Source organism: Pasteurella testudinis DSM 23072 (assembly GCF_900176075.1).
GTDB lineage: Bacteria > Pseudomonadota > Gammaproteobacteria > Enterobacterales > Pasteurellaceae > Chelonobacter > Chelonobacter testudinis.
On record NZ_FWWV01000057.1, the window covers coordinates 54,925 to 101,568 of the forward strand.

Genomic DNA, 46,644 nt, shown 5'->3' on the forward strand with positions numbered 1-46,644 from the left:
TTTAAAGTTAAGTTTTTCCACTATAGCCCGCGGTTGCAGGCCGTCTGAACCGCACTTTGCGATTAACCAAGCGGTTTTCAGACGGCATGATTGTTTAGTCCGGCTTCACAATGCAATAAGCGCAGCATGGTTTTTCAGACGGCATAACGATGCTAGACTGCTTGCCAGAAATGATTTGAAATAAACAAAAAGGCAATCTGATGTTATATTTTTCTTTGAAACAGGTGTTTTTCGGTGCGTTGGCGGCATTGGCGCTGGCGGCGCCGTTGAGCCATGCGCAAACCACGCCGGATAAGGCAGGAGATTCGATGAAAGCGATTAAAAATATTGTGTTGGTGCACGGCGCATTTGCCGACGGTTCAAGCTGGGCGGCAGTAACGGCGCGTTTGCAGGCTGCCGGATTCCGGGTGACGGCGGTGCAGAATCCGCTCACTTCGCTGGCCGATGACGTGGCCGCCACCGAACGGGTGTTGGCGCGGCAGGACGGTGATGTGCTGCTGGTCGGCCACTCGTGGGGCGGGGCGGTGATTACTCAGGCAGGCAACCACGAAAAAGTGAAAAAGCTGGTGTATGTGTCGGCGCTGGTGCCCGATAGCGGCGAATCGGTGGCGGATTTGCTCGAGCGCCTGAACGCGCCGATGGAAGGATTGCAGCCCGACAGCGCAGGCTGGCTGTGGCTTGATAATGCGGCGGCGTATCAACAGGTGATGGCAAACGATTTGAGCGAAAGTGCGGTACGGGCGCTGGTGGCGGTGCAACAGCCGATGCGTGCCGCCGCCTTCGGCGACAAAGTCACGCAGGCTGCCTGGCGCGGCAAACCCAGCGCTTATGTGCTGACCGAACAAGACCACGCCCTCGCCCCGACGGTGCAACAGCGGCTGGCGGCACAAATCAATGCCCGTGTCAGCCGGATAAACGCCTCACATTTGTCACTGCTGTCGCAACCCGATGCAGTGGCAGCGGCCATTCAAGCCGCGGCGCAGGAGTAAATCGGCACACGGCAGCTGCCATCCGCCCGCCGTGTTTGTCCGGTGTTGCCGCACAGGCGGGTTTGATTCGGATAAGGCAGATGCCGTCTGAACCGCACTTTAAACGTGATAAAAGTGCGGTTCGGGCGGTGTGTTATCCGTTGTCAGGCCGTCTGCAACATGCCGATCAGCAGCCACGCCGAAATCGCCATCATCGCCATGCCGGACAAGCGGCTGATGTTGGCGGCATAGTGCGGGCGTTTTTTCATCACCGCGCCCACCCCGAAACCGACAAGCGGATAAATCACGGCGCAATTTGCCAGATGAACCAAGCCCAAGGTCAAAATTTGCGCCGGAATCGGCCAGCCGGCCTGCGTGCTTAAAAACGGCGGTGTCAATGCGATAAACCCCAACAAAACCTTGGGATTCAAACCGCTGGCACGGATGCCGTTCGTGATCCACCGCCGGGCGGCTTGCGGCTCGGCGGTGGTTTGCACCGCACGGCTTGGCGCGCGCAAAGTCTGCACCCCGAGCCACGCCAAATAGGCCGCCCCCACCAACGTCAAACCGTGCAGCAACACAGGGTTTGCCACCACCACCGCGCCCACGCCGGCCATCACCAAAAAAATCACCAGCAGATAGCCCAGCAGCATGCCGAACAACGCCGACCACACCCGTCCGCCCGCAGCGGCCGCCATCACATATGCCCAATCCATTCCCGGCGTGAGTACCAAACTCAGCGACAATACCCAAAACCCCACCATCAATTGTTCAATCATCTTGCACCTGCTCCACTTCATTTTCATGCCGGTATTATAAAAAAACGATGTGGCAATGGGTTTGCGGTTTTTGCTATAATTTTGCTTATTTTTAGAAGATTTTCGCAGATGGACAGTATAGATAAGAAAATTCTTGCGGTATTGCAAGAAAACGGACGAATTTCCCTCACCGAGCTGGCCGACATGGTCAATATCAGCCTGTCGCCCTGCCAGCGGCGGGTCAGAGCCATGGAGCAAGCGGGTGTGATCGACGGCTACCGCGCACGGCTGAATCCGAATCGAGTGGGGTTGAATTTTTCGGCGATGGTATTTGTGATGTTGAAAGAAGTCAGCCACGAGCCGGCCGAACGGTTTGAGCAGGCAATCAAAGACATTCCCGAAATCGTGCAGGCCGACCGCTTGTTCGGCGAAACCGATTACCTGCTGCACATCACCACCCGCGATTTGGACAGCTTTCAAGTGCTGTACGACCGCCGTTTGGTGCATCTGCCCAATGTTCAGCGCATGACCAGCACACTGGTGATGAAAAAAGTGATTCCGCCGCGGGGGCTGCCGCTTTGAACCGCACGGCTGCGCGACGCGGTGGCGACAGGTGCAAAGCGGCAATTTCAGCCGCTGCCCGCAGGCGGTTAAGGCTTTGATGGCGTTTTTGAAACAACAGGCCGTCTGAACGATCAGATGATGATTTCAGTATTATCAAATCAGCGCTATGATTTTATCCGCTTCTCTGATACCGCTTAAATAAGCCCCATGAACTGTTGAAAAATAGTCCGCTTCTGTATGTTCGCCTGCAAAAAATAATTTATCGTTCACTTCTTGCGCCAAATCATCAAAGTGCTGCATTTCCGTCCCGACCGCCGTATATGAATAAGCACCGAAAGCGTTTTCATTACTTTGCCATTTGGTTCTTAACATATTGGTTGGGTGCGGAATGCTGTTGCCGTAAATATCTTTTAAGTGCGACATGATTTCATGGATGATTTCCGTATCCGTCATGGTTTCTGTCTGCCTTGCATAATCCGCATAGGCGAACGTCATTAAAGCATTTACATCGGGATGAAATTTTTTAACATTTACAAAATAGTTAAACTTATCTCGGATTTCAGGCGTGTAGGATATGTATTGAACATCGTCCCAAAAGGCATTATCCCAAGTCAGCAAGAATTTATTGACGCAATTCATGCCTACTTTTTGTATTGCATTTTGTTTGACAGCCGGCAAATTTGGAATAAATTCAATGGCATTCGATTTTAATACACCCAAAGGAACGGTGACTAATACATAATCTGCTTCTGCTATATTTTCATTGTGTGTTACTTTGATTTTCGAGCCTGAATAATCAATTTTTGCAACCCGTTGATTAAGCTGGATGTGCAAATCCTTTGCCAAAAAACGGGCGATGGTGTCGTAACCGTTGGTTGCGATTTCTTCAATGCCGCCAAATTCTTCACCTTCATGATAGAGCAGTGAAGAAAGATTATCCAAATCGCCGCAGTCGAATGTAACATAGGTAGAAAGTAAAAATTTCCAAAGTCTGTCGTTTGCTTTTTCCGGATATAATTTATTGAAAACAGTTTCAAAACTTTGTGTGGTGCTGCCGCTGTCCACCATTGTGGCAAGAATTGTGTGCAGCTCTTCTTCGGCACGGTCATAGGTGGTGGCACTTCTTAAAATTCCGCCAAGATCGTAGGATTTTCTGTTTTTATCGACAGTATGATAGCTGTTCATTCCCGCCTGCCGTGCCAGCGCAGTGATGGGGTTTCCTTTAATTCCGTGTATCCAGCTCGCACCTTCATCAAAGCTGATGCCCAAACTTCGATTGGTACGCAAACGCCCGCCAACCGTCTCTTGTGCCTCTAAAATTATTACATCAAATCCTTTTTCCCGCAGTTTTTTAGCTGCCGCCAAACCTGAGATACCCGCACCGACAATAACAACGGTTTTTTTATTCGCAGAAACACCTTGTTTTGGCTTGCAAGCAGTTGCCGTCATCAATACAGGCAAGCCCATCAATGAGCTTTTTATAAATTTTCTTCTTTGCATTTTCGCTGAAACCTCATTTTGGGGTGGTTGTCGGTGGAATGTAAGGTTCGGTGCTTGGTTACATCATGGATTGTTATACCCAGCTTCCACTCTACACGCTGTAAACCGCCACGAACATCAGTCTGATTAACGCCGTTTTGAATCTTTGATTTGCCAAAGTGCGGTTCAAACCGTGCGATTTAATCGCTTTTATGCCGCCTTTGCGTAACATGATTGAAAGATATAGTCTTTTAAATTCAATTTAGTACATCGTCAAACTCGCTCATAAGTACTACTTGTACTATTTTCGCTCGTTTTCCTTGTTCTAAAATGAATTTATTTGACTATACAATCACTTGCAAAACGGTTTGGGGACGATGTGATGGCTTTTCAAGTTAAAGTAAGCCAAGTGCGGTGTTTTTGCAAAGGGAGGCCGTCTGAAACCGCACTTTTGCTTGTTTTCAACGGGAAAAGTGCGGTTAATGCGGCGTTGCAGATTCGGTGCGTGCCAGTAAAAAATCAACCAACACATTGATTTTTCTCGCCTGCGTGCTGTTTTTCAGGTAGTAGAGATAGGTCGGGGGATAGGTGTACCAATGCGGTTCCAACACAGGCACCAGCATGGTTTTGTCCGCCTCTTGCCGGTAAAGCGGCTCGAAGATCCGGCCTATGCCCAAGTGGCGGCAAACCGCGTCGTTGACCATATTGATGTCGTTACAAATCAGCGCCAGCGGCATGGTGACGCACACGGGCTCGGCCTGCTCGATAAGCCGCAGCGGCAGCAGGGATTTTGAGGTCATCAGGCGGTAGCCGATCAATTTGTGCTGCTGCAAATCGTCGATGCAGGCGGGGGTGCCGTGTCGGGCGAGGTAGGCCGGCGAGGCAAACAGCCCTTCGCGCATCGGTGCCAGCAGTTTGCGCGCCACCATGCCTTCGTCAATCTGATCACCGAAGCGGATGCCGAGATCGAATTCCTCCGCCAGAATATCGATGGTGCCGTCGTTCAGCGACACTTCCAGCAGAATTTGCGGATAGCTTTGGCAAAATTCGGCAAACAGTGGCCGTAACGCGGCGTGATAGGCCAAGCGGGAAACGGTGATTTTGATGTGGCCGGACGGCGTTTGCGCCAGCTCGCGCACTTGGTCGAAAGCCTGTTCCAGATTGTGCAGGCTGTGGGCGGTTTGGCCGTGCAGCAAGCGTCCGGCTTCCGTCAGCTTGATGCTGCGGGTGTTGCGCACAAACAGCGGCAAGCCCAGTTGTTGTTCCAGTAATTTTAATGATTTGCTGACGGCGGTGGCGCTGATGTGTAGCTTGCGTGCGGCAGCGGCGATGTTGCCCTCGCGCACGATGGTGTGAAAGACGGTTAACTGCCCGAAGATTGCGCTGTTCATGTGGTTTTTCAATGGGGTTTGCCTGCTGATATTAAGAACTTTTGGTTGTGATTCTATCCATTATTAACCATTAAAAGTTTTTATTCAACTGTCTTATAATAACCAAGATTGGTATTCCGGCACGGCGTGTTCAGCGGCGATAAAACGGGATTGTTTTCACTTTAGACGAATGAGGAATGGGTAATGGTAAAAGTAGCGATCGTATATCACAGCGGCAAAGGCCACACGGCCATGCAGGCACAATCCATCAAAAACGGCGCCGAATCGGTGGAAGGGGTGGAGGTGTTGTATTGGAACGTGGAAGAAGCCGCCGACAAACTGGATTTGCTCGACGGCGCTGATGCGATTGTGTTCGGCTGCCCGACGTATATGGGCAATGTTTCGGCCGGCATGAAAGCCTTTCAGGAACATGCGGTTTCACGCTGGTCCAGCCGTGCCTGGCAGGATAAAATCGCCGGTGCGTTCACTACCTCGACCAATTTGGCCGGCGACAAGGAAAACACCTTGATGGGCTTGCTCACCAATGCCATGCAGTTGGGCATGATTTTCGTCAGCCTCGGCATCATACCTGCGGCCAACGAGCCGGAATCGCTGCACACGGCGGCAGGGCCGAGCGAAAACGCCGTCAACCGCACCGACACCAGCTTGGGTGCGGTGGCCAGCGCCATGCTGTGCGAACCGGAACAAATGGCCAAAGGCGATTTGGAAACGGCATATCTCTACGGGCAACGCATCGCCAATATCACCTGCCAATTTGTGCGCGGACGCCGATAAGCACGGTGTCACGCGGGGCGTGTTTACGCCAGCTGTTTTCAGGCCGTCTGAACGCCTTTTTCCTTGTTTTCAAAGGAAAAAGTGCGGTTCAGACGGCCTTGTTGTGCTATGCTTAAAAACCATTATCACGGACAAACCCGCCGACAGGAAACGAAACCATGCTTGACGCAATCCACGACCTTCCGAATGCCGACACCTTTGCAAAAACCGACCTCATCGACAAAGGGTGGTCGAGCGATAAAAAATACTGCGTAACAACGGTTTACGGCGAAAAACGATTACTGCGTATCTCGGATATCGCCGAATATGAAAACAAAAAGCACGAATTTGAACTGATGAAGCGTTTTTCATTGACGGGTATCAAGATGTCGCAACCGCTTGATTTCGGCATCTGTCATGGCGGAAAAAGTGTCTATCAGCTGCTGACTTGGTGCGAGGGCGAGGAGGCAAAAGAATTGTTGCCGTCGCTATCGCAACAAGTGCAATATGAATTCGGTTGCAAAGCAGGGCAAATGCTGAGAACCATGCAGGCGGTTGAAAGCCATCCGCCCTCCGCCGATTGGGCAACGGTGTATGGCGGTAAAGTCAGACAGTATCTCGAAGATTATCAATCCTGCGGCGAAACATTGCTCGGTGCCGAACTGCTTTTTCCTTTTTTGAACAAACACATGTCTTGTTTGCAGCAGCGTCCGATGAGTCTGTTGCACGCCGATTTCCAGTCCGACAATATGGTGATCTCGCCGCAGAACGAGCTGTATGTCATCGATTTTCAAGGCAGCGGTTTGGTGGATCCCTATTATGCACTGACGGGGGCGATGGTCACGGCAGAGGTGAGCCCGCCGTTTGCCATCGGGCAGCTCCACAGCTATTTTGACGGTGATGTGCCGGCGGATTTTTGGACGCTCAATGCGTTTTATCTGGCGGCGGAAAGCATTCATGCCTTTACGGTGGCGGTCACTTTGGGCAAGGAAGAAGTGGCGTATTCAAATGAATTGATGCGGACGATGCTGGCGTGGTTCGATAATTTGAACAACCTTGTGCCGGGCTGGTTTATCGTAAAAGATTGTTTGACGCAAAACGACCGGTTTTTGAGTGCATAAAACAGACGGCCTTGTTGTGCTTGGCGGTTTGAGAAAATGAGTAAAATTTCATCGCACCCCTTGCAAAAAGTCTTAAAAATGACTAAAATAGTCAAATTGATAACTTTTAGGACTATTTTATGCATTCAATCTACAATCTTGACGAGCTGGACAGTTTGGTCAGCGAAATCGGTGATTTGCACGAACAATGGGTGAGGCAACACGAGTTGGGCTTCAACCATTTTGCGGTGTTGTATTCGCTTGCCACGGAAGGGCAATACACCCAACAGCAGATTTGCCAAGACTGGCTGCTGCCCAAGCAAACCGTGTTTAATGTGTGCAAAGCGTTCAGACAAAGCGGCATGGTGCAAATGCACAGCAATCCTGCCAACGGGCGTGAGCGGATTTTGCAATTGACCGCAGCAGGCAAAGCCAAAGCCCTGCCGGTGGTAGCGGCACATCAAGCCTTGAGCGAGCGGTTGTTCGAAGAATTCGGGGCAGAACAGTCCGAGCAACTGTTTGATTTGTTGCAGCAGTTTTTGCAATTGTTCAAGCACACCGTCGCCCAAGATGCCGGGCAGGAAAGGCGGCAGGAGCGTAGCTGATGTGGCGGACACTGAAACACATCGGTCGCACCCACCGCAAAAAATTGTTGGTGACCTTTACTATCGTGGCACTTGAGAACCTGCTGTATCTGATTTATCCGCTGTTCGGCGCGTTTGCCGTCAATGCGGTGATGGCGGGCAATGTCTGGCAGGCACTGGTGTATGCCGCATTGGTGCTTGCCATGTGGTTGGTGGGGGCGGTTCGGCGGGCGGTGGACACCCGCACTTTCGCCCGCATCTATTCGGCACTGGTGGTGCCGGTGATTGTGGAACAGCGTATGCAGGCACAAACGCACTCTACAATCAGCGCACGGGTGGCGTTGTCGAGAGAGTTTGTGGATTTTTTTGAAGAGCATTTGCCCACGGCGGTGACGTCGTTGGTGTCGGTGATCGGCGCCTGTGTGATGCTGCTGGCGCTTGAATGGTGGTCGGGCGTGCTGGCGACGGCGATTCTGCTGTTTTTTGCACTGCTGCTGCCCCGCTTCAGCCGCATCAGCAACAAGCTGTACGAAGTGCTGAACAACCGCTTGGAAAAAGACGTGGAGATGATTCAAACGGCGGAAAGCATGCAGTTGCACAAGCATTACGATCTGGTCGCACAATTGCGGATTTGGATTTCCAACCGTGAAGCGCTGGCGTATTTGTGCATCGGCGTGGCGGCCTGCCTGCTGTTCGGCTTTACCCTGGTGTGGATTACGCTTAACGGCTACGGCAGTGCCGGGCATATTTACGCACTGACGACCTATATGTGGATGTTTGCCATGAGCCTCGACGACATGCCTTTTCTGATTGAAAAATATTCCAATCTGAAAGACATTGCCGAGCGGGTGAAGGTGGGCTGAGGGGGAAAATCTTTCATTGCCCAACGGTGGAGAAAGGCCGTCTGAAACCGCACTTTGATGGTGTTAAGTTTCAGACGGCATTTATCCATGCTTCTCCAACCACTCCCCACAAAAATCCACAAACGCCCGTACAATCGCCGAAGGGTGGCGGTATTGTGGATAAATTAAATGCACCATAAACACAGAAAACGGATAATCAGGCAAAATTTCCACCAATTCCCCGCTTGCAATCATGGGCTTGGCAAGCATATCGGGCAAATCGCCAATGCCATTATTTTGCAGCAACCAATGGCGTAAATGAATGTAGTCATTGCAACTAAACTTCGGCTTGATAGTAGTGCGTTGCTCCCCCAGCGCCCATGCGGCGGTGATGTCGGTGGTTTCCACCCACGCACACAGCGGATAATGCTGTAATTCGTCAGGCACAGACGGCTTGCCATGCGTGGCGATAAAATCAGGCGTGGCAACCAGCTTCAATTGCAGTTTCATCATCGGTTTGACTATCATTAGCTCGGTATCAGGCGTACCGATACGCACCGCTACATCAAAACCATCGGCAATCAAATCCACCTTGCGATTACTCGCCACCACATGCACATCAATATCGGGGTATTGCGTTTGGAAATCATGCAATAAATCCCAAAACAGCCCAAAGGCTTGCGGCATAGACAGCCTTAATTTGCCTTTTAAAGCCTGTTCATTGCCAAGCAGATTGCGGGCGGCATTGTCCACAGTTTCTAGGCTGAAATTCACTTGCTCGTACAACTGTTGCCCTTGCACAGTCAAGCCCACACCTTGAGTGGAACGCTCCAATAATTGCACGCCTAATTGCTGTTCTAACTCTTTGGTTTTGCGGCTGATGGTGGTGATGGGAATGCCGCTTTTTTGGCTGGCAGCAGAAAAACTGCCTGCTTGGGCAACATGCACAAAGATTTTTAGGGCGTTTAAATCCATTTTTTGCTTACCAAATTTGAAAAACGGTTTTTCATTATATCGTATTCCAAGCCATAATTGAACAATCTATAATACGCACCATCAAACAGCAATTCCGCTGTTTTCCATTCCAATCCATTGTTTTTTAAGAGAGTATTTATCATGAAAAAATTTGCTTTAGGTCTTGTCGCCGCCACCGCTTTATCTGCCCCTGCTTTTGCGGATAATTTAAAAATGGAACTGTTCAATCCGCAAGCCGCCAGCATTATGCCTGTCAGCTCGGTGATTGTGGAAGGGGACAATGAAGTGTTGTTGGTTGATGCCCAGTTCCAACGTAATGACGCTTTGACGTTGGTTGAAAAAATCAAAGCCACAGGCAAACCACTGAAAACCATTTTTATCAGCCACAGCGACCCTGATTTTTATTTTGGTTTGGATGTATTGACACAAGCCTTTCCAGAAGCCGAAGTATTAGCAACCCCTGAAACCGCCAAATACGTTCGCAGCAAAATTGTTGCCAAATCCGACTACTGGTCGCCGATTTTGAAAGAAAACGCTCCGCGTGCCTTAGTGTTGCCGAAAGCCACCACTGCCGATCATCTGAAAGTGGGTACAAGCACCATTGAAATCAAAAACTTGGATAACGACCCGAAACACACCTATTTGTGGGAGCCTGTGAGCAAAACCGTGCTTGGCGGTGTGGTGGTGTTTGATAACTTGCACGTTTGGATGGCAGACACCAAAACGCTTGCTGAACGCCAAACATGGGTTCGCACTCTGGAAAACATGCAAAAATTGCAACCGAAAACCGTGTTGGCAGGGCATTCATTGGGCAACAATTATTCGCCAAGCAGCGTGGAATTCACCAAAGCCTATCTTCAAAATTTTGCCAAAGCCGAACGCAACAGCAAAAACAGTGCCGAGTTGATTGAAAAAATGAAAGCACAATACCCGAATGTCGGCTCGGTTGGTACGCTGGAGCTGGGTGCGAAAGTAATAAAAGGCGAAATGCAGTGGTAATACCAGACCACATTTAAATTTACATCAGGCGGACAGGCGCTTACTGTCCGCCTTACTTAACAGGAATACCCAATGAAAAAAATCATATTATTAAGCAGTTTGTTATTGGCTTTTGCCGCCCCCGCCATGGCAAAAACCTAAGCCGTAACCACAGCGGCAACGGGGCAGCAGTGACTGCGGGATTTTGTGGCGCAGGGCGAACAGGTGGGGCAGTCATCATCTCGGTTGGGCTAAGGTCTGTTTTTAATGAAACGCCGTCTGAAACTTACGCTTTGCCCGAATTGGTCAGGGTTCACGCAGACGAAGTGTTCATCGGGCATCGGGCAATTGCATTTGGTGATGCACGAAGACGTTCGCCATGCCGCCAAAGTGCGGTCGGTGGCGGGATTTTTTGATAGCAGGGCTTATGTTTACTGCCCCCAGCAGTAGTAACCTTGCCACGCATCAAATGGGTATTTGACCAACTCTGTGAGCTGATGAAACAGCGGTTTGGCGATGATTGACCGATTTTGTTTCAGGCTGTCTGAAGCTTCACATCAAAGTGCGGTTTCAGACGGCATAAGATATGCCGTCTGAAATTGCAATTTTTCAGATGGCATTGTTTTGCAAAAAATCTAAAATTTTAGGCTGCTTGTAGCATCAATGTTATTTGCTTTCCGGCATAATGACAGTCGCATCAATTTCAAATAATGCACCGTCAGTCACCAATCGCGGAATTTGCACAGTGGTACTGGCTGGCGGATTTTGCGTGTTTACAAAGCTGTCACGCACATCACGTAATAAAGGAAGTTGGGTTTTCACATCAGTCAGATACATATTGATTTTGACCACGTGTTCCCATTTTGCTCCAACCGCTTTTAAAGCGGTATCCAGATTTTGAAAGGCTTGTTGGGCCTGGGCTTTAAAATCGCCGGGTTTGCCGACTAATTTACCTTCCTGTGAAATACCTAACTGACCGGAAATAAACACCATTTTCTGATTAGCCGGTACGCTGACTACGTGGGTGTAACCAAACGGTTTGTGAATACTTTGTGGATTGGTAAATTCGGCGTTTTGTGCGAAAGATACCACTGGTACTAATAATGCAGCGGCACAAAGTGATTTGAATAATGTCATTAAATTTTCCTTATTTTATTTGTGCAATTGGATATTATAAAATGTTATCAATGCTGGTGTCTAACACAGTTGTATTATTTTCTTAATGCGGTCACTTTCCCAAAAAACCGGCCGCTTATAAAAAAGATTGACAGCAAGCGGTAGGTACGATTAGCCGCCTCAAGCGGCGTAATCGTACGAATGCGATACTGTCGCTAGGCGATCGATGTGCCGTCTGAAAGCACACTTTGCCTGTGTGAAAAGCAAAAGTGCGGTTCAGACGGCATTATCGCAATCAAACCCAACCATCAATCCGTAAACGGATTCAACAGCCGTAAGCCGGCGGCGGTGAAGTCGGCGAAATCCTTTTCGTTGCGGGTGACCAGAATTAAGTGGTGCCCAATGGCTTGGGCGGCAATCCAGGCATCGTTTTCAGGGCTGCGGTCGGGCACATGCAGGCCGGCACAGAGTTTGGCGGTAGCGGTGTCCAGCGGCAGGATGTGTTCGGACAGCGTTTCTTTTAAGAAGTAATCCAGCCAGTTGCGTAAGCCTTGTGCTTGCAGCGGATCTTTGCGTGCCAAACCCAATACGCCCCGTTCCAGCTCCATCAGCACTACCGCCGAGGTGCAAAGCTCGCTTTCTTTCACCGACTGCACCCAATCGGCAACGCCACGGTTACATCTGCCTTGTTTGACTTTACGCAGTTCGCTGATGATGTTGGTGTCTAATAAATATTTGAAGTCGTTCATCAATCAAACTCCACCGGGCGACGCTGTGCCTTGGAACGTGGTGGAATATCCAGCTCAATCTCGGAAACATCAGACCCGTCGTAGGCAAGCAGGGCTTCGTATAAGGTGCGTTCAGGCTGCTTGCCGCTCAAATTCTGATATTCAGCAAAACTCATCACCACCAAATCGGGCTTGCCGCGGTTGGTAATCAGCAACGGGGCTTTGTGGGCGGCTTTTTGCGCTTCGTGGGTGCGTTGGTTGAATTCACGACTGGTCATGGTTTGCATGGGCTTTCTCCTTTGAAGTGCGGTAAGCACGCACAAGATGTATATAGGTTAATACAATCCATGCAAAAAGACAATGCCGTCTGAAAATAGTTGATGATTTCAGACGGCCTCTCTTTTCTTACGCCGCCGCTTGCTCCCGATAACGCTTCGGCGTGATGGCGTACTGTTTGCGAAATTGTTTGTCGAAGTAGCTCGGGCTTTGGAAGCCGCTGGCAAATGAAATATCGGGCAAAGTGCGGTCGGTGTTGCTTAATAAACCGGAGGTAACCGCCAAGCGGTATTCAGGTCGCTGCACACCACCATCAACGAAACCGTCCCGCTTTGCCGAGCCAATCCGCCATATAGTCATAAGTCAGCTTAACCGTATCGCCGTATTTTGTATCTATCGGGGTAACCACGTGCGAAGCCCCTTCGACAAACACAATGTCTTTGTCTTGGCTCTTGGCATTCAGGTAGATTTGTTCGGCGTTCAGATATTCCCAATTGCCCGTCAAGCCGATGGTCAGCAGCGGCACGCTGATATGACGGACGTTGCCGACAGGCGTGGTGTGCGAGCTTTCCCAATCCACGCCCTGCAAGCCTGTGGCGGTGATGGCAAAATCACCGTTCAGCCGCACGGCATACATCGGCAAAAACCGCTGTACGGTGGTGCGGAGTGCCATGTCGTATTGATTGCCTTTGTTGCTTAAATTTTTGGCACTGCGGGTAGTCGGCACGATTTGCGTGCTGACACTGCCGTCTTGATGCAGCAGCTTCCACGCTTGCTGGGTGTGGGCGAGTAGGCTGGGGTCTTGGGCGAATAATTTGTTGTTCATGCCCAAATAGTTGGCAGCAGGAATAATCAGGGCTTCGTCGCCTGCGAAATCGCCTTCACCTTTGTCTATCAAGGCTTTGCGTTGCTGGGCGTGGGCAATGATGGCGTGATTGCGTTTTGCCAAAGCGGTGAAATAACGCTGTTTGAAGGCTTGGCTGTAATTTGCTCCGGATTCGCCCATGCCGTTTTCGGGCAGATATAAATCGACTGACGGATTGCGTTGTTGGGCGTTGTGTTCATTGACAATGGCAGGGTCTAGGCTGAGCAAATACATGGTGGACATCCCGTAATTCGCATCCAGCAACACCAAACCGTCGGCTTTGGGCAAATCGGCGAGTTTGTCGCTACATGGGGCGATTTTGACCGCACTTTGGCAGATATCCACGCCGTTTTCGGCGATGTTTTGATAAGCGGAAAACATCGCTCCGCCGCCGCTATGCCCAAGCAACACCACGTTGTCTATATCGCTGCGGTTTTTTAGGTACTGTACCGCTTTGGCAATGTCGCCCATCATGCGTTCAAAATCCAAATCATTGCCGGTATATTTGCTGGCGGCGTTGTTGGCATTCAAAACGGTAAAGCCACGCTTGGCAAGCTCCACACCTGATGAAAACTGGGTGTAATCCCCTTCGGCGTGCATGACCAGCACTGCCGTGCGGTTGTTCGGACTGCGGATTTGCGGGGCGTACAATGCCCCGACCACGCCGCCGCCCAGCAACACCGCTTCTTGCGTGCTTTGCGCTTTTACTGCCCAATCTTCCGCTGCTGCCGCATGATGGGCGGTGAGCAGTCCTGCACTGATAAACAGGGTTTTGAATAGGGATTTCATGATTGATTTGCTCCGAATACTTTTAATAAATGCGCCCGATAAGCAGCGGTAAAGGCTTCAATTTGCGGGTTTTTGATCACGTCATTCACGATAAACGTCGGCAGACGGCTCATGCCCAAAAATTCATTGGCTTTGTGAAAATGCAAATACAGCCCGTCCACGCCTTGCCCTTCAAAAAAATCATCAGCACGCTCAAAGGCTTCAATCGGTGCATTCCAAGTGAGCGACAGCATGAATTTTTTGCCTTGCAGCAAACCGCCCGTGCCATAGCCTTCGCTTGGATTAACCCGATGGCGGCCGTCGGATTGGTACAATTTGCCGTGTCCTGCGGTGAACACTTCGTCGATGTATTTTTTCACCGTCCACGGCTCACCCATCCACCAACCGGGCATTTGCCAGATGATTGCGTCCGCCCATAAAAAATTATCAATCTCTTGCTCAATTTGATAGCCGTCATCCATCACCGTTTCACGAATGCTGTGCCCGATTTCAGTCAGTGTTTGTTTGGCGATGTCGTGCAGGGTATGGTTCAGCTTGCCGTGCGAATGGGCAAAGGCTTTGCCGCCGTCTAATAATAAAATGTTCATGATTTGTCTTGTTGGTTTATCTGATGTCGGAGTTAAAACGGTGATGATTCAGCCAGCCCACATTATCATTACGAGGGCTGCCTGACAATTCGTTTATAAGGCGAAAAGTGCCCGTAAATCGACACCGCTTCGCTGTCAGGGAGCCCTAATGATATTTGTTTCATGATAATTCATCATCGAACACCGCTTGGAACTCATCGCCGCCGCCGATGACATTATTGAAATGGGTACAGGCGGCAGCGACGGCGGGCAAGTGATTTTCAGCGGCACGCCGCAAGCGATGTTGGCAAGCGAAGAATCGGTAACGGCAAAGTATTTGCAAGCGCTTTGCTGAATGAATGATGATTGATGCCGTCTGAAAACCTTTTGCTTGTTTGAAAAAGCAAAGTGCGGTTTCAGACGGCATGATCCGCTCAACGCTATTGATTTAAAAACGGTTCAACCAGCGTCCATACTGCTGCAAAATTTATCTGGGCTACGGGGTGCGGGGCATTGGGGATGATGGCTAAATCCGCATTCGGCAGCATTTTGTAGGCAGCAATCACGCTGTCGAGCGGGGCGTTGGCATCATCTTCGCCTGCCAGCACCAACACGGGGGCGTGAATTTTGACGAATAGTTCCTTGCCGACCACGGTTTGATCGTATTGGCGGTTGGCTTGCTTGAACCAAGTGGCGGTTTGCTCGGTTTGCGGGCGGATGGCGGCTTGTTGCTGCCAGTAGTTCGGATCAAGTGCTTCAATGGCGGTAAACGGGGCGTTGCGGTCTTTTTGTCCGCCTTGTACAAAACCTTGTTTCCACTCACCTGCACCGATGGCGACTAATTTGCCCACCGCTTGCGGATAATCGGCGGCGAATTGGTAGCCTGTGTAAGCACCGTCGCTAAAGCCGATGATGTCGGTTTTGGCAATTTTTAGGGCGGAAAGCACCGCTTGCAGGTCTTGGGCTTTTTGCCGGTAGCTCGGGGCAGCACTGCCGATGTCGGATTTGCCGTGTCCACGGGTATTGACCAAAACTACTTGGCGTGTGGCTTTTAATTTATCGGCAAATTCGCCCATTTCCGCCATTGAGCCGACCACGCCGCCGTGCAGCAACACAATCGGCTCGCCCTTGCCATAAACTTCGTAATAAATCTTGGCATCGCCCGATTGCACATAATGCCCCGTGCGGCTGTTGTTGCCGTAAGGGATTTGGCTGACATAACCGTTCGGCTGCTGCCCGAAATAGCGTAGCACCTGATTGGGTTTAACGACGTCGGGCTGAATGTCGGCGGCGTGTAGCGTGCCGACTGCCAAAAGTGCGGTCAATAATGCAAAAATTTTGTTCATCAGATGCTCCTTGCCGTCTGAAAACTATAGTCATTTAAAATAAAAATGAGACAAGGCGACAACGTCCGCAGTGTACAAGTCGTACATAAGGACGTTGGCAACGCTGTATCATTGCAATTTTAATTGACTATACATCTCGTAATCCGGTTCTTTCAACAACTTGCCGCGTTTCGGGGCAATGTCTTTATCCCACACCTGCTGCCATTGTTCGGCAGGCACTTCGTTGTAATCAATCGACACCACATCATCAGTGGCTTTCAAATGTTTCACCGCCAAGGCAGTCAGCTCGGTTTTGAATGCGTCGAGTTCGGCGGCGGTCAAGTGTTTCGGATAGCATTGAATATTAATATGCGGCATTTGGGTTTCCTTGTTGGTGAATGGGGTTGATGGGGGCATTATAGTTTTTCTATTTTCAAATGGAATGCGTTAAAATGAAAAAGTGTTTTGCAAAAATGAAAAACAAACAGGGCGGATAAAATGAACTTAGACCATATCAAACTCTTTACCCTCGTGGTGCAGCAAGGCAGCTTATCGGCAGCGAGTGTGAAAAGCGGCGTAGCGGTGGCGACATTAAGCCGCAAAATCAGCGAGTTGGAGCAATCGCTTGGTGTGCAGCTGTTGGAGCGTTCTACCCAAGGCGTGAAGCCGACCCTTATCGGACTGCAATTAAGCGAACAGGCGGCGTTGAGCTTGGAAACCCTGAGCGATTTGGCACACCGCATCAAAGGCAATCAAGCCGAGTTAAAAGGCAGACTGCGGCTGTCGATGCCCGAGAGTTTCGAACCGTGGTGGCAGTTGCAGCAGGATTTTGCCGAACGCTATCCCGATATCGACGTGCATCTGCTGGCAAGCGACCGCAAGCTGGATTTGCTGGCAGACGGCATTGACGTGGCGGTTCGGGTGGGCGATTTGCAAACCGACAGCTTTATCGCCAAAAAACTGTTCGACATCCGCCTGCAACTGGTGGCAAGCCCCGAGTTTGTGCAACGCTACGGCACGCCGACCACGCCTGCGGATTTGAGCCGTTTCCGCTGCAATGCGTGGGCGGCGGACAACAGCCAAGACATCATCTGGCAATTAGGCACAAAACCGCAACGAATCCGACCGCACTTTGCCAGCAACGATTATAAAATCCTGCGTGACTGGCTGCTGCGCCACCCCGTGATCTGCGATTTGCCCGACTTTATGGCAAAACCGCTGATTGCCGAAGGAAAGTTGGTGGAAATCCTGCCCGATTACCCCTTCCCCAGCCGCCCCGCCCATTTGCTCTATCCCAGCCACCGCCATCCGTCGAGCATTGTGCGGGCGTATGTGGATTTTTGTCTGAAGTGGGTGGGGGATAGGGAGAATGCCGTCTGAAAACCTTTTGCTTGTTTGAAAAAGCAAAGTGCGGTTTCAGACGGCCTTAAATCCAACACCGCAAGAATCGGGTCGTTTTTCGCTATCGGCACAGGCTATAATGGTTGCAAAACGTATCGGAGGAAGCCATGAGCCGTGAAACCAGCCAATTTATCCGCATTGCCAAAGCGATTGAATATCTGTACGACCATGCCGACGAGCAGCCCAGCCTGGAAATGGCGGCAGCGCAAGTGCATTTGAGCCCTGAGCATTTTTTACGTCAATTTCAGGCATGGGCGGGGGTCAGCCCGAAAAAATTTTTACAATACATCAGCGTGGAGCGTGCCAAACAAGTCTTGCAAAATCAAGGTAATATGCAAGAAGCGACTTTTGCTGGGGGCTTGAGTAGTGCCGGGCGGCTGCACGATTTGTTTGTGTCGCTGGAGGGCATGACGCCGGGCGAATACAAAAGCGGCGGTGCGGGCTTGCGGATTGATTACGGTTGTTACCCGACGCCGCTGGGCGAGGTGTTGATCGGGGCGACCGCACGCGGGGTGTGCTTTATGAGTTTTGCCGATGGGGACAGCGATGCGGTCAATGCGCTCAAGCAGGAATTTCCCCGTGCCGATTTGCGCCGGCAGGAAAATCCGCTACACCGGCAAGCCTTGGCGGTGTTGGTGCCGGACGGCAGCCAAACCGCCGTGCCGCTGCATTTAAAAGGCACGCCGTTTCAATTGAAGGTGTGGCAGGCACTGCTGACGATCCCAGCGGGGCAGTTGAGCAGCTACGGCGACATCGCCAAACACATCGGCCAACCCGATGCCGCCCGTGCGGTGGGGGCGGCGGTGGGGGCAAACCCTGTGGCGGTGTTGATTCCCTGCCATCGGGTGATTCGCCAAAGCGGCGTCATCGGCGGCTACCGCTGGCAGCGCGGGCGCAAAATGGCGTTGTTGGCGCAAGAAATCGGAGCAGGCAATGGCTAATTTGGATTTGTTCGACAGTGAAACGGCGGTCAGGGCGGCGCCCGATGACAATCTGCTGCCTTATGACGGCATCGTCAACGACTACGGCGTGGTTTTTGAAGCGGCCGCCACCGATGCTTATTTTTATGAACTGTTAAACCATATCCCGTGGCGGCACGATGAGGCGGTGATGTTCGGCAAACACATCACCACCGCGCGCAAAGTGGCGTGGTACGGCGATCAGAATTTTCACTACCGCTATTCCGGCGCAACCCGCACGGCGTTGCCGTGGAATGAAACCCTGCTGGCATTAAAACAGCAAGTCGAAACCCTGATACAGCCCGTCAGCCCCACGGGCTTCAATTCCTGCCTGCTGAATCTGTATCACCACGGCAACGAAGGCATGGCGTGGCACAGCGATGACGAAGCCTGCTTGGGCAAAAACGCCGTGATTGCTTCGCTCAGCTTCGGTGCCACCCGCAAATTCGCCTTCAAACACCGCCGCACGGGCGAAAAGCGCGACATGTTGTTACAACACGGGCAACTGCTGGTGATGCGTGGCAGCACCCAAAGCCACTGGCTGCACGCCATCATGAAAACCACCAAAGTGCATGAGCCGCGCATCAACCTGACTTTTCGTACTATGGTTGAGGGGGCTTAAGCGGGCAGCGGCCGCCGCATTTTCAGCCGGCCGTCGAGCAGGCTCAAGCTCAGTGCCGCCCAAATCAGTCCGTAGGTGATGAGCGACTCGGCCGCCAGCGGTGCTTTCAACACCAACACCGCCAGCACAAACAGCAGCACCGGCTCCAGATAGCTGAACATGCCGAACAACGTTACCGGCAGCAGGCGGCTGGCGTGCAGATTGAGCTGCATGGCCGCAGCGCTGATGATGCCCATCAGCGGAATCAGCAGCCAATAGCGGTTCGGGCTTGCCCACACCGCCATGCCGTCGGCTTGCAATAGCAAATAGCCCAAGGCGATGGGGGCGATCAGGCTTAAATCGATCAACAGGCCGGTAAGGGCGGGCACACGCAGCAAACGGCGCAGCAGGTAATACATCGGGTAGGTGGCAAACACCCAGATACTCACCCAAGAAAAAGCATGGGTTTGCCACAATTCATGCGCCACTCCGGCAGCCGCCAGCACCACTGCCAGCCATTGCAGACGGCTGAGCGTTTCGCCAAAAAACAGCCGTCCGCACAACACCATCACCAACGGAAACAAAAAATACCCCATCGCCACATCGACACCGTAGCCGTTCACCGGCGCCCACATAAACAGCCACAGCTGGCTGGCCAAAATCGGCATCGGCAACACAATCAGCAGCCACTTTTTCCAGTTGCGCCCCACCTTGTAGGCAAAGCGGAACAAATCGTGCCAACCGCGGCTGAGCAGCAGAATCAGCCACAACCCCACCAACATGCTGACCATACGCCAGGCAAACACATCGGTGCCGCTCATCGGCCGCATCCAGCTGCTGTACAAATACAAAACGCCAAACAAAATATTGGACAATAAAGCGGCCCACACGCCTTTTTTCAGATTGCTCATCATGGTGTTGTCTGTCGGATGTCAGCCTGCCCGAACAGGCAGGGTAAAAGATAATCAAGTGCTGATATTTTATCGCAATAGTTTGATAAAAAAATTCTGATTTATTAATTTTATGAGATAATTTCGCAAAAGAATCACGTTTAATGGGAAGAAATACCAATATGGCGATAATACATGAATTAGACAAACTGGATCGGCAGATTCTGAACCTGCTGCAAAGCGATGCCACGCTGCCCTTGAAAACGGTGGCAGAGCAAGTGGGCTCGTCGGTGGCGACCTGCCAACGGCGTATCCGGCAGCTGCAGCAGCAGGGCGTGATTACCAAACAGGTGGCGCTGGTCAATCCGGCGGCAGTGGGGCGCAGCCTGAGTGTGTTTGTGACGGTGGTCATGGAAAAACAAAACACGGCTTTGCAAGACGCGTTTTTACGCAGCATGAAGCAAGAGCCGGATGTGATGAGCTGTTACGAAATTTCCGGTGATTACGATTACATGCTGCTGGTGCATGCGCGCGACATGGCTGATTACCACCATTTCACCCGCCGAGCCCTCACCGCCGAAAACAACGTGCGCGACTTTAAAAGCCAGTTTGTGATGAATTTCAATAAGGTGGAAACCAAAATCATGTTGTGAGCCGGTGGTGTGAAACCGCACTTTGCCTGTTTGAAAAAGCAAAGTGCGGTTTCAGACGGCATTTATTTTCTTCTGCACTTCCCCAAGCAGCCACTCTTTAAACAACCGCACTTTGTCGCTGGCGGCGGTCTGCTCTGGGTGAACGATATAGTAAGCCAGAGGCGAAAGATGGCGGATGTGGGGAAAAAGGCGGATTAATCGTCCGCTTGCCAAGTCGTCTTGTACCATCACGCTGCGGGCGAGTGCCACGCCTTGCCCGTCGATGGCGGCTTGCAATACGGTGGCGGGGTTGTTGATTTGCAAGCCTTGTTTGAGCAGGAACACTTGTACATCTGCCTGCTCCAGCCAATGTTGCCACGACACAAAACCGTTTTTGCTGTCTACGGACACATCGTGAATCAACGTGGTGCCGAGCAATTCAAACGGCTCGGTAATCGGGTGTGCCGCCAACCATTGCGGCGAGCAGACAGGGAAAATCTCTTCGTCCAACAATTTTTCGCTGTGCAAATCCGCCCAATCGCCCTTGCCGTAACGCACTCCGATATCAATGTCGTGCTTGTCAAAATCCAATATTTGCAAATCCGTATGCAGCCGCACCACGATATCAGGTTCGGCGGTCTGAAACCGCTCCAATCTCGGCAACAGCCATTTGGCGGCAAAGGCAGGGCTGGTGGTGATGGTGAGAAAACAAGGATTGTTGGCCTGTTGCAGTTTCTCAAAACCCCGCTCAAGTTGGCGAAATCCTGCCTGAATATCGCCCAACGCCTGCTGTGCCTGCTCGCTCAAGGTCAGCCGTGTTTTGCCGCTTTGGCTGCGATGAAACAACGGCGTGCCGAGACTGTCTTCCAAACTGCGTACCAATTGCCCGACGGCGGCAGGGGTAACGTGCAATTCTTCTGCCGCTTGTGAAAAACTTTGATGCCGTGCCACGCTTTCAAAGGCTTTGAGGGCTTTTAGATAGGGAGTGAGGTTTTTCATGCTTTTGCCGATAAAGATTTTCTTTTGATTATGCCAAGTTTATCTCATTTGTTAAGCGAATTCAATTGCGACATAATACGCCTCATTGAACAGCATGGTGCTGTCCCCAGCAACAAACAATTGAGGTTTATACAATGAACAAGCGTTTTGAAAATAAAGTCGTCATCGTTACCGGTGGTGCTTCTGGTATGGGTTTGGAAGTGGCGCGCCGTTTTGTAGCGGAAGGTGCAAAAGTGGTCATCGGCGGTCGTGATGAAGCCAAGCTGTGGGAAGCGGCAAAGCTGATTGACCCGCAAGGGGCGAATGTACGCACCGTAGCGGGCGATATTGCCAAGCCTCAAACCGCTAAAGAATTGGTTTCGATGGCAACCGAATCGTTCGGTGGTGTGGACATTTTGATTAACAACGCCGGTATCTTCAACCCGAAACCGTTTTTGGAACTTTCTGAAGCAGAATACGATAAATTCGTCGATATTATCTTGAAAGGCAAATTCTTTATGGCACAAGAAGCCGCCAAAGCCATGCAAAAACGTGGCGGTGGGGCGATTGTGCAAACCGGCTCGCTATGGGCATTACAAGCGATTGCCGCCACGCCAAGCTCGGCATACTCGGCTGCCAACGCTGGTGTACATGCCTTAACCCACAACTTGGCGATTGAATTGGCAAGCTCGAATATCCGCATCAACACCGTTGCCCCTGCGGTGATTGAAACGCCGATTTACGGCACGTTTATGAGCGAAGAGCAGGTCAAAGACACCTTGCCGACCTTCAACAATTTCCACCCGATCGGGCGTAACGGTCAGCCGAAAGACGTGGCGGAAGCGATGTTGTTCTTGGCAAGCGAGGCCGCTTCGTTTATCACCGGCACGGTATTGCCTGTGGACGGCGGTGTGATGGCAGGGCATTGAGCCAAAAGTGCGGTCAGTTTTGCAGATTTTTTGTCAATTCAACCGCTTGCAAAATAAATATGCCGTCTGAAACCGCACTTTGAGGGTTTTGGTTTCAGACGGCTTATATGAGAAAAACAATGAAATCACTCATCATCGGCGGCGGTTTGGCAGGGCTGTATGCCGCCTATTTATTGGAACAGCAGGTGCAGGATTATCTGCTGCTCGAAGCCCAATCCCGCTTCGGTGGCAGGGTGCAGGGCTTTGGTGCAGAGCAGTTTGAGCTGGGTGCCACTTGGTTTTGGGGTGATTTTCAGCCGCAACTGACCGAATTGATCGATGAATTGCAATTGCTGATTTTCGAGCAACACGAGCAAGGCGAATTGGTGTATGAACGTTCGCCACAGCAAACGCCCATCCGCACTCGGGGTTATCACAATTCGCCGACTTCATTGCGTATACAGGGCGGGATGACCGCATTGATTGAAGCCCTACGCACAAAATTGCCGTCTGAACGCTATCAGACCGACCGCCAAGTCCGCCGTATCGAGCACACGGCACAAGGCATTAGCGTGCAAGCCACAGATAGCAGCGGACAATCCTTTGATTATCAGGCGGAAGCGTTATTACTGGCACTGCCACCGCGTTTGGCGGCAAACTTGGATTTCCGCCCGAGTTTACCGAGCGATTTACAACGGGTCTGGGCAGGCACTCCGACGTGGATGGTGCCGCACGCCAAATATGTGGCGGTGTACGAACACCCATTTTGGCGTGAACAGGGCTTGTCGGGCGAAGGTCGCAGCCCGCAAGGGATTTTAGGCGAAATTCACGACATTTCGATGCCCGATGGCAAAGCGGCATTGTTCGGTTTTTTCAACGCCCCTGCCCACATTCGGGCGGGCGTAAGCGATGATGATTTAAAAACCCATTGCCGTGCTTTACTTACCCGCTTGTTTGGCGAACAAGCCGCATCGCCCGTGGCGGAAACCGTCAAAGATTGGGCGACCGATCCCTTTACCGCCACCGAACAGGATATTTTAGATGGCGGCCAACACCCGTTTGCTCCGCCCACTCATACCGCATACGGCGATTGGGCGAATATCCTCATCGGTATCGGCAGCGAATGGTCGCCGCAGTTTTCCGGCTATCTGGCCGGCGCGGTTGAAGCGGCCGCCTTGGGCGTCGCACGGCTGGCAAGCGGTCGGTTTTAGGCAGAAAATAGCCAAACCGTCTTGCCAATCAAGTTCAACAAATTGATTTTTAAACAATGTTTAACCAACCAAAAGGTAACGAAAATGAAAGACTGGAATAACTATAGTGAAAGAATTTAATTTGTGGTACGTTGTCAGGCTCGCTCGCTGTACTACTTGTACTATCTTCGCTCGTCTTCCTAGTACCACTTTTTAACTTCTTCCACTATGCCGCAACGAATTATTAGGCAAAGTCGGCGATCTCGCCAAACTTAACCCCGAAGCAATGAAAGGCATTATGCAGCTCGACAACGCTTCCTCCAAAATGGGCGGACTGGATGCCTACTCCGCCCACGCATTAGACGCATTTGACAAGGCTTAATACATCATAACAAGGCCGTCTGAAATGAACCCACAATTCGCCCCACTTTTCCAGCCCTATACATTCAACAACGGCGTAACCATTAAAAACCGCTTGGTCGTCGCCCCGATGACCCATTGGGCATCCAACGATGACGGCGCCATCAGTGCAGCCGAACGCCTGTTTTTGCAAGGCAAAGCGGACGGCTTCGGGCTGTTTGTTTCGGCGGCAACGCTAGTGTATTCGGAAAATGGCAAAGCCTTTGCAGGGCAACCTTATGCCTTTGATGAACGTCATTTGCCCAGCTTACGGGAAGTGGCCAAGATGGCTCATCAAGGCGGCGCGAAAGCCTTGTTGCAACTGCATCATGGCGGCTCAAAGGCGATTACTGATAACGCCGTCGCCCCTTGCTCTACTGAAAAAGCCCGTGAATTGACCGCACTTGAAATTGACGAATTGGTGCAAGCATTCGCTTATGCGACTGATTTGGCGATTCAGGCAGGCTTTGACGGTGTGGAAATTATGGGTTGTAACGGCTTTTTGATTCAGCAGTTTACTTCCCGCCAAAGCAACCGACGCAGCGACAAATGGGGCGAACCATCGGCATTTCCGCTGGCGGTGGTCAATGCGGTAGTGAATGCCCGAGCCAACGCCAAACGCCCTGATTTTATTGTCGGCTACCGTTTTTCACCCGAAGAAGCCGGTGAGCGTGGCTTGACCATGGCGGACACTTTCGCCTTGGTGGATGCACTTACCGAGCAACCGATTCAGTATTTGCATATGTCGCTATGGGATTTTAACAAAAAAGCCCGCCGTGGTGCCGACACCAACCGCCCCCGCATCGACTTGGTACACCAACGCTTAAACGGCAAACTGCCGCTCATCGGCGTAGGCAACCTCCGCACGCCCGAACGCATGGTGCAAGCCATCAACAGCGGCTTCGCAGAATTTATCGCTCTCGGCAAAGCCGTGCTTATCAACCCCGATTTAGTTGCCAAACTGCAAAGCGGACGAGAAGCCGACATCGACACCGAGATTGATTTAAGCCGCCCCGACCGCTATTGTTTTCCCGCTCGCCTGTGGGCAATGCAACAAAAAGGCTTGAGCTTTTTGCCACCGAATAAAGGTAGCGACTGGCAACCGTGGGATGTACAGGATCATCAGCAAGCATAAAGCAAAATGCCGTCTGAAAAATGGTTCAGACGGCATTTTTGTTTCTACTTTTGCGTATTCCCGTCCAAGCACAAAAACGGATGGTGCCGGAACCGAAAAATCAACCCATCAAGGCGCTGTGCGGTACGGGTTAACGCCGAACGCATGGTGGCAGGGGCGAGGTTTGAGAGAGGAGGGTAAGGTTTTTCATGCTTTTACCGATGAAGATTTTCTCTCAATATTGCCAAGTTTGTCTCATTTGCTAAGCGAATTCAATTTCACCATAATACGCCTCATCGGACAGCACGGTACAATTTGCCCGCGATTATCCCGATGTCGAGCTGGAAGTGATCGCCGAAAACCGCTTCAGCGACATCGTAGCCAGCCGTTTCGACATCGGTATCCGCTTGGGCGACGACGTGGCCAAAGACATGATCGCCGTGCGGGTGTCCGACGATTTGGTGATGCAAACCGCCGCCCGCCAAGGCAAAGGGCTGGTGTGGCTGCCTGAAGACGTATTGGCCGCAGCGCTGCAACACGGCGAACTGGTGTCGGTGCTGGACGATTGGGCAACCCGCTACAGCGGCTACTATCTCTACTACCCCAGTTGCCGCGCCGATTCGCCGTTGTTTGCTGCCTTGGTGCAGGCTTTGCGGTGGCGGTGGCGGGGGTGAGGTGGGGAAGGGGGAAAGTGCGGTTTCAGACGGCCTGTTTTTGAACATGAGCCGCGAAATGGTAGGGCGTGAATAAATCGCCGGATATGCTCAAACGCTGTTTTTGCAGAAAAATAACGCGCACTTGTTCTCTAACAACCGTCGAAAAAGTATGCTGCAAATTATTGTTTCAAAAACCGATCAAAATCACTCTCAAACAATCGATCCTGCACCACCCGATATTTTTCAAACTCACTTAATGCGTGAGCCTTAGCGATTTCGGCGGTGATTTTGCCTGCATCTTGCAACACGGCACGGTCGGTAAATTCTAAAAAGCGGTTGAGGCGGGTTTCCCAGTCTGCCATGGTCATCGGGATTTGGCGGTTTGCCATGTCTTCGGCGATATCCAGATAGGCGGAAACCAAGCGTTGCAGTTGCGCCATTTCGGATTCGTTCAGATAATTTTTGGCGACGATTACGTCAAATTGCTGGATTTTGCCGTGCGGTGCGTCTTGTCAGCTGATTAAGCCCATATTTTCTTTGTCGGCATCGGCACGGTGGTATTACTTCGGCGGCGGTGTGCCCGTGAATCGCCCAATGCAGTTTGTTTTGTACGGTGGCGAAGAAACGTTTGGTGGTGGTGGCGGTACGGTCATAGTCAATGGCGGTGGCGTAGATGTCGGTGATTTTTTGGTAGAACTTGCGTTCTGAGAGGCGGATTTCGCGAATGCGGGCAAGTTGCTCTTCAAAATACTTTTTGCCCAAAATCGTGCCGTCGTTTTTCAGGCGTTCGTCGTCCATCGCAAAGCCTTTGATGGTGAACGATTCGATGATTTGCGTCGCCCATTTGCGGAACTGCACCGCTCTTTCAGAATTGGTTTTGTAGCCGACGGCGATAATGGCGGCGAGATTGTAGTGCTTGGTTTGGTAGTTTTTGCCGTCGGCGGCAGTTATTAGAAATTTTCTAATAACTGATTTTTCAGTTAATTCGTTATCGGCAAAGATTTGTTTTAAATGATAATTTACGGTTGGCACTTCTACATCATACAATTCGGCCAACATTTTTTGCGACAGCCAGATATTTTCATCGGCATACACCGCATTGACCCCGCCTTCGCCGGTGGCGGCGATAAAGGTCAAATACTCCACTGCCGATGACCGGATGATTTCGTTTTTGTGCATTATCTCCCGCCTTCAACGCTTGATTCTTACGATAAACAGGTGATTATTTTAACATTTTGCTGTCGGTTTTACTATGAATGGAATGTGTGGAAAGGGCGTCTGCAAGGCAAAGTGCGGTTTCAGACGGCCGCACCCGCTTCGACCAGTGCGGCGTGGTGCTGTGTTTGCTTAAAACGCATCACCGGGCACGCGTACCCAGCCTTCCATCATCACCCGCGCGCTGCGGCTGATGATGGCTTTGGTGGCAATCCAGCGGCCGTTTTCCCGTACGGCGGCCGCGCCCACACGCAAGGTGCCGGAAGGGTGGCCGAAGCGCACGGCTTCGCGCTCGCCGCCGCCGGCCAGGTTGACCAATGTGCCTGGCACCGCGGCGGCGGTGGCAATCGCCACCGAGGCGGTGCCCATCATCGCGTGGTGCAGTTTGCCCATGCTCATTGCGCGCACCAGTAAATCAATATCGGTGGCGGCCACAGGCTTGCCGCTGGAGGCGATGTAATCCTGCGGCGGCGCTACCCACGCCACTTTGGGGGTGTGCTGGCGGGTGGCGGCTTCGGCCACATCTTTGATCAAACCCATTTTTACCGCGCCGTAAGCGCGGATTTTTTCCAGCTTTTCCAGTGCGGCGGCATCGTTGTTGATGTCGTCTTGCAGCTCGGTGCCGGTATAGCCGATGTCGGCGGCGTTGACAAAAATGGTGGGAATGCCGGAATTGATCAAAGTGGCTTTCAGGCAGCCCAGGCCGGGTATGTCTAAATCATCCGCCACGGCGCCGGTGGGGAACATATCGCCTTCGGCGGGGTCGAGAAATTCGATTTGCACTTCGGCGGCGGGGAAGGTAACGCCGTCGAGCTCGAAATCGCCGGTTTCCTGTACCGCGCCCTGGTGCATCGGCACATGGGCGATGATGGTTTTGCCGATGTTTTTTTGCCAGATGCGCACGGTGCACAGGCCGTCTGCCGGGATATTGGCCGCATCCACCAGGCCGTTGCTGATGGCAAACGCGCCCACGGCGGCGGTGAGGTTACCGCAGTTGCCGCTCCAGTCGACAAACGGCTTGTCGATGGACACTTGGCCGAACAGGTAATCCACATCGTGGCCGGGGGTAGTGCTTTTGGCCAGAATCACTGCTTTGCTGGTGGACGAGCTGGCGTTGCCCAGGCCGTCGATTTGTTTGCCGTAGGGGTCGGGGCTGCCGAGCACGCGCAGCAGGATTTGGTCGCGCGCGGCACCGGGCACTTGTGCTGCTTCAGGCAGGTCGGTCAACTTGAAAAACACGCCTTTAGAAGTGCCGCCGCGGTAATAGGTGGCGGGGATTTTGATTTGGGCGGGAAAACGGCTCATGGGAAATCCTTTGTTGTATGGTGGTTGTTATTATGTTGTTTCAATGGTAATAAAACCCAGATTATTTATTGTAAGGTCAATGGTGGTCAGAATAAAAGCGCTTTTGCAGCATGCATCGGATGGTATATAGTGGAAAAACTTACTTTAATACAAGACAGCAAGCCGCAGACAGTACAGGTATAGTGAAAGAATTTAATTTGTGGTACGTTGTCAAACTCGCTCGCTGTACTATTTGTACTATCTTCTCTCGTTTTCCTAGTATCACTTCTTAACTTCTTTCACTATAGTACGGTTAGGCGCAGCAACGCCGTAGTAGCGTAAGTTTTTTCACTATAGTGAAATAAAATAAGAAAAATAGTAGTGCTCAGCAACTCATGGCAAGCGTAGCCTGCCGGCTGAATAGGGTGGAGGAATAAGCCGCACATTTTGCTATGCCCAATTTCCCTAAGCATTTCAAACCATCAAACACAAGGCCGTCTGAACCGCACTTTTACCTGTTTAAAAAAGGCTTGAAAGTGCGGTTTCAGACGGCCTTGTCTGCCAAGTACTGTCTGCCGCATTTCAGCCTTTCGATACGCCGCTTGCACATAAAAACCGTTAAAAAACAAGACTGCACATTTTATTTGTTTTTGATTAAAATAAATTCAGGGTACCCGCCTGAATTTATTGTCAAATCATTTATGCTAACAAATACGAGGTGGCAAATGAAAAAATTGAATTTCTATGGCGGCTTGGCGTTTTTACTGCTGTTTTTGTGTTCCGGCTACTACCTGCTCGACAGTGTGCTGCCGTAATTTGAGGCCGACAGCTACATCCGCATGCAAAACCGTGCCAATCATATCTATCTGCTGTTGATTGCCCTGCTGAACATCGGTTACGGGCGGTATGTGCCGATTCGGCGCTGGCAACAAAAAGCGGCGGCGGTGCTGCTGTTTGCCGCCGGCGTGTGTGCCTCGCTCGGTTTCTTTGTGGAGAGCACCGCAGCGATTGAAGCACGCATGCTGATGCCGGGTGCGGTCGGGCTGGTGTTTGCGGCGGCGTGTTTGCTGATTGGCAAACACCGCGCGAATGAAACGGTGTGAACGGCGGTGTTTACAGGCCGTCTGAACCGCACTTTGCCTGTTTGAAAAAGGCTTGAAAGTGCGGTTTCAGACGGCATGGTGCTATCAGGCAATGCCCTCAACCAGCAGCGCACGCCCTTCGGTAGCGGCAATCCGTTGTGATTTCACTGCGGCATATTCCGCACCGTGATACCAGTTGCGCGCCGATTGCATATCGGGGAATTTAATCACCACCGAGCCGTCGGCAGCCGCGCCTTCCAAGGCTTCAATTTCACCATTGAATACGATGATTTCGCCATGGTGTTTGGCGAGCGTGGGGGCGGCGACTTCAAGATATTTGTCATAGGCTTGGCGGTCGAGCATTGCATCACGGATAAAGATAACATAAGCGGACATTGGTTTTTCCTTGTGTTGGGTGTGTTTAATTATTGGGTGTATTCAAACATAAGCGAAGATTTGAAACATTATGCCGTCTGCAATGGCACGTTGAATACACGGCTTCAGACGGCATTCCGTCCGGTATGGTTTTACAAAAACCACATTGACCGAAATTGTAGCAATTTGATAAATTATCAGCAATTTTTAACTTATCAACAGGCTGAAACCATCATGCACACCATAAAAATCATAAAAACCATCACCGCCTTAACCACCGCCGCCTTGCTGGGCTTGGTCGGCTGCCAAGCCCTCGAACAAGTCTTTGCGGTGAAAGTAGAGCAAATCACCCAAGTACAGACCAACGCCCCGCTTGAAAAGCAATACAGCCAAATGGGGCAATATAGCGTTGCGGTGCAAAAATTCCCGGCTCAAAACAAAGCACAGGATTATTTCACCGTCTATTATCCGCAAATGGGCGGTCAGTACCCCTTGATTGTGCTGGCAAACGGCACGGGCATGAAAGTATCGTCATACGAAGCGGTGTTGCAACACTTGGCAAGCCACGGCTTTGTGGTCATCGGTTCGCAAGAAGGCACATCATGGACAGGCGGCGGCGTGGCAGGCAGCTTGGATTTTGCCTTGTCGTTGAATCAAGACAAAAACAGCCCGCTTTATCAAAAAATCAACCCGCATAAAATCGGCGTATCCGGGCATTCGCAAGGCGGTGTCGGAGCGATTAATGCCGCGACCACACAAGCCAACAGCCGCCTTATCCGCTCAGTCTATACCGCTAGCACCACCCAGCACCGTCTGGCACGGGATTTAGGCTGGGATTATGACGCGAGCAAAATCAACGTGCCATATTTTGAAACCTCAGGCACAGGCGTTTTTGATGCAGGCAAACCTGATGAAACCGCAGGTGGCATTGCTCCTTTGAGTTCGCTTAAAAACAACTTCAACAAAATCAACGGGCAAGCAGTGATGGCACAGCGAAAAGGCGAAGACCACGGCGCCATGCTGTATGTGCCAAACGGCTATATGGCGGCATGGTTTTTATACACATTAAATGGCGACACTCAAGCCAAACAAGTATTTGTAGGGCAAAATGCCGAAATCAGCAAAAACCGCAATTGGCAGAATGTGCAAAGCAAGAATTTGCGTTGATTCTTAAACATAAACAACAATGCCGTCTGAAACGACTTTTTAAGCAAAAGTGCGGTTGCAGACGGCATAAAGTTTGCCGTCTGAATACTCCGACTTACCACAAACATAAATAACCTCTAACCTCCTTGATATTTCACTTCCGCTCCCTTATATATAACCGGCGGGTAAACAACTGAACCAATTCAAGATATTCAAGTGTCGTTTTGCCCTTATTATCAAGCACATTTGCTTACCATTGCGTGCTTATCCAAACGTGCCTGACCACTCAGCATGATGGCGTATGGCATGATGTTAAACACCACATCATTACAGGAGCGAAGTTATGACCGAACAACAAGATTTGAACCCAAGACCCAAGGCAATGAAACCTGAAGAGTGCGATATGCTCATTTTTGAATTCGCCCGTCAAAAAGACTTGGACGGTATTTTGTCTTTGTTTGAAGAGGAAGCGGTATGGATTTTGGACGATGGCAATCGTGCCGAAGGACACGCCCAAATCTCTGTGCCGACCACAGGACTGCTTGACGCTGTAGAGTTAAAATGGCTGTCAGGTCCGCATGCTTTTGTGTCCGCTGATGGTACGCTTGCGGTGTGCAGTGGTGAGTGGTCTGCCAGTTTTCAAGATGAAAACGGCAATGTCACCACCGTTACCGACAGAAATATGGAAGTTGTTCGCAAGCAAGCTGATGGTTCTTGGAAATTTGTTATTGACCACGGCACGGCTGGCAGTTTTGTTGCTGCAAGAAAAAACGCCTAATTCTAGATATTATTTTCTAATGAATAAAAAACGCTTTGCTGTTGCAAGGCGTTTTTGTTTGTCATGTTGGTGTTGCAACGTGCCTAATGCCGTCTGAAACGACTTTTTAAGCAAAAGTGCGGTTGCAGACGGCCTTTTATACGGTGATTGTACGGTGTTATGGCTGACTGTGATCGCCGAAGGTTTCCACCACCCAGTCGCTGAATACTTTCAAACGGGTGCTTTGGCGGCGGTCGCGGGTGAGCAGGTAGGCGGGCAGGGGCGGGCGGCGGTAGTCGTCGAGCAGGGTTTGCAATTCGCCGTTTGCCAGCCACGGGGCGATAAAGGCTTTGAGTTGCTGTCCTATCCCTAGGCCGGCGCGAATCATTTCCAGAATGCCGTTGGCACCGTTGGCGGCGTAGTGAAAATCGCGTACGGCGTAGGGTTTGCCGCCGGCTTGGGCGAACAGCAGCGGTTGGATGCCGTCGCTGTCGGAAAAATAGCCGACGATGCGGTGCTGTTGCAGGGCTTGCGGGGTTTGCGGCGTGCCGTATTGTGCCAAGTAAGCTTGGGCGGCACAGGTGACGAATTCGAATTCGGCGAACTGCCGCCCGATCAGCGATTCGTTACGCACGTTGCCGATGCGGATCACGCAATCCACGCTCTGTTCGACCAGATTGACGGTGCGGTCGCTGATGCCGAGGGTGAGTTTGATGTCGGGGTAGCGGGCGTAAAAATCGGGCAGTTTGGGGATAAACAGCCGTTCGGCAAACATCATCGGCATGTCCACCCGCAAATGCCCCTGCACCGCCTGCCGCCCGTGTTTCATCCGCTGTTCCAGCTCGTCGAATTCCGCCAACAAGTGCACCGCCTGCCGGTAAAACGCCTGCCCTTCGACGGTCAGCGCGACGCTGCGGGTGGAGCGGTGCAGCAGTTTCACGGCGTAATGCTGCTCCAAGTCGCTGATTTGTTTGCTTAAAGTGGAACGGGGAATACCGAGCTGTTGTGCCGACTGATGAAAAGACAGGCTTTCGGCAACACGCACAAAGGCGCGCATGGCGTGAATCGGGTTCATGGGGTTTCTCGCTTGATTATCCATATTTATGGATAGTATTGCCGATTTTTGCCAATTGATAAAGTATTTTGAATCAATATAATAATATATTATCTTTTCAACGCTATTGAACACCTCGTCAAACTCGCTTGCCGTACTGCTTGTACCGCCTTTCAAAGTGAATGTATTTGACGGTGATTAGTTATGACAAGGGAGAAATATGCAACTGATATTGATTTTGGCCACGGTGCTGGCAGGCGCCAGTTTGGCGGTGGAAGCCGGTTTGCTCGGGCCGTTGGGGCAGCAGGTGGGCAAATTGTGGGCGACGTTCAGCATTTTCGGCATTGGGGCGTGCGTCAGCTTTTTGCTGATGTTGTTTTTTGCCCCGCGTCAGCGTCCGTCGCTGTTTGCACAACCGGCGTGGCAGCTCGGCGGCGGCTTGCTGGGGCCGGTTTATGTGGTGGTGCTGACGCTGGCGACGCCGGTCATCGGGGTGGCGGTGACCATGATCGGCGTGCTGATGGGGCAGATCGCACAAAGCCTGCTTAACGACCATTACGCCCTGTTCGGCTCAAAGCAGCAGCCGTTCAACCGCCAGCGTCTGATTGCACTCGGCTTTATCGTGGCGGCGCTCGGCTTGATGGCGTGGGGGGAATTGTCATGATCGTGCTGATGTTGTGTTTCGCCGTACTCGGCGGCGTGGCGCTGGCGGTGCAGGCCAGTGTCAACGGCAAACTGGGCACGCAGGTGGGCGTGTTCGCCGGCACGTTTTTGAATTTCGGGCTCGGCACGATTGTCACCGGCCTGCTGGTGCTGTTTTTCGAACCGAAATACGACCTGACCCTGCTCGACGTACCCAAATGGCAACTCACCGGCGCATTTCTGGGCATGGTGTACATCGCCGTGATGGTGCTGGTGGTCGCCAAACTCGGCACTGCCGTCGCCACGGTGGCGGTGATTTTCGGGCAGTTGTCGATGAGTTTGCTGATCGACACCTTCGGCTGGTTTCACAATCCCGCCATCGCCTTCTCCCTGCCACGCCTGCTCGCAGTCATCTGCTTGGGCTTTGCCCTGTATTTTATTTATGCGGGCAACCGCAAGCGGTGAGTGGTTGGAATAGTGCAAGCGTTTGCATGCGAAAGTGCGGTTCAGGCGGTATTACATTGCGTTGATATGGGAAATGGCAGGTTTGGTGTGCGGTTACGCCGCTTTATAATCCATTCGGTACTTAATCAAAACAGCCGCCGCAAAGGCAATGAGTTGGGATAAGGGAACCGCCGCCCACACGCCGGGCAGACCGAACCAAAGCGGGATTGTCGATAAAAACAGCAATAATATGATTGGCTCGGCATACACCAAGATATAAGAGTATCCGACTTTTTCGGTTGCATACAAATACGAAGTGGTGATTCTGATAAACGACACCAAAGGCATGGCCGCCAAAAACAACGGCAAATATGAAATTATCCCTTGGTTGCTTTCGGCAGACGCACCAAACAAAATGCCGATATTGCCCCGCGCCAAAAACAATAAGGCGGCACATACCAAGGTGATGCTTAAACCGGTTTTATGGGCAAACAGCCTGATTCGGTTCATCACCGCTGTGTTTTTTTCGCCGTAATAACGGCTGATTAAGGGCTGGCTGCCGTCGCCCACGCCTTGCAAAAACAAATACACAATCGAGGTGACATAGCCGATTCCGCTGTAAACCGCAATAAAGTCGAAGAAATTAGTTTCTGCTACGGCGTTGGCTCACCTTGCCGTACTATCTGTACTGTCTGCGGCTCGCCGCCTTGTATCAGAATCTAATTTCTCCGACTATAGATTGCGACGTGCCGTAAAACAGTAGAAAACGGTTCATCAAAATCATGGTAATGATGGGAGAAAAGGTCAAACCGAACGGTGCAAGCGATACCTTGAGGATTTTTCCGAAAAATCCGACGATGGCCTGCTTGGCGGGCAGATGGAACCCTGTTTTTTGATGCCTGAAATAACCGATTGCGGCGAGCATTGTCATCGCCTGCCCGATGACAGTCGCCCACGCCGCGCCCGACATGCCGAGTTGATAAACCCAAACAAACAGGTAATCCAAGATAATATTTGCCACAAAGCCGATCATCATCGCAACCATTGCGAATGTTGCCCCGCCCATGTTGCGGATAAAAGGGACAAATCCGGTTGCCAACAGTTGAAACACCGCCCCCAGTGCGATCACCCTGATATAGTCGGCAGTCAGTTGCAGCACGTCCCCCTCTGCGCCGAAGGCATTAAGCAAAGGATACAAAAACAACAACAGCAGTGCGGTGATGAGTGCGCTCACCAATAGCATTAACAGCGTTGTGCCGCCGAAGCAGGCTTTTTGCTCGTGATTTCTTTTTTGTGCATGCAGGATGGTGAAATGTATGGCGCCGGATAATCCGATGCCCGTTCCCACCGCCTGAATAAATGCCGCTATCGGATAACCCAAAGTAATCGATGCCAATCCGATGTCGCCCAAGCTTTGACCGACAAAAAAACCATCGACAATGGTATACACCCCCGATAAGGCGAATGCCAGAATAGAGGGCATGACAAACTTGATAAAATGATTATAGCGATACATTTTTTTCACCGCTGTTAAATAGCGCTATGTATTGTGCCAAGCAGTCATTAAATGCCTTGATGCGTTCGATTCCGATACGCTCCATGGCAAATAACTCTTTTTTCCGCAGTTCGCTGACAATACTTTCGGCATATTCTTCGCCTGCGCGGGTGAATTGAATGTGTTTGTTTCTTTTGTCAGACGGCAGCGGAACCAGCAGGATAAAACCGCGCTTTTCCAAGTCTTTCAAAATCATATTGACGGTTTGTTTGGGAATCAGCCATTTTTGGCTAATCATTTTTTGAGTGCAATGTTCTGTATTTTCACGAATGAAATATAAAACCATCACGCTGTTAAAAGACAATCCCTGTAATTTTGACCATTCCTCATACAGATGATTGCTTTCACGCCACAACGAATAATACCTGTCAAGCTCGCTTGCCAATGCTTTGTTTTCTTTCAACACATGATTTTCCTATAAAAATTAGTACAACTCCGTACTAATATTAGTATAGTCCAAATCCGTACCAATATCAATCGCATTCGGGAAATCACGATAACAATCCGGCGAAGGGTTGCACTTATTCACCGCATGGCAAACAAGCAAAGTGCGGTTTCAGACGGCGTTTGTCATTATTTGCTGTGTCCGTCCGCACGGCTGTGGTTTTGCGGTGCGAACACCACTTTATAGGCAATCATCTGCATCGAATGTTTAAGCGCCGGAATCAGGCTCATCAACAGCGTCAGCCCCCAGCCCATGCGGCGCCAACCCTTGAATTCGGGGAACAGCCAAGTGCGTTGGTGGTGCAGGTGCGGATGCCATGTTTCGATTTCCTGCGGATTGTCGAGGCCGAATTTGAACACGGCGTTGGTCTTGCTGACGGCATCGTGCCATGATGTCCTGCGGCTCAACCATTGATTGGGCAGGTCGAAATGGATTTGGGCGCCGTCGAAGCGTTTGGCCAGCTCAACCAGCAAAAAACGGCAGTCGGCCTCGGTAAAAAACATCAGCACGCCTTCAATCACAAACAGAAAATCCCCGTCGGGATAACGGCTCAGCAAATCGTCCATCCACGCGGTTTCCAACATCGAAACGCCGCTCAGGATTTCATTGTCGGCAGGCGGCAGCAGTTGCGCTCTGACGGCAATCACCTCGGCAAGATCGAGCAAATAAAAAACCGCTTTGCCGCCCGCCGCGCCGAGGCGCTGCCGCCGCGTATCCAGACCGCAGCCGACCGACACCACCACCGGCCGGGCATGCCGCTCGATAAACTCTGCCGCCATATGGTCAAAATGCGATGCTCGAATGGCAACACCGGCGGTGCTGGCTTTTGTGTTGCGGTATTTGCTGAAATCATAATCAAGCTGTGCCGCCATTCTGCAGGCGTCGGGGTCGTTGATCAGCGGATGCTTGCGCTTGCTTTCCACCGCTTTGGCATACAGCGTGATAAGTAGGGTTTCGGCGATATGGTTTTCGAGATTCAGTGTCAGTTTGTCCATTGTCTGCTCCGGATTTGCAGCACCGCAGGGTCGGAAGCCGGAATGAAAATCCCCGCCTCCCGAGATTATTGATACGGAATATATTGATATTCCGCCACGATAGTTCAGCACGATAGTTCACTACATGATGCCACTCTAGCAAGTCTGGTAAATTAATGCAAATCGTTATCATTTATAAAAGATATTACCATCGCTTGAACCGCACTTGCCGCAGCATGGGAAAAGGCCGTCTGAACCGCACTTTTATCCATGCAAAGTGCGGTTCGGGCGGCGGTATGGCGGTTAAAACCGTTGCAAATCCGGTTGTTGCGCCAGTTTTTGTAGCAGGAAATCCACCACCGCCTGCACCCGCGGGGCAAGCAAAGTGCGGTGCGGATATTGCAGCACCAGCGGGCTGTCGTCGCTGTGGTAGGCCGCGGGCAGAATCGGCAGCAGCCGGCCGGATTGCAACGCCTGTCGGGCGATGTAGCCGCGCACTTCGGCAATGCCCAGCCCGTTGACGGCGGCGTCGGCGATGGATTCGGGGTCGGAAAGGGTGAGGATGCGGCGCGGAAATTCGTATGGATAGATGCCGCTGTCGCCTTGGCGGAACTGCCACAGTTTCAGTTTGCCGCTGGAAAAACGGCGGGCAATCAGGCGGTGGCGGGCGAGGTCGGCCACGTTTTGCGGCGTGCCGCAGGCGGCGAGATAGGCAGGCGAGGCGGCGAGGACGTTGTGCAGACGGCAGATGTGGCGGGCAACCAGGGTGCTGTTTTCCAACACGCCCACCCGCAGCACCAAATCGTAGCCGCCTTGGACAAAATCAATCATTTGGTCGTCGAAATTGATTTCTACGTCGATGTGCGGATAGCAGCGCTGCAACTCGGGAATCAGCGGCATCACCAAGCGGCGGGCGATCACGTTCGCCATCGACATTTTCACCGTGCCGGCCACGGCCCGGCGGTTGCTTTGCACATGGGCGGCGGCTTCGTCGAGCAGGGTCAGAATCTGCTTGGCGCGCACGGCAAAGGCCTGGCCTTCGTCGGTGAGGCTCAGGCTGCGGGTGGTGCGGTTGAACAGGCGGACCTGCAAGTGTTGTTCGAGCATGGCGACGTTGCGGCTCACGGCGGCGGGCGACAAATCGAGCTGCTGGGCGGCGAGGGTGAAGCTGCCGGATTCGGCGGCCTGCACGAAAGAGGTGATGTTTTTCAGTTGTTGAATCATGATAACCGCCTGATTTTCAAATTTTCGGTATAAATCTTGTTCCGATTATAGCCTTTTTATTTGACAAAGAATGTTTATACTTTCATAAAAAATACAGGACGGAAGCGATTGATGAACAGCGCACACACGCAAGCGCAGCGGCTGTCGGGGTTGGCGGCGATGATGGTTTTGGTGGTCGGCATGGGCTTCGGGCGGTTTGCCTTCACCGGCATTTATCCGCTGATGGTAACGGAAAACCTGCTCAGCGTTTCCGCCGGTTCGCTGGCGGCATCGGCCAATTATGCCGGCTATCTGCTCGGTGCGTTGGCGTTGGCGAAGCTGAATGTGCGCCATGCGCCGCTTGCCGGCATTTTTGCGTTGCTGGCGACGGTGGCGGCGCTGGCTTTGCCCGGCGTGGTCAGCGCCACATGGGCGCTGGTGTGGATTCGCGGTTTGGCGGGGGTGTTCAGCGCGGTGGCGCTGGTGGCGGGCTCGGTGTGGCTGCTGCATTATATGAACCGGCCGCACAGCGCGCCGTTGCTGTATTCCGGCGTTGGTGTCGGCATTTTTCTGTCGGCGGAAATCATCGCCTTGAGCAGCGCGGCGGGGTGGCGGAGCATGTCTATTTGGCTGCTGCTGGCGCTGGCGGGCGCGCTGTTGGCGGCGTTTGCCTGCACGGTGTTGTGGCGCTCGCGCCGCGACGGTCCGGCGGCGGTTAATCAGCCGAACAGCGGCGCAGCGCCGGCGGCGTCGGTCTTTTCCAACCCGTGGCAGTTGATCGGCATTTACGGTTTGGCCGGGCTGGGCTACATCATCACCGCCACTTATCTGCCGGTGCTGATTAATCAGGCGCTGGGCGGCGTGGGCGCGATTCATGTGTGGGCGGTGTTCGGCCTTGGCGCGATTCCGTCGTGTTTTTTGTGGCACCGCATCAATCTGCGCCTCGGCGCCCGCCGCAGCCTGTTGCTGAATTTGCTGATTCAGGGCTTCGGCGTGATGCTGCCGGCGTTCGGCACTTCGCTGCCGTTGTCGCTTGCCAGCGCCGTGCTGGTGGGCGGCACTTTTATGGGCACGGTCACCATCGCCATGCCCGCCGCCCGTGCGCTGGCGGCCAAAGTATCGTTTAATATGCTGGCGGTGATGACCGCAGTTTACGGCATCGGCCAAATTGCCGGCCCGCTGGCCGCCGATGCCCTCTACCAACGCAGCGGCACCTTCTCCGGCGCACTGATTTTCGCCGCCGCGGCCTTGTGGCTGGCCACGGCACTGTGCCTGTTAACGCCACATTCATTCAAGAGGAGCCATTGAAATGCCTTATGTCAATATCAAACTAACCGGCGGCAGCGAAGCCCCCAGCACCGAACAAAAAGCCGAACTGATCGCCGGCGTCACCGAGCTCTTGGCACGGGTGCTGAACAAAAACCCCGCCACCACCGTGGTGGTGATCGACGAAATCGACATGGATAACTACGGCCTCGGCGGCAAAAGCATTACCGAAGTGCGCAAGGGGAAGTAGGGGGATTGCACCGCACTTGGATTGTGAAATGTGAAAAGTGCGGTGCAATTGTTAGGGCTTCCTGACCATTCGATTTACGGCTGCTTTTCGCCTCTGAAAACGTGCCTGTTGGGTTAAAAAGCCTCGCAAGATGGCCAATCTTGCTGCGTTTTTTGCCTTGAATCTGTATTTTCAGGAACAAAAATCCCCTCATAAACGCATTGTCATGAAGCCCTAGGCGATATACGGTTGATTCAGACGACACAAAAAATCCCTTAAAATAGAAATATTCGTCCGTTCTGTAATCCGAGCGATTGCGCAGGCATTCGCTGATCGGCATAATGGTTAATTATTTTTATTGTTGTAAGGAGCCGATATGATCACGCCGCGCTGGACAAACTGCCTGCAGGATCCGGTCTATTTGGACGGCTTGCAGATTCGCAAAACCGTTTTTGTCGAAGAACAGGGCTTTTCAATGAGCATTGAAATTGATGAATTGGAAGCGCAATGCGAATACCTCACCCTGTATTCTGCTGCCGGCGAGCCGTTGGCAACCGCACGCATGTATCGTTATGCGGACAACATTCATAAATTACAACGTATTGCGGTGCTGAAATCGCAACGCGGCAACAAATTGGGCGAGCGCCTGCTGGCAGAAATGGAACAACGCGCCAAAGCGCAGGGCAGTGAGAAAACCATTTTAGGGGCACAGGATACGGCGATTGCGTTTTACCAAAAGTGCGGTTATCAAGTTTATGGCGACGGCTATGATGAAGAAGGTGTGCCGCACCATAATATGCACAAGGATTTAGTCTGAGCGGCGGCAGATATTGCCGTCGGTGCAGGTAAGGAACACGGCTATGATATTAGGTTATGGTACGAGGTTATGGTATTAAAAGATAAATTGTTTACATGGTTGCTGTGGCTGAAAAAGCCCAGTAATACGTTATGGATAACGCCGGTATTCGGCGCATTTGCCGCCATTCTATTCGTGCTGCTCGCCGCTTCGGTCAATGGGCTGTTGCCGGAAGCGTTTATTTTAAAGGTTAAACCGGAGACCCTCGACGCTCTGCTCAGTATCATTGCTTCAAGCATGTTGGCGGTGAGCACGTTTTCACTTTCCATTATGGTTTCCGCATTTGCGTCAGCCTCAAACAATGCGACGCCGCGGGCAACGGAGCTGGTGATGGGCGACGACAATACTCGGGTCGCAATCGCCAGTTTTATTTCCGCCTTTGTTTATGCGGTGATCGCCAAAACGGCGTTGGGTATCGGCTATTACCAAGAATCAGGACGGTTTATTCTGTTTCTCGGCACATTGGCGGTTTTAGCCTATCTGATTTATACCCTGATTCGTTGGGTGAAAACCCTGTCGCAATTAGGACGAATGAATAATACCCTGAATAAAATAGAACAAGCGACGGCAAACACGTTGAAGGCCTATCGCAGCAGCCCGTTTATGGGGGCGAATCGTCTGCGGCAAGCCGGATTTCGCCATGCGATTCATGCCCGTTCCAGCGGCTATCTGACGCATATCAATCTGCCGCATCTGCAAGCAATTGCGGAACATGAAGATTGCCGGCTTGAAATTATGGTTAGACCGGGGGATCTGGTGTATTCAGGTATGGTGCTGGCTTATCTGGACAAGGCGCCGGCGTCGTTGTCGGACAGTATCTGCGATGCCTTTGTGTTGGAGGACGGCCGCAGTTATGCCCAAGATCCGAAATTCGGCATGGTAGTATTGAGCGAGGTCGCCCAGCGGGCATTGTCGCCGGCGATCAATGATCCCGGCACGGCAATTAAAGTGCTGACGATTTTAATGCGTTTGTTGTTGGACGCCAAGGCAGAGACGCAAGTGGCGGAGTCGCAAGAAGCAGAGCCGCTTAAATATCCTCGCTTGGCGATTGTTCATATGAACGAGCAGGATTTGGTCGATCATGCTTTTGCACCGATTGCCCGCGATGGTGCTGCGGCACTGGAAATTCAGGTACATTTACAAAAAATTTTGCAAATCATCGCCACGCAGGCGCCGGAAGCAAGCGTTCGGCAAGCAGCCCGCCGGCAGGCGGAATACAGCTTGCAGTATGCTGAGCAGGGATTGCGGCTGGAACAGGAAAAAACAAAATTAAAACAACTGCATCAGGCATTATTTGCGCCGCAATAATCCGCTCTATTTTCCCTTTTTCACCCAATAACGATACGGTGTTTGTGCCGTATCGCTGTACAGCAGAGTGTGATCCATAAATTGGCAAAAGCTCGGAATATCGCGCGTGGTGGCAGGATCATCGGCGATCACTAACACCACTTCGCCGTCTTGCATATGGCGAATGCTTTTGCGCACCAACATCACCGGTTCGGGGCAGCGCAGTCCTTGGGTGTCTAATGTTTGATTAATCTCAGGTTCGGTCATATTATTGGCTACTTCTCTTATCCCACTATATAATGGCGCAATTATAGCAGTTTTTTGAAAGGAAGCCCTCACAATGCAATCCCTTTTTCAGCAACACCTTAATCAATTGCAAGCATTGGCGCAGGATATTTTGCAGACCAACCGTGCCGACGGCATTTGGATTCACGCCGGAGAAGAGCAGTACCATTTTTTAGACGATCAAACCAAACCGTTTAAAATCAATCCGTTGTTTAACTATTTCGTGCCGCACACCCATGCGGTCGGCAGCTGGTTATATCTGGACGGCGTGAACAAACCGCACTTGTATTTTTATCAGCCCGATGACTATTGGTATTTGCACGAAGCTGCGCCACAGGCGTTTTGGACGGCGGAGTTTGAGTGGACGATTCTGAAACACGCCGATGACATCAAAACCCATTTCCATGATCTTGACCGCACTTTGTATCTGGGCGAGGAAGTGGCGTTGGCGCAAGCGTTCGGTTTTCGTCAAATTAATCCGCAAAAAGCCCTCAATTACCTGCATTATCAACGCAGTATCAAAACCGATTATGAGCTGCATTGCTTGCAACAGGCGCAATTTGCCGCCTTAAAAGGACATCAGGCGGCGCAAGCGGCTTTCTTCGACGGGCAATCGGAATTTGAGATTAACTTGGCGTATTTGCGTGCCAGTGAGCAATCGGATTTGAGCGTGCCCTACGGCAATATCGTGGCGATTAATCAGCATAGTGCGGTGTTGCACTACACCCGTTTGCAAACGCAAAACCCGCCGCAACGCTTGAGTTTTCTACTCGATGCCGGTGCGAGTTATTTGGGCTACGCCGCCGATATTACCCGCAGTTACAGCTTTGATCCGAATGATGAATTTGCGCAAATGGTTCAGGTGTTGGATCGCAATAAATTGGTGATTATCGAACAAATGCAGGTCGGTTACAATTACCTCAGTTACCACACCATGATGCAGCAAGCGATCGCCGCAATACTGCATGATTTTGATTTGGTGCGTTTGCCGGCGGAGCAGATTTTCGAGGAAGGGATTAACCGCACTTTCTTTCCGCACGGCTTGGGGCATTTGTTGGGCTTGCAGGTGCATGATGTGGCGGGTTTTCAGCAAAACCGGCGCGGTACGCATAAAGCACCGCCGGAGGTTTATCCGAGCCTGCGCTGCACGCGCAATTTAGAGGCGAATATGGTGCTGACGGTGGAGCCGGGTCTGTATTTTATCCCGATGTTATTGCAGGCGTGGCGCAATCACCCGTTAGCCAAGCAGTTTAACTGGCAGAAAATCGATCGCTTTACCGCGTACGGCGGAATCCGCAGCGAAGACAATATCGTCATCACGGCGAACGGAGCGGAAAACCTGACCCAAAATGCGCTGACCGCACTTGGCGGCTAACCCTTTACAAATAGAGTTGAAACAGCAACAATGCGTTATTTGATACCCGAAAGTGCGGTCGAGTTTAGCGAAGAGATTAAGAAGAGCCGTTTTATTACCTATCTGCAACCGACGCAGGGAATCGAACAGGCGAGGGCGTTTTGGCAGCAGGTGAAGCAGCAGCACCCGAATGCCCGTCATCACTGCTGGGCAGCGGTAGCAGGACGACCGAACGATTCGCAGCAATTGGGTTTTTCTGATGACGGCGAACCGTCCGGCACCGCAGGCAAACCGATGTTAAATGTGTTGCTCGGCAGCCGTATCGGCGAAATCAGTGCGGTGGTGGTACGTTATTACGGCGGTATTCAGCTCGGCACCGGCGGTTTGGTACGCGCCTACGGCAACGGCGTGCAGCAGGCGTTGAAACAGTTGTTGACGGTTGAAAAAATCGAGCGGCAACGATTTGATTTAACGTGTGATTATGAGCAAATCAATTTGGTGCAGCAACTGATCAAACATCATCAAATCGAGATTTGGTCGCAGCAATTCAACCAATCCGTCGAGTTGCAATTGGGGATCAGTGAACAACAGTTTACCGACTTTGCGCAAGCCTTAATCGATCGCAGCGGCGGTCGTTTGAGATTGGCAGAGCCTAAAAAAGCATAAGAGAAAACAGCGTGCATATACAGTCAATTATTCGCATTGTCGGCATTTTGGTGATGTGTTTTTCGCTCACCATGCTGGCGCCGGCATTTATCGCCTTGCTTTACGATGACGGCGGCGGCAGTGCGTTTGTCGAAACTTTTTTTATTACCTTAGTGATCGGTGCGATATTGTGGTGGGCGACCCACAACCATAAGCACGAATTGCGTTCGCGCGAGGGATTTCTGATCGTGGTGCTGTTCTGGGTGGTGCTCGGCAGCGTCGGCTCGTTACCCTTTATGTTATTTGATCACCCGCAACTAAACGTTGCCAACGCCTTTTTCGAATCCTTTTCCGGCTTGACCACCACCGGCGCCACGGTGATCGTCGGCTTGGACAGCCTGCCGAAAGCGATTTTATTCTACCGCCAAATGCTGCAATGGTTGGGCGGTATGGGGATCATCGTATTGGCGATCGCGATTATTCCGCTGTTGGGGATCGGCGGCATGCAGCTTTACCGTGCCGAAATGCCCGGACCGCTAAAAGAGCAAAAAATGCGCCCGCGTATCGCCGAAACCGCCAAAGCGTTGTGGGTAATCTATTCCACTTTGACCCTGTTGTGTGCGTTGGCGTATTGGGCTGCCGGCATGGACGTTTTTGATGCGATCAGCCACAGTTTTTCCACCATTTCGATCGGTGGCTTTTCCACCCACGATGCTAGCATGGGCTACTTCGACAGCACGGCGATCAACCTGATTGCGGCGGTGTTTTTGTTTATCTCCGGCTGTAACTTCGCGCTGCATTTTTCCGCCTATTTTGAGCTGGGCAGAAGCAATATTTTTAAATTGTATTTCACCGATCCGGAATTCAAGGCTTTTCTGTTTATCCAGCTGGCATTGGTGGCAATCTGCACCTTCAGCTTAGTCGGCTACAACTATTTTTCCGGTATCGGCGAAGCCTTTGAGCACGCCCTGTTTCAATCGGTGTCGATTTCCACCACCGCCGGCTTCACCACGTCTTCGTTCGACAGTTGGCCTTCGTTTTTACCGATGTTGCTGCTGATGACCTCGTTTATCGGCGGTTGCGCCGGTTCGACCGGCGGCGGTTTGAAAGTGATTCGCGTGCTGTTGCTGTTGGTGCAGGGAAAACGGGAGATGAACCGACTGGTTCATCCGAATATCGTTCAGCCGATTAAATTGGGTGACAGAGTGTTATCCGAGCGGATTATCCAAGGCATTTGGGCGTTTTTTTCCGCATATCTGCTGATTTTTGTCCTCTGTTTGTTGGCGGTGATTGCCTGCGGCGTGGACAGTTTTGATGCTTTTAATGCGGTGGTTGCCTGTTTAAACAACCTCGGACCGGGTTTGGGCAGTATCAGCAGCAATTTTGTCTCAATCCCTGACAGTGCGAAATGGATCTTGACCTTCGCCATGATTTGCGGACGGTTGGAAGTATTTACCTTGCTGGTGCTGTTCACGCCGGCATTTTGGAAAAGTTAAAAAGAAAAATAAAAGAGCGGTTATTGTTGATGAAAACCTTGATTATTTATTCGTCCGTTGACGGGCAAACGCAAAAAATCGCGCAAGCGATGGCTGCCGAAATGCAAGCGGCGGATCAAAGTGCGGTGCTGGAATTAACCGCATTAAGCCAAGCCGACCAGTACGATTTAAGCGGTTACGATAACATTGTTATCGGTGCCTCAATCCGCTACGGCCATTTTAACAAAGCGCTTGAGCCTTATATTCAGCGCCATGCGCAGTTGCTAAACCGCAAAAAAAGCGCTTTCTACAGCGTGAACCTCACCGCGCGCAAAGCCGATAAAAACACGCCTGAAACCAATGTTTATACCCGTAAATTTCTACAACGGATCGATTGGCAACCAACCCAAAGTGCGGTTTTCGCCGGTGCGCTGCGTTATCCGCGTTACCGTTTTTTTGACCGTTTCATGATCCGTTTGATTATGAAAATCACCGGCGGCGAAACCGACACGACGAAAGAAATCGAATACACCGATTGGGACAAGGTGGCGGAATTTGCGCGGCGTTTTAAATCATGGCAAGGTACAACCCGAACATCCTTTACATATTAACCCGATGACATCGTTTACACTTCGGGTTTATGCCACGATGTTGGGCGGATAATTCTTTGGGTGATGTCATCTCGTTCACCAAGAAAATGAAACCGATAAAACATTTCCCATAATCCATCACCTTTGGGTAAAAAGGCGATTTTTTCACCTGCTAGCACTTCACTAATATAGAGTAATTTTCCACGCCATTTGATTTCACCATTATGCCGTACACTTCGTAAAATAGCCTCTTGGTGATATTCATATTCTTCAATCCGTGTGGGATAAATACGGATTGAAGGTGTATAACAGCTCACCGGCATTTGTCTTTCCAGACTTTCATGTGAACGCAGTTGATTAAACTCTTCTCTAAAAATATCCAGCTTTTGTTGGAATTCATGCATTTCTACCTTAAGCGTATCCACCTTTGCAATATAGCGCTTCAACTCCCTGTGCATTCGCTCTAAACGACCATTTTGCTGTGGTTTTCCTGCTTCAATACGTTCNGGGCGAATACCTAAATCAATTAGCCACTTGGATAATTTGGTCAGTCCCCCTAACGCAACTGAAGCAAAAGGCGCTCCATTATCACTGCGGATTGCCCAAGGTAAGCCGTATTCCTTAAAAATACGCGCCAGTAAAGGCTGAACCTCGGTATAGCCATGCTGAGTTAAACCCTGACATGCGAATAAATAA

At 51.5% G+C, this 46,644-nt stretch carries 54 protein-coding genes and 1 pseudogene; 30 read left to right on the forward strand and 25 right to left on the reverse strand.

The genetic code is table 11. From position 1 onward, the window contains the following. The first annotated feature begins 200 nt into the window (after window positions 1–200). A complete protein-coding gene (locus tag B8880_RS12460) occupies window positions 201–989 on the forward strand; it encodes an alpha/beta fold hydrolase (RefSeq protein ID WP_084257900.1) in 789 nt (262 codons plus the stop codon). A 143-nt stretch (window positions 990–1,132) separates the two neighbouring features. On the opposite strand, the gene B8880_RS12465 is transcribed toward B8880_RS12460, so the two are convergent. Further along, window positions 1,133–1,747: a LysE family translocator gene (locus B8880_RS12465; RefSeq protein ID WP_115306305.1), complete on the reverse strand. Its 615-nt coding sequence runs from the start codon at window positions 1,745–1,747 to the stop codon at window positions 1,133–1,135. 108 nt (window positions 1,748–1,855) lie between these two features. On the opposite strand from B8880_RS12465, the gene B8880_RS12470 reads away from it, so the two are divergent. Then, window positions 1,856–2,308, forward strand: coding sequence for an Lrp/AsnC family transcriptional regulator (locus tag B8880_RS12470; protein WP_084257902.1), 453 nt, complete (start codon window positions 1,856–1,858; stop codon window positions 2,306–2,308). A gap of 135 nt (window positions 2,309–2,443) precedes the next feature. Here the strand turns inward: B8880_RS12470 and B8880_RS12475 are convergent, their stop codons facing one another. Continuing rightward, window positions 2,444–3,790 (reverse strand): flavin monoamine oxidase family protein, encoded by a 1,347-nt coding sequence (locus tag B8880_RS12475; RefSeq protein ID WP_084257903.1) that lies wholly within the window; start codon window positions 3,788–3,790, stop codon window positions 2,444–2,446. Window positions 3,791–4,248: 458 nt separating this feature from the next. Next, the gene (locus B8880_RS12480; RefSeq protein ID WP_084257904.1) at window positions 4,249–5,160 is read right to left on the reverse strand and encodes a LysR family transcriptional regulator; all 912 of its coding nucleotides are present in this window, start codon (window positions 5,158–5,160) and stop codon (window positions 4,249–4,251) included. A 183-nt stretch (window positions 5,161–5,343) separates the two neighbouring features. On the opposite strand from B8880_RS12480, the gene B8880_RS12485 reads away from it, so the two are divergent. The 4 genes from B8880_RS12485 to B8880_RS12500 all read left to right on the forward strand — a co-directional run bounded on the left by B8880_RS12485 (window position 5,344) and on the right by B8880_RS12500 (window position 8,460). After that, a complete protein-coding gene (locus tag B8880_RS12485) occupies window positions 5,344–5,934 on the forward strand; it encodes a flavodoxin family protein (RefSeq protein ID WP_084257905.1) in 591 nt (196 codons plus the stop codon). Between the two features lie 158 nt (window positions 5,935–6,092). Continuing rightward, window positions 6,093–7,034: an aminoglycoside phosphotransferase family protein gene (locus B8880_RS12490; RefSeq protein ID WP_084257906.1), complete on the forward strand. Its 942-nt coding sequence runs from the start codon at window positions 6,093–6,095 to the stop codon at window positions 7,032–7,034. Window positions 7,035–7,153: 119 nt separating this feature from the next. Beyond that, window positions 7,154–7,618 (forward strand): MarR family winged helix-turn-helix transcriptional regulator, encoded by a 465-nt coding sequence (locus B8880_RS12495; RefSeq protein WP_115306304.1) that lies wholly within the window; start codon window positions 7,154–7,156, stop codon window positions 7,616–7,618. Next, window positions 7,618–8,460, forward strand: a complete 843-nt coding sequence (locus B8880_RS12500; RefSeq protein WP_084257907.1) for an ABC transporter six-transmembrane domain-containing protein — start codon at window positions 7,618–7,620, stop codon at window positions 8,458–8,460. Before B8880_RS12495 ends, B8880_RS12500 begins: the two co-directional genes overlap by 1 nt. An 81-nt stretch (window positions 8,461–8,541) precedes the next feature. On the opposite strand, the gene B8880_RS12505 is transcribed toward B8880_RS12500, so the two are convergent. Further along, window positions 8,542–9,414: a LysR family transcriptional regulator gene (locus B8880_RS12505; protein ID WP_084257908.1), complete on the reverse strand. Its 873-nt coding sequence runs from the start codon at window positions 9,412–9,414 to the stop codon at window positions 8,542–8,544. A gap of 141 nt (window positions 9,415–9,555) precedes the next feature. Here B8880_RS12505 and B8880_RS12510 point away from each other — a divergent pair, with 141 nt between their 5' ends. Next, window positions 9,556–10,413: an MBL fold metallo-hydrolase gene (locus B8880_RS12510; protein ID WP_084257909.1), complete on the forward strand. Its 858-nt coding sequence runs from the start codon at window positions 9,556–9,558 to the stop codon at window positions 10,411–10,413. Window positions 10,414–10,659: 246 nt separating this feature from the next. Next, window positions 10,660–10,842, forward strand: a complete 183-nt coding sequence (locus B8880_RS14335; protein ID WP_115306303.1) for a hypothetical protein — start codon at window positions 10,660–10,662, stop codon at window positions 10,840–10,842. A 216-nt stretch (window positions 10,843–11,058) separates the two neighbouring features. Here the strand turns inward: B8880_RS14335 and B8880_RS12515 are convergent, their stop codons facing one another. The 6 genes from B8880_RS12515 to B8880_RS12540 all read right to left on the reverse strand — a co-directional run bounded on the left by B8880_RS12515 (window position 11,059) and on the right by B8880_RS12540 (window position 14,753). Next, a complete protein-coding gene (locus B8880_RS12515) occupies window positions 11,059–11,529 on the reverse strand; it encodes a RidA family protein (RefSeq protein ID WP_084257910.1) in 471 nt (156 codons plus the stop codon). A gap of 287 nt (window positions 11,530–11,816) precedes the next feature. After that, window positions 11,817–12,257: a type II toxin-antitoxin system VapC family toxin gene (locus tag B8880_RS12520; RefSeq protein ID WP_084257911.1), complete on the reverse strand. Its 441-nt coding sequence runs from the start codon at window positions 12,255–12,257 to the stop codon at window positions 11,817–11,819. Continuing rightward, entirely contained in the window at window positions 12,257–12,523 is a 267-nt protein-coding gene (locus B8880_RS12525; protein WP_084257912.1) for a type II toxin-antitoxin system prevent-host-death family antitoxin, read from the reverse strand. The genes B8880_RS12520 and B8880_RS12525 overlap by 1 nt, the downstream gene beginning before the upstream one ends. Before the next feature lie 118 nt (window positions 12,524–12,641). Continuing rightward, complete coding sequence (locus B8880_RS12530; protein ID WP_084257913.1) at window positions 12,642–12,872, reverse strand: helix-turn-helix domain-containing protein; 231 nt, start codon at window positions 12,870–12,872, stop codon at window positions 12,642–12,644. Continuing rightward, the gene (locus B8880_RS12535) at window positions 12,826–14,166 is read right to left on the reverse strand and encodes an alpha/beta hydrolase family protein (RefSeq protein WP_084257914.1); all 1,341 of its coding nucleotides are present in this window, start codon (window positions 14,164–14,166) and stop codon (window positions 12,826–12,828) included. Before B8880_RS12535 ends, B8880_RS12530 begins: the two co-directional genes overlap by 47 nt. Then, entirely contained in the window at window positions 14,163–14,753 is a 591-nt protein-coding gene (locus B8880_RS12540) for an NAD(P)H-dependent oxidoreductase (RefSeq protein ID WP_084257915.1), read from the reverse strand. The genes B8880_RS12535 and B8880_RS12540 overlap by 4 nt, the downstream gene beginning before the upstream one ends. Before the next feature lie 187 nt (window positions 14,754–14,940). Here B8880_RS12540 and B8880_RS14475 point away from each other — a divergent pair, with 187 nt between their 5' ends. Beyond that, a complete protein-coding gene (locus tag B8880_RS14475) occupies window positions 14,941–15,087 on the forward strand; it encodes a hypothetical protein (protein ID WP_159460753.1) in 147 nt (48 codons plus the stop codon). An 85-nt stretch (window positions 15,088–15,172) separates the two neighbouring features. Here B8880_RS14475 and B8880_RS12545 read toward each other — a convergent pair whose 3' ends face one another. Continuing rightward, on the reverse strand, window positions 15,173–16,078 hold the full coding sequence (locus tag B8880_RS12545) for an alpha/beta fold hydrolase (RefSeq protein ID WP_084257916.1): 906 nt from the start codon (window positions 16,076–16,078) through the stop codon (window positions 15,173–15,175). A gap of 108 nt (window positions 16,079–16,186) precedes the next feature. Further along, window positions 16,187–16,435: a tautomerase PptA gene (gene pptA, locus B8880_RS12550; RefSeq protein WP_159460754.1), complete on the reverse strand. Its 249-nt coding sequence runs from the start codon at window positions 16,433–16,435 to the stop codon at window positions 16,187–16,189. Between the two features lie 120 nt (window positions 16,436–16,555). On the opposite strand from pptA, the gene B8880_RS12555 reads away from it, so the two are divergent. The 3 genes from B8880_RS12555 (at window position 16,556) to B8880_RS12565 (ending at window position 19,039) form a co-directional block, all read left to right on the forward strand. Further along, window positions 16,556–17,437, forward strand: a complete 882-nt coding sequence (locus B8880_RS12555; RefSeq protein ID WP_084257918.1) for a LysR family transcriptional regulator — start codon at window positions 16,556–16,558, stop codon at window positions 17,435–17,437. Window positions 17,438–17,565: 128 nt separating this feature from the next. Beyond that, the gene (locus B8880_RS12560; protein ID WP_084257919.1) at window positions 17,566–18,399 is read left to right on the forward strand and encodes a bifunctional transcriptional activator/DNA repair enzyme AdaA; all 834 of its coding nucleotides are present in this window, start codon (window positions 17,566–17,568) and stop codon (window positions 18,397–18,399) included. Further along, window positions 18,392–19,039, forward strand: a complete 648-nt coding sequence (locus B8880_RS12565; RefSeq protein WP_084257920.1) for an alpha-ketoglutarate-dependent dioxygenase AlkB family protein — start codon at window positions 18,392–18,394, stop codon at window positions 19,037–19,039. Before B8880_RS12560 ends, B8880_RS12565 begins: the two co-directional genes overlap by 8 nt. Here B8880_RS12565 and rarD read toward each other — a convergent pair. Beyond that, on the reverse strand, window positions 19,036–19,932 hold the full coding sequence (gene rarD / locus B8880_RS12570; protein ID WP_208610920.1) for an EamA family transporter RarD: 897 nt from the start codon (window positions 19,930–19,932) through the stop codon (window positions 19,036–19,038). The genes B8880_RS12565 and rarD overlap by 4 nt on opposite strands. A gap of 167 nt (window positions 19,933–20,099) precedes the next feature. Here rarD and B8880_RS12575 point away from each other — a divergent pair, with 167 nt between their 5' ends. Beyond that, entirely contained in the window at window positions 20,100–20,561 is a 462-nt protein-coding gene (locus B8880_RS12575) for an Lrp/AsnC family transcriptional regulator (RefSeq protein WP_172461309.1), read from the forward strand. A gap of 51 nt (window positions 20,562–20,612) precedes the next feature. Here the strand turns inward: B8880_RS12575 and gcvA are convergent, their stop codons facing one another. After that, window positions 20,613–21,539 (reverse strand): transcriptional regulator GcvA, encoded by a 927-nt coding sequence (gene gcvA / locus B8880_RS12580; RefSeq protein ID WP_084257921.1) that lies wholly within the window; start codon window positions 21,537–21,539, stop codon window positions 20,613–20,615. A gap of 134 nt (window positions 21,540–21,673) precedes the next feature. On the opposite strand from gcvA, the gene B8880_RS12585 reads away from it, so the two are divergent. From B8880_RS12585 to B8880_RS12600, 4 genes are all read left to right on the forward strand, one after another. Next, complete coding sequence (locus B8880_RS12585; RefSeq protein WP_084257922.1) at window positions 21,674–22,447, forward strand: SDR family NAD(P)-dependent oxidoreductase; 774 nt, start codon at window positions 21,674–21,676, stop codon at window positions 22,445–22,447. Between the two features lie 119 nt (window positions 22,448–22,566). Then, window positions 22,567–23,637 carry a flavin monoamine oxidase family protein gene (locus B8880_RS12590; protein ID WP_208610921.1) on the forward strand — a complete coding sequence of 357 codons (1,071 nt, stop codon included), beginning with the start codon at window positions 22,567–22,569 and terminating at the stop codon, window positions 23,635–23,637. Window positions 23,638–24,022: 385 nt separating this feature from the next. Beyond that, window positions 24,023–25,150, forward strand: coding sequence for an NADH-dependent flavin oxidoreductase (locus B8880_RS12595; protein ID WP_084257924.1), 1,128 nt, complete (start codon window positions 24,023–24,025; stop codon window positions 25,148–25,150). 326 nt (window positions 25,151–25,476) lie between these two features. Next, window positions 25,477–25,803, forward strand: coding sequence for a LysR substrate-binding domain-containing protein (locus tag B8880_RS12600; RefSeq protein WP_084257925.1), 327 nt, complete (start codon window positions 25,477–25,479; stop codon window positions 25,801–25,803). Between the two features lie 161 nt (window positions 25,804–25,964). On the opposite strand, the pseudogene B8880_RS12605 reads toward B8880_RS12600, so the two are convergent. Both B8880_RS12605 and prpF read right to left on the reverse strand, forming a co-directional pair. Beyond that, window positions 25,965–26,964: pseudogene (locus B8880_RS12605) on the reverse strand (virulence RhuM family protein). A 168-nt stretch (window positions 26,965–27,132) separates the two neighbouring features. Further along, on the reverse strand, window positions 27,133–28,305 hold the full coding sequence (gene prpF, locus B8880_RS12610; RefSeq protein ID WP_084257926.1) for a 2-methylaconitate cis-trans isomerase PrpF: 1,173 nt from the start codon (window positions 28,303–28,305) through the stop codon (window positions 27,133–27,135). 818 nt (window positions 28,306–29,123) lie between these two features. Between prpF and B8880_RS12615 the strand changes: the two genes are divergently transcribed. Further along, window positions 29,124–29,387, forward strand: a complete 264-nt coding sequence (locus tag B8880_RS12615) for an ion channel (RefSeq protein ID WP_084257927.1) — start codon at window positions 29,124–29,126, stop codon at window positions 29,385–29,387. Window positions 29,388–29,471: 84 nt separating this feature from the next. On the opposite strand, the gene B8880_RS12620 is transcribed toward B8880_RS12615, so the two are convergent. Then, entirely contained in the window at window positions 29,472–29,762 is a 291-nt protein-coding gene (locus tag B8880_RS12620; RefSeq protein WP_084257928.1) for a DUF1330 domain-containing protein, read from the reverse strand. Between the two features lie 213 nt (window positions 29,763–29,975). Between B8880_RS12620 and B8880_RS12625 the strand changes: the two genes are divergently transcribed. Together B8880_RS12625 and B8880_RS12630 are read left to right on the forward strand one after the other, a co-directional pair. Further along, window positions 29,976–30,908, forward strand: coding sequence for a poly(ethylene terephthalate) hydrolase family protein (locus tag B8880_RS12625; RefSeq protein ID WP_159460755.1), 933 nt, complete (start codon window positions 29,976–29,978; stop codon window positions 30,906–30,908). Window positions 30,909–31,230: 322 nt separating this feature from the next. Then, complete coding sequence (locus B8880_RS12630; protein ID WP_084257930.1) at window positions 31,231–31,665, forward strand: YybH family protein; 435 nt, start codon at window positions 31,231–31,233, stop codon at window positions 31,663–31,665. A 157-nt stretch (window positions 31,666–31,822) separates the two neighbouring features. On the opposite strand, the gene B8880_RS12635 is transcribed toward B8880_RS12630, so the two are convergent. Further along, on the reverse strand, window positions 31,823–32,719 hold the full coding sequence (locus B8880_RS12635; protein ID WP_084257931.1) for a LysR family transcriptional regulator: 897 nt from the start codon (window positions 32,717–32,719) through the stop codon (window positions 31,823–31,825). Between the two features lie 199 nt (window positions 32,720–32,918). On the opposite strand from B8880_RS12635, the gene B8880_RS12640 reads away from it, so the two are divergent. Together B8880_RS12640 and B8880_RS12645 are read left to right on the forward strand one after the other, a co-directional pair. Next, window positions 32,919–33,362: a DMT family transporter gene (locus tag B8880_RS12640; RefSeq protein ID WP_084257932.1), complete on the forward strand. Its 444-nt coding sequence runs from the start codon at window positions 32,919–32,921 to the stop codon at window positions 33,360–33,362. Then, a complete protein-coding gene (locus B8880_RS12645; protein ID WP_084257933.1) occupies window positions 33,359–33,805 on the forward strand; it encodes a DMT family transporter in 447 nt (148 codons plus the stop codon). Before B8880_RS12640 ends, B8880_RS12645 begins: the two co-directional genes overlap by 4 nt. 93 nt (window positions 33,806–33,898) lie before the next feature. Here the strand turns inward: B8880_RS12645 and B8880_RS12650 are convergent, their stop codons facing one another. The 5 genes from B8880_RS12650 to B8880_RS12670 all read right to left on the reverse strand — a co-directional run bounded on the left by B8880_RS12650 (window position 33,899) and on the right by B8880_RS12670 (window position 37,982). After that, window positions 33,899–34,414 (reverse strand): MATE family efflux transporter, encoded by a 516-nt coding sequence (locus tag B8880_RS12650; protein WP_084257934.1) that lies wholly within the window; start codon window positions 34,412–34,414, stop codon window positions 33,899–33,901. Between the two features lie 82 nt (window positions 34,415–34,496). Continuing rightward, window positions 34,497–35,300 carry an MATE family efflux transporter gene (locus B8880_RS12655; RefSeq protein WP_084257935.1) on the reverse strand — a complete coding sequence of 268 codons (804 nt, stop codon included), beginning with the start codon at window positions 35,298–35,300 and terminating at the stop codon, window positions 34,497–34,499. Then, window positions 35,287–35,745: a MarR family winged helix-turn-helix transcriptional regulator gene (locus tag B8880_RS12660; protein ID WP_208610922.1), complete on the reverse strand. Its 459-nt coding sequence runs from the start codon at window positions 35,743–35,745 to the stop codon at window positions 35,287–35,289. Before B8880_RS12660 ends, B8880_RS12655 begins: the two co-directional genes overlap by 14 nt. Window positions 35,746–35,912: 167 nt before the next feature. After that, a complete protein-coding gene (locus B8880_RS12665) occupies window positions 35,913–36,779 on the reverse strand; it encodes a class I SAM-dependent methyltransferase (RefSeq protein WP_084257936.1) in 867 nt (288 codons plus the stop codon). A 282-nt stretch (window positions 36,780–37,061) separates the two neighbouring features. Further along, a complete protein-coding gene (locus tag B8880_RS12670; RefSeq protein WP_084257937.1) occupies window positions 37,062–37,982 on the reverse strand; it encodes a LysR family transcriptional regulator in 921 nt (306 codons plus the stop codon). Between the two features lie 111 nt (window positions 37,983–38,093). Between B8880_RS12670 and B8880_RS12675 the strand changes: the two genes are divergently transcribed. The 4 genes from B8880_RS12675 to B8880_RS12690 all read left to right on the forward strand — a co-directional run bounded on the left by B8880_RS12675 (window position 38,094) and on the right by B8880_RS12690 (window position 41,620). Further along, window positions 38,094–39,269, forward strand: a complete 1,176-nt coding sequence (locus tag B8880_RS12675) for a YbfB/YjiJ family MFS transporter (protein ID WP_084257938.1) — start codon at window positions 38,094–38,096, stop codon at window positions 39,267–39,269. A gap of 1 nt (window position 39,270) precedes the next feature. Next, window positions 39,271–39,477 carry a tautomerase family protein gene (locus tag B8880_RS12680; protein WP_084257939.1) on the forward strand — a complete coding sequence of 69 codons (207 nt, stop codon included), beginning with the start codon at window positions 39,271–39,273 and terminating at the stop codon, window positions 39,475–39,477. Window positions 39,478–39,832: 355 nt separating this feature from the next. Next, window positions 39,833–40,273, forward strand: a complete 441-nt coding sequence (locus B8880_RS12685) for a GNAT family N-acetyltransferase (RefSeq protein WP_084257940.1) — start codon at window positions 39,833–39,835, stop codon at window positions 40,271–40,273. Window positions 40,274–40,342: 69 nt separating this feature from the next. Beyond that, window positions 40,343–41,620: a DUF2254 domain-containing protein gene (locus B8880_RS12690; protein ID WP_115306437.1), complete on the forward strand. Its 1,278-nt coding sequence runs from the start codon at window positions 40,343–40,345 to the stop codon at window positions 41,618–41,620. A 6-nt stretch (window positions 41,621–41,626) separates the two neighbouring features. Here the strand turns inward: B8880_RS12690 and tusA are convergent, their stop codons facing one another. Continuing rightward, window positions 41,627–41,866 carry a sulfurtransferase TusA gene (tusA, locus tag B8880_RS12695; RefSeq protein WP_084257941.1) on the reverse strand — a complete coding sequence of 80 codons (240 nt, stop codon included), beginning with the start codon at window positions 41,864–41,866 and terminating at the stop codon, window positions 41,627–41,629. A gap of 73 nt (window positions 41,867–41,939) precedes the next feature. Here tusA and pepQ point away from each other — a divergent pair, with 73 nt between their 5' ends. Genes pepQ through hemG form a run of 4 tightly spaced genes read left to right on the forward strand, consistent with a single transcriptional unit; the run spans window position 41,940 to window position 45,969 of the window. Beyond that, entirely contained in the window at window positions 41,940–43,259 is a 1,320-nt protein-coding gene (pepQ, locus tag B8880_RS12700; protein WP_084257942.1) for a Xaa-Pro dipeptidase, read from the forward strand. A 30-nt stretch (window positions 43,260–43,289) separates the two neighbouring features. Beyond that, a complete protein-coding gene (locus tag B8880_RS12705) occupies window positions 43,290–43,904 on the forward strand; it encodes a YigZ family protein (RefSeq protein ID WP_084257943.1) in 615 nt (204 codons plus the stop codon). Window positions 43,905–43,915: 11 nt separating this feature from the next. Further along, a complete protein-coding gene (locus tag B8880_RS12710) occupies window positions 43,916–45,379 on the forward strand; it encodes a TrkH family potassium uptake protein (RefSeq protein ID WP_084257944.1) in 1,464 nt (487 codons plus the stop codon). 29 nt (window positions 45,380–45,408) lie between these two features. Then, window positions 45,409–45,969: a menaquinone-dependent protoporphyrinogen IX dehydrogenase gene (gene hemG / locus B8880_RS12715; protein WP_084257945.1), complete on the forward strand. Its 561-nt coding sequence runs from the start codon at window positions 45,409–45,411 to the stop codon at window positions 45,967–45,969. Window positions 45,970–45,983: 14 nt separating this feature from the next. On the opposite strand, the gene B8880_RS14885 is transcribed toward hemG, so the two are convergent. After that, the gene (locus tag B8880_RS14885; protein WP_425273002.1) at window positions 45,984–46,406 is read right to left on the reverse strand and encodes a hypothetical protein; all 423 of its coding nucleotides are present in this window, start codon (window positions 46,404–46,406) and stop codon (window positions 45,984–45,986) included. Window positions 46,407–46,644 lie beyond the last annotated feature (238 nt).

Coding starts and splice junctions, on each gene's coding strand:
- B8880_RS14335 (WP_115306303.1), top strand. CDS start 10,660: ATGAAACGCCGTCTGAAACTTACGCTTTGCCCGAATTGGTCAGGGTTC.
- B8880_RS12685 (WP_084257940.1), top strand. CDS start 39,833: ATGATCACGCCGCGCTGGACAAACTGCCTGCAGGATCCGGTCTATTTG.
- B8880_RS12565 (WP_084257920.1), top strand. CDS start 18,392: ATGGCTAATTTGGATTTGTTCGACAGTGAAACGGCGGTCAGGGCGGCG.
- B8880_RS12625 (WP_159460755.1), top strand. CDS start 29,976: ATGCACACCATAAAAATCATAAAAACCATCACCGCCTTAACCACCGCC.
- B8880_RS12590 (WP_208610921.1), top strand. CDS start 22,567: ATGAAATCACTCATCATCGGCGGCGGTTTGGCAGGGCTGTATGCCGCC.
- B8880_RS12525 (WP_084257912.1), bottom strand. CDS start 12,523: ATGCAAACCATGACCAGTCGTGAATTCAACCAACGCACCCACGAAGCG.
- B8880_RS12470 (WP_084257902.1), top strand. CDS start 1,856: ATGGACAGTATAGATAAGAAAATTCTTGCGGTATTGCAAGAAAACGGA.
- gcvA (WP_084257921.1), bottom strand. CDS start 21,539: ATGAAAAACCTCACTCCCTATCTAAAAGCCCTCAAAGCCTTTGAAAGC.
- B8880_RS12510 (WP_084257909.1), top strand. CDS start 9,556: ATGAAAAAATTTGCTTTAGGTCTTGTCGCCGCCACCGCTTTATCTGCC.
- B8880_RS12640 (WP_084257932.1), top strand. CDS start 32,919: ATGCAACTGATATTGATTTTGGCCACGGTGCTGGCAGGCGCCAGTTTG.
- B8880_RS14885 (WP_425273002.1), bottom strand. CDS start 46,406: ATGCACAGGGAGTTGAAGCGCTATATTGCAAAGGTGGATACGCTTAAG.
- B8880_RS12560 (WP_084257919.1), top strand. CDS start 17,566: ATGAGCCGTGAAACCAGCCAATTTATCCGCATTGCCAAAGCGATTGAA.
- B8880_RS12620 (WP_084257928.1), bottom strand. CDS start 29,762: ATGTCCGCTTATGTTATCTTTATCCGTGATGCAATGCTCGACCGCCAA.
- pepQ (WP_084257942.1), top strand. CDS start 41,940: ATGCAATCCCTTTTTCAGCAACACCTTAATCAATTGCAAGCATTGGCG.
- pptA (WP_159460754.1), bottom strand. CDS start 16,435: ATGCCGCATATTAATATTCAATGCTATCCGAAACACTTGACCGCCGCC.
- B8880_RS12500 (WP_084257907.1), top strand. CDS start 7,618: ATGTGGCGGACACTGAAACACATCGGTCGCACCCACCGCAAAAAATTG.
- B8880_RS12465 (WP_115306305.1), bottom strand. CDS start 1,747: ATGATTGAACAATTGATGGTGGGGTTTTGGGTATTGTCGCTGAGTTTG.
- hemG (WP_084257945.1), top strand. CDS start 45,409: ATGAAAACCTTGATTATTTATTCGTCCGTTGACGGGCAAACGCAAAAA.
- B8880_RS12495 (WP_115306304.1), top strand. CDS start 7,154: ATGCATTCAATCTACAATCTTGACGAGCTGGACAGTTTGGTCAGCGAA.
- B8880_RS12705 (WP_084257943.1), top strand. CDS start 43,290: ATGCGTTATTTGATACCCGAAAGTGCGGTCGAGTTTAGCGAAGAGATT.
- B8880_RS12635 (WP_084257931.1), bottom strand. CDS start 32,719: ATGAACCCGATTCACGCCATGCGCGCCTTTGTGCGTGTTGCCGAAAGC.
- B8880_RS12655 (WP_084257935.1), bottom strand. CDS start 35,300: ATGTATCGCTATAATCATTTTATCAAGTTTGTCATGCCCTCTATTCTG.
- B8880_RS12555 (WP_084257918.1), top strand. CDS start 16,556: ATGAACTTAGACCATATCAAACTCTTTACCCTCGTGGTGCAGCAAGGC.
- B8880_RS12480 (WP_084257904.1), bottom strand. CDS start 5,160: ATGAACAGCGCAATCTTCGGGCAGTTAACCGTCTTTCACACCATCGTG.
- rarD (WP_208610920.1), bottom strand. CDS start 19,932: ATGATGAGCAATCTGAAAAAAGGCGTGTGGGCCGCTTTATTGTCCAAT.
- B8880_RS12645 (WP_084257933.1), top strand. CDS start 33,359: ATGATCGTGCTGATGTTGTGTTTCGCCGTACTCGGCGGCGTGGCGCTG.
- tusA (WP_084257941.1), bottom strand. CDS start 41,866: ATGACCGAACCTGAGATTAATCAAACATTAGACACCCAAGGACTGCGC.
- B8880_RS12515 (WP_084257910.1), bottom strand. CDS start 11,529: ATGACATTATTCAAATCACTTTGTGCCGCTGCATTATTAGTACCAGTG.
- B8880_RS12530 (WP_084257913.1), bottom strand. CDS start 12,872: ATGACTATATGGCGGATTGGCTCGGCAAAGCGGGACGGTTTCGTTGAT.
- B8880_RS12520 (WP_084257911.1), bottom strand. CDS start 12,257: ATGAACGACTTCAAATATTTATTAGACACCAACATCATCAGCGAACTG.
- B8880_RS12475 (WP_084257903.1), bottom strand. CDS start 3,790: ATGCAAAGAAGAAAATTTATAAAAAGCTCATTGATGGGCTTGCCTGTA.
- B8880_RS12460 (WP_084257900.1), top strand. CDS start 201: ATGTTATATTTTTCTTTGAAACAGGTGTTTTTCGGTGCGTTGGCGGCA.
- B8880_RS12670 (WP_084257937.1), bottom strand. CDS start 37,982: ATGATTCAACAACTGAAAAACATCACCTCTTTCGTGCAGGCCGCCGAA.
- B8880_RS12545 (WP_084257916.1), bottom strand. CDS start 16,078: ATGAACAAAATTTTTGCATTATTGACCGCACTTTTGGCAGTCGGCACG.
- B8880_RS12490 (WP_084257906.1), top strand. CDS start 6,093: ATGCTTGACGCAATCCACGACCTTCCGAATGCCGACACCTTTGCAAAA.
- B8880_RS12675 (WP_084257938.1), top strand. CDS start 38,094: ATGAACAGCGCACACACGCAAGCGCAGCGGCTGTCGGGGTTGGCGGCG.
- B8880_RS12535 (WP_084257914.1), bottom strand. CDS start 14,166: ATGAAATCCCTATTCAAAACCCTGTTTATCAGTGCAGGACTGCTCACC.
- B8880_RS12585 (WP_084257922.1), top strand. CDS start 21,674: ATGAACAAGCGTTTTGAAAATAAAGTCGTCATCGTTACCGGTGGTGCT.
- B8880_RS12665 (WP_084257936.1), bottom strand. CDS start 36,779: ATGGACAAACTGACACTGAATCTCGAAAACCATATCGCCGAAACCCTA.
- B8880_RS12680 (WP_084257939.1), top strand. CDS start 39,271: ATGCCTTATGTCAATATCAAACTAACCGGCGGCAGCGAAGCCCCCAGC.
- B8880_RS12595 (WP_084257924.1), top strand. CDS start 24,023: ATGAACCCACAATTCGCCCCACTTTTCCAGCCCTATACATTCAACAAC.
- B8880_RS12505 (WP_084257908.1), bottom strand. CDS start 9,414: ATGGATTTAAACGCCCTAAAAATCTTTGTGCATGTTGCCCAAGCAGGC.
- B8880_RS12540 (WP_084257915.1), bottom strand. CDS start 14,753: ATGAACATTTTATTATTAGACGGCGGCAAAGCCTTTGCCCATTCGCAC.
- B8880_RS12615 (WP_084257927.1), top strand. CDS start 29,124: ATGCAAAACCGTGCCAATCATATCTATCTGCTGTTGATTGCCCTGCTG.
- prpF (WP_084257926.1), bottom strand. CDS start 28,305: ATGAGCCGTTTTCCCGCCCAAATCAAAATCCCCGCCACCTATTACCGC.
- B8880_RS12690 (WP_115306437.1), top strand. CDS start 40,343: ATGGTATTAAAAGATAAATTGTTTACATGGTTGCTGTGGCTGAAAAAG.
- B8880_RS12630 (WP_084257930.1), top strand. CDS start 31,231: ATGACCGAACAACAAGATTTGAACCCAAGACCCAAGGCAATGAAACCT.
- B8880_RS12485 (WP_084257905.1), top strand. CDS start 5,344: ATGGTAAAAGTAGCGATCGTATATCACAGCGGCAAAGGCCACACGGCC.